Here is a 57,671-nt window from a genome sequence, read left to right on the forward strand (position 1 = left end):
TCGGCCGTCTCCAAGGCATCAAGGTAGCGCTGGATGCTGTGTTCGATCTGTTCCTGGCGTTTGTCGACTTTGCCCACGGTGAAGTTGCGGTCTCGGCTGTTCACGGCCTTGAACTTGCTGCCATCGATGGCAACGATGGCCTGGGTGAACAGCTTCAACTGTCAGCACAGGGCGATGAAGCGTTGGCAGACCTTGCGGATGCCGGGACCATTGTCATGGCGGAAGTCAGCAATGGTCTTGAAGTCGGGCGCCAGCCGGCCTGTGAGCCACATCAGTTCCACATTGCGCTGGGCTTCGCGCTCCAGGCGCCGGCTGGACTGGATGCGGTTCAGGTAGCCGTAGATGTACAGCTTGAGCAGGACTGACGGGTGGTACGAGGGGCGCCCGTGAGAGCAGGTTCGGTGCCCGCAAACCCGAGAGCGGTCAAGTCCAGTGCTTCGACGAAGGCTTCAATGATCCGCACCGGATTGTCTTCAGCAACATAATCGTCGAGGCACTCGGGTAGCAAGGTGACTTGCTGGCGGTCTTGGCCTTCGATGAAGCGCTTCATGGGCTACCTCGCTGGAAACGGGTGACCCTATTTTATTTTTGAAGCTGCCATGCGTGAAGCGTTTTCACACAGCCTCGACCGGGATCAGTCAGAAAGTTGCCGAGACCACTCATCGGCATGGCTTGGCCGCTTCGCGCTATGGCATACCCTTGGGCCAGCGTGAGCACCGCATTGGCCACCAGCCCATGGTGGTTGTCATCTCCAGGAACCTGTGAATCTGTTGCACAGCGGCGTCTTCATGGCCCGTGCGGTCCGGCTGCGGACGCTGGCCAGAGCCAGTCAGAAATTTTGTGTGTGAGGCATAGCATGTCAACAAGGAGCATTAATGCCACGCAAAACGAAGACGACCGCAATAGCGGACAAGGCGGCGCAGCCGTAATTCTCAGCCGAGCTGCTTGAGCAACTCATCCCTGGGTCGGTAACGCCAGCCGAGCTTGAGGACCACTTCCAGCAGTTCAAGAAGTCGGTTCTTGAGCGCGCCCTGGGCGCCGAGATGAGCCACCACCTGGGCTACGCGCCCGGCCAGGCCAAGCCAGAAGGGGCCACAGCCAATCACCGCAACGGCAAAAGCGCCAAGACGGTGCTGACCGATGTTGGCGCCTTGCGCATCGACGTTCCTCGCGATCGTGAGGGCACGTTCGAGCCCCAACTCATCGGCAAGCGCGAGCGTCGCTTCACCGGCTTTGACGACAAGATCATCGCCATGTATGCCCGTGGCATGACCGTGCGCGAGATCCAGGGCTTCCTCGCCGAGATGTACTCGGTGGACGTTTCACCCGACCTGATCAGCAGCGTCACCGACGCGGTGATGGGCGAGGTCACGGCCTGGCAGACACGCCCGCTGGAGGCGATGTATCCGGTCGTGTTCTTTGACGCGCTGCGGGTCAAGATCCGCGAGGATGCGGTGGTGCGCTCCAAGGCAGTTTATCTGGCCCTGGGCGTGCTGCCCGACGGCAGCCGAGACATCTTGGGCATCTGGATGGAGAACACTGAAGGTGCCAAGTTCTGGATGAAAGTCTTCAACGAGCTCAAGACGCGCGGGGTGCACGACATCCTGATTGCCCCGTCACCGATGGCCTCAAGGGCATGCCCGAGGCGCTGGGGGGGCCTGCTATGACACTGCAAACCTGCATCGTGCACCTGATCCGTAACAGCCTGGACTTCGCCAGTTGGAAGGACCGCAAGGCACTTGCTGCGGCCATCAAACCGATCTACACGGCAGTGAGTGCCGAGACGGCCGGGAGCGAACTGCACGCGTTTGAGGCTGGACTCTGGGGTCAGAAGTTCCCGACCGTCGTTGGTGCCTCGCGCAGGGCCTGGGACAAGGTCGTCCCGTTCTTCGCCTTTCCGCCCGAGGTGCGGCGCGTGATCTACACGACCAACGCCATTGAGAGTGTGAATGCGAGGTGGCGCAAGATCATCAAGACGCGTGGACACTTCCCTAGCCACGATACGGCCACCAAGTTGATCTGGCTAGCGCTGCGCAACATCACCGAGGACTGGGGACGGGCGGCCAACAACTGGAAATCAGCGATGAACCAATTCGCGATCCTCAACGAGGACCGGTTCACATAATCGGGTACCTAAAATCCCCAACCAGTTTCACTAATCGGTAAAGGTTCAACGAGCCTTACACACGGAAATTCGGACACGCCCTCAATAACTTGCGTTTAGCAGGTTTTTGCTTTCTCCACGTGGGTTATTGCTTCTGCTTGGCTGTTGTCTAGAAGGTTAGTGCGGTTTGTACGGCGTACCTAAGGCTTGCTCAGGTATCCTGGGCCTAAACCCCCACGGGGGCACTGAATTGCCCTTGGTATCGCGGAGGCTAGTCACGCCGCCATCTGCAGGCCTGACTGGCGAGTTGCCTGTTTCAACGAATTGGCTAAGGAAATTGCCAGAATTTGCTGATGCATCACCACAACGCGGAATCTCGCATGCCTATCAGTCGCTTGCGCTCTTGGCGTTTGCGGTACCGCAGCACGCAGCCTGCGGAGGTCAGTGTCAAACCGCCGTATAGCAATACTTCCCCGACACTTAGATTTCTATTCAACAAGATTGGAGCCGCAGCGTATGCTCCTGCGGCTGCAAGGGCTGCAGTACCGGTTGGAAAGATAAGGTTCAACATAGGGGGCGGAACGACGTATTTGGGTGCCAGCGGTTCTCTGGATCGCAACAGCCAAAATTTTTCAAGGTTTATTAAGAGGGGAGCCTTCAGCCGCTGTATGGACCAGAGGCTATTTACACGATGCGGACATCAAACCAGGCTCCTGGCAAATCTCCCAGTCCTTGTAAACCCGCAGTTCGTGCTGCGTTGCACGCAAGATACCAATGACTGACCAGTCTACGTGTTTCATCGTTGGGTTCTGATACATCACCGTCGTCTGCCAGTCGCTCTACTGCTTTGAGTACATGCGCTACATCTTCCGGTGGGCCTATCCGCCGTTCCAGTGCTTTGCTGTAGCGCATTTCTGCGGCCATCCGCTCCTTCGTTGGCAGATCGGGATAGTCGGTAAGAGTGACGGTGTACAGGGTCTCAATCATGGCTTCCATACGGTTTCTCACATCTGTTGTTTGGCTAAATACTGTTTTAATATACAGCATATAGCCACCTTAATGTTGAGACATGGCTCGGGCGGAGACTCTGCTACTGTTGGTTCAGACTTGACCCGGATTTCTCATTTCATGCTACCTTGATGATGAAAACCTTCTCTGTTTTATTTGTCTGTATGGGCAATATCTGTCGCAGCCCGACCGCCCATGGTGTGTTCCTGCACAAGGTGACTGCACTGGGTTTGGACCACAGAATCCATGTGGATTCCGCCGGCACCCACAACTACCATCCCAATAGTCCCCCTGACACCCGATCGCAGGCGCATGCATCCCGGCGTGGCTACGATCTGTCTCGTTTACGGGCGCGTCAGATCCGGAATGCAGACTTTGACGCATACGACCTGATTCTGGTGATGGACTGGGACAACCTGGCTTTGACGCAGAGTGAAAGCCCGTCCCGTCACCACTCCAAGATCCGGCGCTTGACCGAGTTCTGTGAACACTATGACAACCCGGTGGTCCCGGACCCCTATTACGGTGGGGAGCAAGGGTTTGAGGCCGTACTGGACCTGGTCGAAGATGCCTGTGAAGGCTTACTCAAGCATGTACAACGCCAGTTGGCTTGACGCTCGGGCTACCGGTGCATTGCGGATGTCCTGTATCCGCAATGCTATGGCGCTTGCAAGCGTTGCAACAACTCCAGGTCTGGATAGCCGTCGGCGGGCAGGCCCAGGCTGCGTTGGTACTTTCTCAGGCCGTCGCGTGTGGTGGGGCCCATCAGGCCGTCGGCGCTGCCGCTGGCAAACCCACGCTGGTTCAGTGCTGTTTGTAGCTCCCGTATTTGGCTGCGCGTGAGGGCTTGCAAATCACGCGGCCACGCCGCTTGTACAGCGGGCCCATTGTCCAGGCGCTGGGCTAGCAGACTGACCGCGAGCGCGTAGCTGGTGGAGTTGTTGTAGCGCAGGATGGCGCGAAAGTTGGGGCCCACCAGAAAGGCGGGTCCGCGTGCGCCTGCAGGCAACAGGATTTCTGCCGCGTCCAGCGCGGGCAGGGCTGCGCCGTCCACGCTGCGTACGCCCTCCAGTGCCCATTGCTCGGCGGTTTGCTGTATCTGGGAGTCGGCGCGGCCGAAGTCGAACCCTGCGGGGAGCTGCACCTCAGTGCCCCAGGGCTGGCCAGCTTGCCAGCCTGAGCGGGCCAGGAAGTTAGCTGTCGAGGCCAGTACATCGGCCATGCTGCCCCAGATGTCGCGGCGGCCGTCGCCATCGGCATCTACGGCGTAGGCCAGAAAGTTCGATGGCAGGAACTGGGTCTGGCCCATGGCGCCAGCCCAGGAGCCGACCATGTGGGCACGGTCGATATCACGGTTTTGCAGAATCTTCAACGCTGCCAGCAATTGGCTACGGGCCCAGTCTTCGCGCCGCCCTTCGAAACCCAGCGTTGCCAGCGCGTCGATGGTGGGGATGTCACCGTAGTTGCTGCCGTAGTTGCTTTCCATGCCCCAGATGGCGACCAGGGTGCTGGCCGGTACGCCGTAGCTGGTGGCGGCTGCATCGGCTTCAGCCCGGACTTGCAGGAGTTTGTCCTGGCCACGCACCACGCGTTGCGGGGATACGGCTGAGTCCAGATAGTCCCAGACCGTGCGCGTGAATTCGGGCTGTGCCTGGTCCAGTTGGACCACACGTGGCAGGTAGCGCACATTGTCGAAAGCGATATGCAGGGTGGCATCGCTGATGCCAGCGGCAAGCGCCGGGGCGCGGACGCTATCGACCCAGCGGGCGAAATCTGGTTGCAGGCTCTGTGCTTCGGCAGAAGGTGGCGTTGGTGCGGCTTGGGTAGCGGCTGGCGAGACAGCTTGCAGCGGCTGCTTGGGGGGCGTGGAGGCGCAGCCCGCCAGGAATGCGACTAGTGTTGTGGCGTGCCACCAGAAGCGGGGTATGGAGCGAGGCGAAGGTTCTTGCATCTTTGGATTTTCGTCTGTGTGGTGAACAAGGTTGTGCCGGTTCTATGATGTGGGTTCAATGGGTAGACCACGCCAAGTACCGAAACCGGTAATAGACACCACACGCTGCACTGGCTGCGGCTGGTGCGTGCCCACGTGTGATCTGCATTTGCTGTCCTTGGAAAGGCAGGGCTGGAAGAAGTTCTCTGTTCTCAGCGATATAGATGCCTGTACCGGTTGCAGCAAATGCGCGCTGCGCTGCCCGTTTGATGTGATCACGATGCACAAGGGCGCGCAGGGGCCGGAGCCAGGGATTTAAATACCAGCTTTTATAAGCTGACCATGTTGCAAAGCTCCAGTCCCGGGGAGCCTAGGCTGTAGCCGTCACCTTTGCAGAGCAGATGGATGGTCTGGCCGCGTTTTAGCAAGGTGACGGCTTCTTCCGCTGGAAGTTGCCGGATTTTGACGGTGTTGGTGCCACTTTCCAGGCCTTCGACCAGGGTGACCTTGGTGTCGAAGCGGGCTGCAACCGGCATGAAGGAGCCTGATTTAAGGTAAACCACCAGGGTGCCGACCATGTCGCGTGATACCAGGTCCACCGCGGTTTCCACCAGCAGTGGTTTACCTTTGTATTTTTGGTCGGCGACAGCCTCGTTGGCTTTGTAGGCTTGCATCAGGGTTTTGCTGCTGACGCGCAGGGTCTTGCCTGCATCGGCTTCGGCCAACATGCTCCGTATGAATTTCTCTGCTTCCGGGGTTTCGAATATGGGGGGCGTAGCTGCCAAGCAGCAGCTGAATGCGCAAAGACTGAGGTGGGCAGCAATGACTGCGGGCCGGATGCAGGCGCGGTTGAACATGTCTTCATGCTACCAAATCGCCGTAGTTGGGTCGGTAGCCATCTGCGATGGTCAACGGCTTATTTTTGTCGCAGCGGGCATGCGATTTGCTGCTGGTCTGCGCTGGGCATGGACCGTGGACAATAGCCCGAGTTTTAGCCCCTGTCTCTTTGTACAAGGAACCGTGCCATGCCGCTTGTCGTTTTCAACCAGAAGGGTGGGGTGGGCAAGTCCACCATTACCTGCAACCTGGCCGCCATCAGTGCCAGCCAGGGTTTGCGCACCCTGGTGATCGATCTGGACCCTCAGGGAAATTCCACAAGTTATCTGTTGGGATCGCTGGCACGCGAAGACCAGCCCACTGTGGCCGGGTTCTTTGAACATTGCCTGAGCTACAGCCTGCGCACGGTACCGCCCACGGATTTCATCGTACCCACACCACACGAGAACCTGCATGTGATGCCGTCCAGCCCGGCGCTGGGCGAGCTGGAGGGCAAGCTGGAGTCGCGCCACAAGCTGTACAAGCTGCGTGAAGCCTTGCAGCAATTGGGGGCAGACTACGACCGTATTTACCTGGATACCCCACCCGCGCTGAACTTCTATACCCGTTCCGCCCTGATTGGCGCGCGTGCTTGCCTGATCCCGTTCGACTGCGACGAGTTTGCCCGCAAGGCCCTGTACACCTTGCTGGAGAACGTGCAGGAAATCCGCGTGGACCACAACCCCGGCCTGGTGGTGGACGGCATTGTGGTGAATCAGTTCCAGCCACGCGCCAACCTGCCGCAGCGCATGGTGAACGAATTGGTGGCCGAGGGTCTGCCTGTGCTGCAGCCCTATCTGTCCTCTTCGGTCAAGATCCGTGAATCGCACGAACAATCCTTGCCCATGGTCTATCTGGACCCGCAGCACAAGCTGACCCAGGCTCTGGTGGCCTTGCATGCGGCGCTGGACGCTAACCGGGCCGCAAGCGTTTAACGCAGGACGGGTGATTGCTATTTATTTCGTAGCTGCTGACGCACGTAATACATGCAATAAAGCCATATTTCTTATAAATCCTGCGGCGGCAGATGGTGTGTTGGTTGAAGTGAAAAGCTGCGCCTTGTTCGGCGCGTAAATAGGTCCGGTGCTTGACGTGGATGGGGTGCGCAGGGCATAGTTATATCAAAATGCATTATTTTTTGCATTTAAAGATATATATTTTGCAATGACAAATAACATTAACTCGCAGGCGACATCTTCCGGCGCCGCATTGGATTCCACCTACCCCAGTTTGCGTAACCTGCCGGTCTTTGTGACTGGCGGCGGCGGTGGTATTGGCGCGGCCATCGTCTCGGCATTTGTAGAGCAGGGCGCACGGGTCGCCTTTGTGGATGTGGCCGAAGATGCCAGTCGCGCGCTGGCACAGCAGTTGCAGGACGCCGGCCATGCCGCGCCCTGGTGGCGTACCTGCGATGTGCGGGATGTGGCTGCGCTGCAAACGGCCATACAGGATGCCGCTGCGGTTCTGGGCGACTTTTCGGCACTGGTTAACAACGTGGCCAGTGACGACCGCCACACGCTGGAGTCGGTCACCCCCGAGTACTACGATCAGCGAATGGCTATTAACGAGCGGCCGGCATTTTTTGCAATCCAGTCGGTGGTGCCGGGCATGCGCCGACTGGGTGGTGGTTCCATCATCAACCTGGGGTCCACCGGCTGGCAGACCAAGGGCACGGGCTACCCCTGCTATGCGATCGCCAAGTCGTCGGTGAATGGCCTGACGCGTGGCTTGGCCAAGAGCCTGGGCCAGGACCGCATCCGCATCAACACCGTCTCGCCTGGTTGGGTGATGACCGAACGCCAGGTCCAGCTGTGGCTGGATGCCGAGGGCGAGGCCAATTTGCAGCGCACCCAGTGCCTGCCCGACAAAATTTTGCCCGCAGATATCGCGCGCATGGTTTTGTTCCTGGCCTCCAGTGACGGCGCCATGTGCACCGCCCAAGAGTTCAAGGTGGATGCCGGCTGGGCCTGATGGCCCCTGGGTTTATTCCATATCCAGCTTGCGCCCATACAGCGACAGGCTGGCGGTTTTCAAGGCTTTCATCATCACTTTGGCCGCAGGGGAGGGCAGACGGTCGGTGCGGGTGATGATGCCGAACGCATCCATGTGGCAGGGTATTTCCAGCGGCACGATGGAGACGATGCCATGGGCCGCGTAATACTGGGCCACGTCGGCGGCAATCACGGCCACCATATCGCTTTGCTGCAGCATGCGAGTGATGAAGAGCAGGGCGGCGCTTTCAATCACATTCAGGGGCGTGGCCAGCCCCACTTCCTGGAACATCAGCTCAAAGCGGTGGCGTAGCACGCTGCCAGCGGGCGGCACGATCCAGCCGGCGCCGACCACGTCGCGCAAGGTCAGGCCGGTCATGCCGATCAGCGGGTGGCCGGGCCGGGCGATTGCGCATACCGGCTCTTCCACCAGGGGTTCGTAGCGTAGATTGGCCTTGTCATGCTCGGCGAACAGGCGGGCCACCAGAATATCCAGCTTGCCCTGCTGCAGCCGCTCAATCAGCACCGGGCTGGTGTCAATATCCAAGGCGACGCGCAGCGTGGGCTGCTCCAGCTTCACCAGCGCCACGGCAGAGGGCAGCAAGGTTAGTCCTGGCGAGGTGATCGCGCCTATGCTGACCTGGCCGAAGCGTCCGGCTTTGAGCGCGGTGAGTTCTTCGTGCGCCTGGTTCAGGCTAGCCAGGGCTACGCGAGCATGGCGGATCATGGTTTCGCCGTACCAGGTGGGTTGCATGCCGCGTGGCAGGCGGTCGAACAGGGACACCTCCAGCACGTCTTCCAGGTCTTTGAGCAGCTTGGAGGCTGCGGGTTGGGTCATGTTCAGTACCTGGGCCGCGCGGTGGATATTGCCCTCTTCAGCCAGGGCTACCAGCAGCAGCAGCTGCCGGGTTTTCAGCCTGGCGCGGATGAACCAGTGGGTGTAATTTGTCATGGGGTTTTCCAGAATGCAGACATTGATATGTATTTTGTTGAAAAAGTGATTGGATCGATATGAATTTTGTTTCTAGACTTCCGGCACATTGGCAATCACACCTACATGACATTCGGCGAAAAACTGCAGACTGCCCGGCAATACATCAACGGTCGCTGGGAGACAGGTGTCACCACTGGCACCAGCGAAAACCCGTCTGACACCCGGGAAGTAATTGCAGAGTACGCACGTGCTGATCGTAACCAGACTGAGCTGGCAATACGCGCCGCTGCCGAGGCATTGCCTCACTGGAGTCAAAGTACACCGCAGCGCCGTTTTGACGTGCTGGACCAGATCGGTAGCGAAATCTTGGCGCGCAAAGCCGAGTTGGGTAATTTGTTGGCGCGGGAAGAGGGGAAGACTTTACCTGAAGCCGTGGGCGAGGTGACGCGTGCAGGCCAGATATTCAAGTTTTTTGCTGGCGAAGCTTTGCGTATACCAGGTGAGTCGATGGCCTCGGTGCGGCCTGGCGTACAGGTTGATGTGACGCGTGAACCCGTGGGTGTGGTGGGCATCATCGCACCGTGGAATTTCCCGTTTGCGATTCCGGCCTGGAAGATTGCGCCCGCGCTGGCCTATGGCAATAGCGTAGTGTTCAAGCCAGCCGAACTGGTGCCAGCTTGCGGTTGGGCTCTGGCCGAAATTATTAGCCGCTCGGGTCTGCCGGCCGGAGTTTTCAATCTGGTCATGGGCAGCGGTCGAGAAGTGGGGCAGACGCTGGTGGACAGCCCGCGTGTCAACGCGATCAGCTTTACCGGATCTGCTGCCACAGGTGAGCGTATTTTGCAAACCACGGTGGCACGGCGTGCCAAGGTGCAGCTGGAGATGGGTGGCAAGAACCCCTTGGTGGTGTTGGCTGATGCTGATCTGGACCAGGCTGTGGACTGTGCGGTGCAGGGTGCGTACTTTTCTACCGGCCAACGTTGCACGGCATCCAGCCGCTTGATTGTGGAGGCCAAGGTCCATGATGCTTTTGTGTCCCGCCTGCGCCAACGCATGGTCAACCTGAAGGTTGGACATGCGCTAGACCGCGATACCGCCATCGGCCCGGTGGTGGATCGTATCCAACTGGAGCAGAACCTGGCCTGGATGGAGATTGCCCGTGCCGAAGGCGCAGAGCATGTATGGGGTGGCGCCACGGTGGAGTCCGCGACACCAGGCCACTACATGAGCCCTGCGTTGTTTCTGGCCAGGCCAGAGCACCGAGTGGCCCGGGAGGAGATTTTCGGCCCCGTGGCGTGCGTGATTCGTGCCGACAGCTATGAGCATGCGCTGGTTTTGGCGAACGAGACGCCATTCGGTCTGTGTGCCGGCATTTGCACGGCATCGCTGAAAAACGCCATGCATTTCAAGCGCCATGCCGAAGTGGGCATGACCATGGTCAACCTGCCTACGGCGGGTGTCGATTACCACGTGCCCTTCGGTGGCCGCAAGGGGTCCAGTTATGGCCCACGCGAGCAAGGGCGCTACGCAGCAGAGTTCTACACCACTGTTAAAACCGGCTACATGCTGGCTTGAAGCGGTGGACAGGGCAATCAACGAAACCAACTAGGAGACATCATGAAAATCAACCGTCGTACTCTTGCGGCCGCATTGGCCACCGCGCCCTTTATCGGTCTGTTGCCAGCAACCAGCTTTGCGCAGAAAAAAATTGTGTTGGGTTTCAGCCAGGTTGGCGCCGAGAGCGAATGGCGCACGGCCAATACTGATTCCATCAAGTCCTCTGCGGCAGAGGCCGGTATTGAGCTGAAGTTCTCTGACGCTCAGCAAAAGCAGGAAAACCAGATCAAGGCGATCCGCTCCTTCATCGCCCAGAAGGTTGACGTGATTGCGTTTTCCCCTGTCGTGGAATCGGGCTGGGAAACCGTGCTGCGCGAAGCCAAGGCGGCGAAGATCCCAGTGGTGTTGACGGACCGTTCTGTCAACGTCAAGGATGACTCTTTGTATGTATCCTTTATGGGTTCTGACTTCACCGAAGAAGGCCGCAAAGCCGGTCGCTGGTTGGTGGATGCCATGAAGAATGTCAGCGGCGACGTGAATATCGTTGAGCTGCAGGGTACCGTGGGTTCCGCTCCAGCGATTGACCGTAAAAAGGGTTTTGAAGAGATTATCAAAGCAGATCCCAAATTCAAGATCATCCGTTCGCAGACTGGCGACTTCACCCGTGCCAAGGGCAAGGAGGTCATGGAAGCTTTCTTGAAGGCCGAAGGCAAGAAAATTAACGTACTTTTCGCACACAATGACGACATGGCGATTGGTGCCATCCAGGCAATTGAAGAAGCTGGACTCAAGCCCGCCAAGGACATCACCATCATTTCCATTGACGGGGTCAAGGGCGCTTTTGAGGCCATGATTGCCGGCAAGTTGAATGTGTCCGTCGAGTGCAGCCCATTGCTCGGCCCACAACTGATGTCCGCTGTGAAAGATTTGAAAGCCGGTAAGTCCTTGCAAAAGCGCATCGTGACCGAAGAAGGCATCTTCCCCATGGAAGTTGCCGCCAAAGAGTTCCCCAAGCGTAAATACTGATCTGCGCAAACAACGACGCCCTTGATACTGGGGGCGTTTTTTCAACCACCGGAGACAATCCAATGAAACGTACGTTTATCAAAACCTTGCTGGCCAGCATGGCCCTGGCTGCTATGGGTTTCGCACCCCAGGCCAATGCACAAGACAAGGGAACCATCGGCATTTCCATGCCCACGAAATCTTCGGCCCGCTGGATCGCTGACGGCGACAACATGGTCAAGGTACTCAAGGAGCGCGGCTACAAGACCGATTTGCAGTACGCTGACGACGACATCCCTAACCAGCTCGCTCAAATCGAGAACATGGTTACCAAGGGTGCCAAGGTCCTGGTGATTGCTTCGATTGACGGCACCACGCTGTCCAAGGCGCTGCAAAACGCTGCCGACAAAGGCGTCAAGGTCATTGCCTATGATCGTCTGATCAAGGGCTCCAAGAACGTGGATTATTACGCTACGTTCGATAACTTCCAGGTCGGCGTGTTGCAAGCCGGCACCATTGTGGACAAGCTGGGCCTAAAACAAGGCAAGGGTCCGTTCAATATCGAGTTGTTTGGTGGTTCGCCAGATGACAACAACGCCTTCTTCTTCTACGACGGCGCGATGAGCGTGTTCAAGCCTTACATCGACAGCGGCAAGCTGGTGGTGCGCAGCAAGCAAATGGGCATGGACAAGGTCGGTACCCTGCGTTGGGATGGTGCTGTGGCCCAGGCCCGCATGGACAACCTGCTGTCCGCCTTCTATGCCAAGGACAAGGTCGACGCCGTGTTGTCCCCTTATGACGGCATTTCCATCGGTATTCTGTCCTCCCTCAAGGGTGTGGGCTACTGCACCAAGACCCAGCCTTGCCCCATCGTGAGCGGCCAGGACGCGGAAATACCGTCGGTGAAGTCCATTCTGCGTGGTGAACAGTACTCCACCATCTTCAAGGACACCCGTGAGCTGGCCAAGGTGACTGCCAATATGGTGGATGCCGAGTTGTCCGGCAAGAAGCCTGAAATCAACGACACCAAGACCTATAACAACGGCATCAAGGTCGTGCCTGCTTACCTGCTCAAGCCAGTGGCTGTAGATGCTTCCAACTGGAAGCCAATCCTGATTGACAGCGGTTACTACAAGGAATCGCAAGTCAAGTAAGTCGTGACGGTCGACGATCCTGCGCCTCGCGGGGCAGGATCGTTGTGCCTGAGATGCAATTTGCTTTCAACTGAAGCACGGTTTACGCAGCGCCCGAGGGCAGGTGAGTGCCACCGCGCCCACGGGCGCTGCGTAAGTCTAAAAGAGGAATAGGCGTTGAAAACAATTCTGGAGATGCACGACATCCGCAAAACATTCCCCGGAGTGGTTGCGTTGAACAAGGTCAATCTGCGTGTGCATGCAGGCGAGATACATGCCGTGGTGGGTGAAAACGGCGCAGGAAAGTCGACCTTGATGAAGGTCTTGTCGGGTGTCTATCCCCATGGCACCTACAGCGGAGAAATCCGCTATATGGATGAAGAGCGCCGATTCAGCGGCATCCACGACAGTGAGCAACAGGGCATCATCATCATTCACCAGGAGCTGGCTTTGGTGCCGCTGCTGTCGATTGCCGAAAACATCTTTTTGGGCAACGAGACCGCGCACAACGGAGTGATCGACTGGATGGCGGCGCACAGCCAGACCCAGGCCTTGCTAAAGAAGGTCGGCCTCAAAGAATCCCCCAACACGCTGATCACCAATATCGGCGTGGGCAAGCAGCAATTGGTCGAAATTGCCAAGGCGCTGTCCAAAGAAGTCAAACTGCTGATCCTGGATGAGCCTACGGCCAGCCTGAACGAAACCGACAGCGATGCGCTTCTGATGCTGCTGCTGGAACTCAAAGCCCAGGGCATTGCCTGCATTCTGATTTCGCACAAGCTCAACGAAATCTCCAAGGTAGCCGACTCCATCACCATTTTGCGCGACGGCACTACGGTGGAGACGCTGGACTGCCGCGCCGAATCCATTAGCGAAGACCGCGTGATCCGCGGCATGGTGGGCCGCGAAATGGCCGACCGTTACCCCAAACGTACGCCGAATATTGGTGAGACCGTGTTCGAGCTGCGCGACTGGCGCGCCTACCACCCACAGCATGCCGACCGCGAGATGGTTAAAGGCATCAATCTGACCGTCAAGCGCGGCGAAATCGTCGGCATTGCCGGCCTGATGGGCGCGGGCCGCACCGAGCTGGCGATGAGCGTGTTTGGTAAATCCTGGGGGCAGCGCATCAGCGGCAAGGCGATGCTGCACGGTAAGGAAATTGACGTGTCCACGGTGCAAAAAGCCGTGGCGCACGGCCTGGCCTACGTCACCGAAGACCGCAAGGGCAACGGCCTGGTGTTGAACGAAGACATCCAGTGGAACACCTCGTTGGCGAATCTGCCTGGCGTGTCTAAAAACGGCGTGATCGACGATGGCCGCGAGTTTGCCGTGGCCCAGGGTTACCGCGAAAAAATGCGCACTCGCTGCTCGGGTGTAGACCAGAAAGTGGTCAACCTGTCGGGTGGCAACCAGCAAAAAGTGGTGCTGAGCAAATGGCTGTTCACCAACCCCGAGGTATTGATTCTGGACGAGCCCACACGCGGCATCGACGTGGGGGCCAAGTTCGAAATCTACACCCTGATTGCGCAACTCGCGGCCGAGGGCAAGTGCGTGATCGTGATTTCGTCTGAAATGCCCGAGCTGCTGGGCCTGTCGGACCGCATCTACGTGATGAACGAAGGGCGGTTTGTGGCCGAAATGCCAACCGCCGAGGCGAGCCAGGAAAAAATCATGCGTGCCATCGTCAGCGCCAACTAGAGCATTACTAGAACATTCAGATCATGGAAAAAACAACTACAACCCCTGCGGCCTCTGCTGTCACCGCCGCGCCTTCGGGCCTGAGCTTCTTTAAAAGCAACCTGCGCGAATATGGCATGCTGCTGTCGCTGGTGGCCATCATGGCCTTCTTCCAGTTCATGACCAACGGCACGCTGATGCAGCCGTTGAACCTGACCAACCTGGTGCTGCAAAACAGCTACATCGTCATCATGGCGCTGGGTATGCTGCTGGTGATCGTGGCGGGCCACATCGACTTGTCGGTCGGCTCCATCGTCGGCTTTGTCGGCGCGGTGGCTGCGGTGCTGATGGTCAATTACGAATGGCATTACCTGCCCACGGCCATTCTCTGTCTGGCAGTGGGTGGGCTGATCGGGGCCATGCAGGGTTACTTCGTCGCCTTCTTCCGCATTCCCTCCTTCATCGTCACGCTGGCGGGCATGCTGGTGTTCCGGGGGCTGGCGCTGGCGTTGCTGCAAGGGCAGTCGGTGGGGCCATTCCCAGATACTTTTCAGATGCTCAGTTCGGGTTTCATTGGCGATCTGTTCAGCTCCGAAGGTTTGCGCATGACCTCTTTGCTGCTGGGTGTATTGGTGGCCCTGGCACTGGTGGTGGCGGGTATACGTGCACGTGCCAATCAGCAAAAACACGGTGTGACTGGCGAACCCACGGCCTTCTTTTGGGGCAAGATGGTGATTTTCTCGGCCTTGCTGATCACCTTCAGTTACCTGCTGGCATCCTACAAGGGCCTGCCCAATGTGCTGATCGTCATGGCGCTGCTGATTGCGTTGTTTGACTTCGTGACCAGTCGGACCACCATTGGCCGTCGCGTCTATGCCCTGGGTGGCAACGAAAAGGCTGCAAAGCTATCGGGCATCAAAACCGAACGTCTGGCCTTCTACACCTTCATCAATATGGGCGTGCTGGCCGCGCTGGCCGGACTGGTGTTTGCCGCACGGCTGAATACCGCCACGCCCAAGGGTGGGTTGGGATTTGAACTGGACGTGATCGCCGCCTGCTTCATCGGTGGCGCGTCGGCGTCCGGTGGCGTTGGCAAGGTGATGGGGGCGGTGATTGGTGCCTTCATCATGGGCGTGATGAACAACGGTATGTCCATCATGGGCATCGGCATTGACTACCAGCAGATCATTAAGGGTCTGGTGTTGCTGGCAGCCGTGTTTGTTGACGTCTACAACAAGAACAAATAATGTGCAGCGCCAGCGTTCAGCCCGTATTGCAGCTTGCGGGCATAGACAAGCAGTTTGCTGGCAACCCTGTGTTGCGTGGCGTACAACTGAACCTTTACCCCGGTGAAATACACGCCCTGATGGGGCAGAACGGTGCCGGTAAATCCACTTTGATCAAGGTGCTGACCGGCGTACTGGAATCCAGCGGTGGCGAGATGCGGCTGTCCGGTCAATTGATACGCCCCGATTCCCCTCTGGCAGCCCAGAAGCTGGGCATCAGCACGGTCTACCAAGAGGTGAATCTGTGCCCGAATCTGTCGGTCGCCGAGAACGTTTTTGCCGGGCGTTACCCGCGCTATGGCTTGTCCCAGGGTTACCGCATCGACTGGGGTTCGGTGCATCGCCGTGCGCGTGAATTGCTTGCCCGTATTGGTTTGGACATTGACGTGACGCAACTGCTGTCCTCCTACCCTGTGGCGGTGCAGCAATTGGTCGCGATTGCCCGCGCTCTGGGAGTGGAATCCAAGGTGCTGATACTGGACGAACCGACTTCCAGCCTGGACGAGGATGAAGTCCAGAAGCTGTTTGAAGTGTTGCGCCGTTTGCGCGGCGAGGGCTTGGCGATCGTGTTCGTCACCCATTTTCTGAACCAGGTGTATGCGGTATCCGACCGCATCACGGTGCTGCGCAACGGTGCCTGGGTGGGCGAGTGGATGGCCAAGGATCTGGAGCCGCAGGCTTTGATTTCCGCCATGCTGGGCCGCGAATTCTCGGTGCAGACGGCGGTGGCGGGCGCCCAGCGGGGCAACACGCAGAACGAGCCCGCGCTCTTACAGGCGCAGGGCCTGGGCCAGGCAGGGCGCTTGCTGCCGGTGGACATGAGCGTACATGCCGGCGAAGTGCTGGGCCTGGCGGGTTTGCTGGGGGCAGGGCGTACCGAGTTGGCGCGCTTGCTGTTTGGCCTGGAATCGGCAGACCGTGGCAGCTTACATATGCGCGGTGAGACGGTGCAGTTGTCGAACCCGGCCGATGCGGTAAAGCACGGCATAGCGCTGTGCCCCGAGGAACGCAAGACCGATGGCATCGTGGCCGAGCTGTCGGTGCGTGAAAACATCGCGCTGGCCTTGCAGGCCCGCTTGGGCTTGCGCAAATTTCTGTCGATGGCCGAGCAGACGGCCTTGGCCGAGCATTTCGTCAAGAAGCTGGGCATCAAGACGGCCAGTATCGAGACGCCGATTGGCCTGCTTTCGGGTGGTAACCAGCAAAAGGCCGTGATCGCACGCTGGCTGGCGACCGACCCGAAGCTGCTGATACTGGACGAACCGACCCGTGGCATCGATGTGGCGGCCAAGCAGGAAATCATGGAAGAAATTCTGCGCCTGGCACGCGACGGCATGGCGGTACTGTTCATCTCGTCCGAGATGAGTGAAGTGGTGCGCGTGTCTGACCGTATCGCCGTGCTGCGCGAACGCAGCAAAGTGGGGGAACTGCCAGGTGGCAGTACCGAGGACGAGGTTTACCGAATGATTGCGGCTGGAAATGCTTGATTCTGTATTAGGCCGGTTCAGCCGGTCGATGCGCCATCGTCTGGCGTGGCCCATGGTGACACTGCTGCTCCTGCTGGTGGTGAACGTGGTTTTCAACCCTGGTTTTCTGCACGTTGAATGGCGTGATGGCCATCTGTATGGCAGTCTGATTGACATCTTGAACCGCGCCGCGCCGCTGGTATTGGTGTCGCTGGGTATGACGCTGGTGATTGCTACGCGCGGTATTGATATTTCGGTCGGTGCCGTGGTGGCCATATCGGCAGCCTTGGCGGCCTGGATGATTGGTGGGGCACTGGTGGTGCAGGATGGCGTAGCCGTGCATGCCAGCCGTTTCCCCATGCCTTTGGCCATCTTGGCGGCATTGGCTGTGGCCTTGTTCTGCGGTGTGTGGAATGGCTTGCTGGTGGCACGCATTGGCATGCAGCCCATCATTGCCACGCTGATCTTGATGGTAGCCGGGCGGGGTATTGCGCAGCTCATCACCGGTGGGCAGATCATCACCATTTACTACTCGCCGTTTTTCTTTTTGGGTAGCGGCTACTGGTTGGGTCTGCCGTTCTCGTTGTTCATCGTCGCTTTGGTGTTTGCTGTGCTGCACCTGGCCATGACGCGTACCGCACTGGGCTTATTCATCCAGACTGTGGGCATCAACCCGGTAGCTGCGCGCGGCGTGGGCATACAGGCACGCAGCCTGACGGTATGGGTGTATGCGTTCTGTGGATTCTGCGCGGGTGTGGCGGGCTTGTTGATCAGTTCCAATGTTAAGAGTGCAGACGGCAACAATGCCGGCCAGCTGCTGGAGTTGGACGCCATCCTGGCTGTGACCCTAGGCGGTACAGCATTGACCGGTGGCCGCTTCAGCCTGGTGGGTAGCGTGATTGGTGCCTTGATCATCCAGACGCTGACCTACGCTATTTATTCGCTGGGCGTTCCGCCCGAGATCAACCTGGTCGTGAAAGCCGTGGTGGTGTTTGCCGTCATGTTGCTGCAGTCGCCCGAGTTCCGCGCCACCATGGGTGTGTGGATGGTGCGTCCCGGCTCCTCTGAGGTTCGCGCATGAGCACTGTTCTTCCCCAAACTGCGCAGCCTATGTCGGCGCCCCGTGTTGCCGTGCGCATCAATCCCAAATATGTGCCTCTGGTGGCCACCATCTCCCTGTTCATGGCGATGGCCACGCTGGGCTCGGTGTTCTACGAAGGCTTCTTTTCCCTGCAGGTGTTCTTGAACCTGTTGATCGACAACGCTTTCCTGGTCATCGTGGCAGTAGGCATGACCTTTGTGGTCTTGTCTGGTGGGATTGACTTGTCGGTGGGCTCGGTGATTGCCTTCACCACCATGGTGTCGGCTTCGCTGGTGGAGAACCACGGCTGGAGCCCGGCTCTGGTGATTCCGCTGGTGCTGTTGATGGGCACGGCGTTTGGTGCATTCATGGGCTTCCTGATTGAGCGCTTCCGTCTGCAGCCCTTCATTGTGACCCTGGCCGGCATGTTCCTGGCGCGCGGTTTGTGCTATTTGATCAGCATCGATTCAATCAGCATGACCAATGAGTTTTACTCTGAGGTGTCGCAAATGCGCCTGCCGGTATGGGGTGACGCGTCCATTTCGATCGGTGCTGTGATCGCGTTGGTGGTCTTGCTTGTGGCCGTTTTCCTGGCGCACTGCACGCCATTTGGCCGCAATGTCTACGCCGTAGGCGGCAGCGAGCATTCGGCCATGCTGATGGGCTTGCCGGTGCGTTCCACACTGATTGGTGTTTACACGCTGTCCGGTTTTTGCTCGGCCTTGGCGGGTGTCGTGTTCACGTTCTACATGCTGTCTGGCTATGGCCTGCATGCAGTCGGCATGGAGCTGGACGCGATTGCTGCCGTGGTGATAGGCGGCACGCTGCTTACCGGCGGCTCTGGCTATATGGTGGGCACGCTGTTTGGTGTGTTGATGCTGGGCATTATCCAGACGCTGATTTCTTTTGACGGGTCTTTGAGTTCGTGGTGGACGCGCATCGTGGTGGGCGCGCTGCTTTTCCTGTTCTGCTTGTTGCAGCGCCTTTTTACCGCCCGCAAATCCCCCCACGGCTGATTTTCGTAGCCGCTCTTCTCTGAAAAATTTACTATGACTGATACCCCGAAAAAAATGCGTTCTGCGGAGTGGTTTGGCTCTGCTGACAAGAACGGCTTCATGTACCGCAGCTGGATGAAGAATCAGGGCATTCCCGACCATGAGTTCGACGGTCGTCCCATCATCGGCATCTGCAATACCTGGTCTGAGCTGACTCCCTGCAACGCCCACTTCCGCAAGATCGCCGAGCATGTGAAGCGCGGCATCTTCGAGGCTGGAGGCTTTCCGGTTGAGTTTCCGGTGTTCTCCAACGGCGAATCGAATCTGCGCCCCACCGCCATGCTGACCCGCAATCTGGCCAGCATGGACGTGGAAGAAGCCATCCGTGGCAACCCCATCGACGCGGTGGTACTGCTCACCGGCTGCGATAAGACCACGCCGGCTTTGCTGATGGGCGCGGCCAGCTGCGATATCCCGGCCATCGTCGTCACCGGCGGCCCCATGCTGAACGGCAAGCTGGATGGCAAGAACATCGGCTCCGGTACTGCCGTCTGGCAGCTGCATGAATCGCTGAAAGCCGGCGAGATCAACGAACACCAATTCTTTGCCGCCGAAGCCGGCATGTCGCGTTCCGCCGGCACCTGCAACACCATGGGCACGGCCTCCACCATGGCCTGCATGGCCGAGGCCCTGGGCACCTCGCTGCCGCACAACGCCGCAATTCCCGCAGTGGATTCGCGCCGCTACGTGCTGGCCCATATGTCGGGTTCGCGTGCGGTCGAGATGGCGCGCGAAGGCCTGACCCTGTCCAAGATTCTGACCCGCGAAGCGTTTGAGAACGCCATTCGCACCAACGCCGCCATCGGTGGCTCGACCAATGCCGTCATCCATTTGAAGGCTATTGCCGGCCGTATCGGTGTGCAGCTGGACCTGGAAGACTGGACCCGCATCGGCCGTAACACCCCAACTATCGTGGACCTGCAGCCTTCGGGCCGCTTCCTGATGGAAGAGTTCTACTACGCCGGTGGCCTGCCCGCCGTGCTGCGCCGCCTGGGCGAGAACGGCCTGCTGCCGCACCCCGATGCGTTGACGGTGAACGGCAAGTCCATGTGGGACAACGTGCGTGAAGCACCCCAGTACAACGACGAAGTCATCCGCCCCATCGATAACCCGTTGATCGCCGACGGTGGCATCTGCATCCTGCGCGGCAACCTGTCGCCACGCGGCGCGGTGCTCAAGCCATCGGCGGCTACGCCCGCGCTGCTCAAGCACCGCGGCCGCGCCGTGGTGTTCGAGAACCTGGAGCATTACAAGGAACGCATCGTCGATGAAAACCTGGACATCGACGCCAGCTGCGTGATGGTGATGAAGAACTGCGGCCCCAAGGGTTACCCCGGCATGGCCGAGGTCGGCAATATGGGCCTGCCACCCAAGCTGCTGCGCCAGGGCGTAAAAGACATGGTGCGCATCTCCGACGCTCGCATGAGTGGCACCGCCTACGGCACCGTCGTGCTGCACGTGGCACCTGAGGCCGCTGCCGGTGGCCCGCTGGCCGCCGTGCGCGATGGTGACTTCATCGAGCTGGACTGCGAACAAGGCCGCTTGCATCTGGACATCAGCGATGCCGAACTGGCAGAGCGTTTGGCCGCCCTGGCCGGCAACGTGCCCAAGCCGCTATCGGGTGGCTACGCCCGCCTGTATGTGGACCATGTGCTGCAGGCTGATGATGGTTGCGATTTCGACTTTCTGGTGGGCTGTCGTGGTTCGACCGTGCCACGGCACTCCCATTGAGTTTGATTCCTAATTACTATCTTTTTTATAGCTGCTAGCGTAGATATTACCTGCGCTAGAGCCCTAAAAAGTTTGTAATATCTCTGCGGACTAGCGGAAGGCTTGGCGCAGGGTTTCCAGCAGCTTGCGGCTGACTTGGCGCACAGCGCGTGAGGTCGCGCGTGCGATGCGCCAGGGCCTGCTGCTTCTGACTTGGGCTATCAGTTCGTCTTTCCATGCTTTCCAGCGCTGGTAAAGGCGGTTGAACCAGGGCAGTTGCATCAGTGCGGGCTGCGTCAGGTGGAATAGGCGGGCTACTATCGCTGTGCCTAGCAGCTTGGCTGCCAGCACCACCAGCAGGCCCAACAAGGCATGCCCTTTGCTGATCCAGTAGAAGGCCAGCAGCTTGATGGGCAGCAGCGTCAACATGGGCACAAAAAATACCAGCAGGGCGGCATACGGCGGCAGGCGCCGTATAAGGCGCTCCAAATGCGACCAGACCGGCAAATGCGCCAATCTGTCCATCCACCGGGCCAGCGGTTCCCACCCCCATTCTTCGAATACAAGCAGCAGGGCGATCAGGGGCGTCAGTGTGTATCTGAACAGTGTGCGGACCAGGTGCAAGAGAAATTTCATTGCCACATCCTACCTGCCCCGGCCAGGGGCGACCTGCCAAGGTGAACTGGCGGGTGGCTGTCGTCTTCTACGAAAATAGCCTATAAAGATCAGTTACTGTTATTGAAATCCGACCATGCATTCCCGCGCTCTTGTTTTGTTTTCCGGTGGGCAGGACTCCACCACCTGCCTGGCCCAGGCTTTGTCCAAGTACGACCATGTGGAGACGGTTGCGTTTGACTATGGCCAGCGCCACCACGTAGAGCTGCAGGTCCGTCTGCGTGTGCTGGAGCAGATCAAGCTGCAATTCCCGCAGTGGGCCGGCAAGATGGGCGAAGACCATCTGCTGGATTTGTCCGTTCTGGGCCAGGTGAGCGAGACCTCGCTGACCCGTGACATGGCGTTCAAGATGGAGGAGAGTGGCCTGCCCAACACCTTTGTGCCCGGGCGTAATCTGTTGTTTCTGACCCTGGCTGCAGCCCTGGCCTACCGGCGTAATCTGGAAGTCATCGTCACCGGCGTGTGCGAGACCGATTTTTCAGGATACCCGGACTGCCGCGACGACACCATGAAAGCCATGCAACTGGCTTTGTCCTTGGGCATGGACAAACGCTATCTGATCGAAACCCCGTTGATGTGGATAGACAAGGCGCAAACCTGGGAGTTGGCGCGGCAGCTGGGTGGCCAGGCGTTGGTAGACCTGATCGTGGAGCACACCCACACCTGCTACCTGGGCGACCGCGGCCACCGCCAGGCCTGGGGATATGGCTGTGGCGAATGCCCGGCCTGCGTGCTGCGGGCGCGCGGATTCGAGCGTTTTGCCGCTTCGGCGTGATATCGGTCTGCCGGTCTGCATCACGCAGATTTTGGGTGTTGTAGCGGGATGTGAAGCAAATCACCGATAGCCCATTTCCTCACGGAGTGGGGAGATTCCTCCTGTAAAGGCTTTGTTACATGGGCTAACATTCCTGGATTGGGCTGCACCGTGCGCCCGCTGCCAAGAGTTGCCCTCCATGAAGCTATTTCCCCTTTCTAGCAGCGCGGCTTTTGCCGGGCGCGCCACGCTTTTGGCTTTGCTGTGTGCCACCAGCGTTTCCTCCTATGCGGTGTCAGACAGCAAGGCATCGCGTTATTACGAAGATGCGCTGAGTCGCTATGAGCGCCACGACATGCCCGGCGCCATCATCCAGCTGAAGAATGCGCTTCAAATCGACAAAAACATGCTGCCCGTCCAGGTGCTGCTGGGCAAGGCTTTGCTGGCGAATGGCGAGGCGGTGGCTTCCGAGGTTGCGTTGAATGAAGCGCTGCGCCTGGGGGTGAACCGGGCCGAAGTCGTGGTACCGCTGGCCCAAGCGTTTATCGCCCAGGGCAAGCACAAGTTGATGCTGAGCCAAGCCTTGTTCAATCCCACCGGTTTGCCGCCTGCCACGCAAATCCAGCTTTTGCTGCTGCGTGCATCTGCCAGCGCAGACATTGGTGAGCCACGGGATGCGTTGAAAGCCATCGATGAAGCCCGTATCGTGGACGGCCGCAGTGCGGAAGTCTGGCTGGCCGAGGTGCCGGTGCGCATTCGTTCGCGCCAGTTCAGCGAGGCCAATTCGGCCATAGACCGGGCCTTGGCCCTGGCACCTAATTCAGCGGAGGCGCGTTATCAAAAGGGTTCTTTGGCCCACGTCCAAGGTGACCTGCGTGGTGCCATGGCGGCCTATGACGCTGCCTTGCAGTTGGATGTGAAACATGTGGAAGCACGCGTCGCCCGTGCGGGTATTGCTATCGATTTAGGAAAATATGCAGAGGCCGCCAAGGACGTGGCAGAGGTGCAGCGCCTGTCTCCAAGCGAGCCGCGCGCGGCTTATCTCAAGGCCCTGCTGGCTGAGCGCGACGGCAAACCTGTTGCCGTGCGCTCGGCCCTGGCTGAGGTCACGGCTTTTCTGGACCCTGTGCCGGTACCCTTCATCCAGTACCGTCCACAGCTGCTGATGCTCAACGGGCTGGCGCATTTTGGATTGGGTGAGACCGAAAAGGCCAAGCCTTATCTGGACTCTTTCCAAAAGATCCAGGGCAATAGCCCGGTGTCCAAGCTGCTGGCGCAGATCAATATGGCCGAGGGCAATTTCGGGCGGGCCACCGATCTATTGGAGGAGTATGTCAAGGCGCAGCCTGGGGATGGCCAGGCCATCACCATGTTGGCTGGCGCCCATATGGCCCTGGGGCACAACGCCAAGGCGACAGCTTTGATGCAGCAGGCTTTGGCGACTAAAAATGCACCCGAATTTCACACCGCATTGGGTATGAGTTTGCTGGGCGGTGGCCAGACCGGCGACGCGATTGCTCAGCTGGAAACCGCCTTCAAAGACCCCAAGCAAACGCAGGCGGGTACCGGCCTGGTGATTTTGTACCTCCGGGATGGACTCTCTGACAAAGCTTTGGCCATTGCCGACAAATTGGTGAAGCAGCAGCCCGGCAATGCTGTTTTTTTGAACATGCTGGGCATGGCTCAGGCCCAGGGCGGCAACCGGGTAGCCGCCAAGGCCAGCTTCGAGCGCGCTCTGGCACTGGATGGCAGCCTGCTGCAGCCCAAGCTGAATTTGGCCCGGCTGGATATGTTGAACAAGGCCTATGACTCGGCTGCAACCCGTTTGGCCGCTATCTTGCAGTCCGACGACAAGAATGTGGATGCCATGTACGAGATGGCCAATGTGTCCGATCGTCGTGGCCAAACCGCGGAAACGCAGCGCTGGCTGGAAAAAGCCAACGATATCTCCGGCCCTGGCGAATTGCGCCCTGGTACCTCGCTGGTGGAGTTCCATTTGCGCAACCTCGCGCCGGCATTGGCATTGGAGGCCGCCAAGCGTCTGTCTGCCAAGGCGGGCGACAACTTGCCTGTGATGCTGGTGTATGGCCGTGCTCAATTGGCCAACGGCGATCTCGAAGGTGCGCGTTCCACCTTCTCCGGCGCAACCCGTTTCGCCGACTTCAACGCACCTCAGCAAACCGAAATTGCAACCTTGCAAATGGCGGCGAACAACCCTGCAGGTGCCGCCTACAGTCTGGAAAAAGCCTTGTCCAGCAAGCCTGACTTCCTGCCTGCTTTGGCCTTGATGACCGACGTGGAGTTGCGGCAGGCAAATCCTGCCAAGGCCGAGCAACGTGCACGCCAGGTTCTCGCGTTGGCGCCGAAACGGGCGATTGGCTACAGCCTGTTGGGAGACGTTGCGCAGGCCCGTGGCCAATCTGCAGCTGCAATCGACAACTACCGCCGAGCCCTCCAGATCGAGCCGAGCTCGGACACGCTGCTGCGCTTGTTCCGCGCCTTGTCAGGACAGGACGGCGGTAAACCCGCCGTGCAGTTGGCGGAGCAATGGTTGAAAACGCGGCCACAGGATGCTCCTGTGCGTCGCGCTTTGGCCGATGGCTATGCGCGTGCTGGCAACTACGCCGCAGCCCGCACCAGCTATGAGTCTTTGCTGGCGCTGTCTCCTGACGACGCTGATGCCTTGAATAACCTGGCCAATGTGCTGTTGCGCTTGAAAGATCCCTCGGCGGTCACCGTGGCCGAAAAGGCCATGGCTAAGGCACCCAGCAATGCCAACGCGATCGACACACTGGGCTGGGCCTTGTTTCAGAATGGCCAGGTGGATCGCGCCTTGCAACTATTGCGCGATGCGCGCCTGCGCGAGCCCGGCAACCCGGACATCCGTTACCACCTGGCGGCGGTTCTGGCCCAATCCGGACGCAAAACAGAGGCCCGTGATGAAGTCGAGGCAGCACTGAAATCCGGACGCCGTTTCGAGACCATGGCCGAGGCCGATAGCTTGCTCAAAAGCTTGCGCTAAGTCGCCTCGGATTGATCTTTATATTGTGTCGACATCCTTTACATATGTAACACTTTTGATAGAGGCGAATTCCATAAGTCATTGATAGTAAAGAGTTTATTTGTTTGGCATGAGGATTGCTTCGTTGCTTACATATAGCCGACAGATTTTTACAGTCGTCGCTTCGCTTAATTCGGTTCAAGAGGAAAAATGATGAAAACCCATTCTGCAAACCACGGTTCCGTCAAACAATGGTTGTTGTGCGGTGCATTCGCTCTGTTGTCCGCACCTAGCTTTGCAGCGGGTACTTGGGCGCTGGATTCTGGTTGCAATAACTCCACGAGCATTGGTAATACCCTGACCTGCGGCTCTGCTGGCGGTACTACGCTGAATGCCCAGGCCTACTCCACAGGTACGGGTACTGTCGCGGCTCCGACCACGGGCACCGCATTTGCAGCAGCAAACGTTCGTAACTGGGGTTCTGGCTTGGGTTTGGGCGTAGTGTCCGTCAACGAAGATGCGACCAGCCCCACCCACACGGCTGACAACCAGAATGGTACGGATCTGATCCTGCTGAATTTTGGTTCGGCCGTGAATATCACCAGCCTGACCCTGGGCTACTGGGCTAGCGATGCGGACATCACTGTATTGGCGTACACCGGTGCGGGCACCCCAACCATTACGGGTAAGACCTTGACCGGTACCAGTGCGGGCCAGGCAACCAATTCCACTACCTTGAACGCGGCCAATGGCTGGACTTCGGTCAAGAACTACGGAACGGCAGGCACAACGACGGCTACCAACACCGGCGGCACAGGCACTGATGTCACCTACAACACGACAGACAGCACTACTTATTCCAGCTGGTGGCTGATCAGTGCATACAACTCCGGCTACGGCGGTGGCGCAATGGATGCTATCAATGACTTTGTGAAGCTGTTGTCTGTGGCTGCCAATGTGAAAACCACGACCAGCAAGGTGCCTGAACCAGGTTCCCTGGCTCTGATGGGGGCCGGCCTGCTGGGCATTTTGGGCACCTCGCGCCGCCGCAAGGCTGCAGCTGCTGCCTAAGCACTGTTTGCAAGCCGCTTGCGGCTCAATAAAAAAGCACCGAAGTTCGGTGCTTTTTTTATGCCCGTCGTATTTCTCGGGCTGCTGAGCAACCGTTGATCATGGTTGACTGCATGCAATAAATGATAACGTAGGTTATTATTTATTCTTTGGTATTTCTCTTTCCTGTTCACACTCCATGCACGACAGTTTTTCTCCCTACGAATCCGCCATCCATGCGATTGCGGCCCAGCTACCGGGTTCGCCAACGCGTGAGGCCATTCTGACCCGCTTGCTGTTGCATATCGGCACCCGCTTGGGGGACGCATTTGATTCCAAGCTGAAAGAGCAGGGGCTGAACTACACGACCTGGACGGCGTTGGTGGTGCTGTACAGCCAGCCAGAGCGGCGCATGCTGCCGTCTGCTCTGGCCACTGTGATCCACGCCTCGCGCACCCACTGTTCGCGGATTGCGGATGACCTGGTGAAAAAGGCCTGGGTAGCCCGCGCCGCCAGCGATGTAGACCGGCGTGAGGTGTTCATGCAACTCACGCCGGAAGGCCAAAACTTGGTGGAAACGCTGCAGCCTTTGCGCCGCCAGCAATACAGGGCGCTCTGGGCCGGGTTTTCTGAAAAAGAGATGGGTCAGATGGATGCGCTGCTGCGCAAATTGCTGGGCGTTCTGGATGGCTGAAGCTCTTTTTTTGCCCAATTAGTAACCTGCGTCACTATCACCGGGGTTGCCATTTCGCAATCCGTGGTGTCCATCCTTCCAATTGCCTGCAAGACAGAACTCCCATGCCATCCGCCGATTCTGCGACTGCCGTTCCCGTAGCCCCTGACGTCGCCAGGCATCGCGGGCTGGTCACCGTGGCCATCATGCTGGCCACCATCATGCAGACGCTGGACAGCACCATTGCCAACGTGGCCTTGCCGCACATGGAGGGCAATCTGTCGGCTTCGCAAGACCAGATTTCCTGGGTGCTGACCTCTTATATCGTGGCGGCCGCGATTGCTACCCCGCTGACCGGCTGGTTGACCGGGCGCTTCGGACGCAAGCATATCTTCTTGACCTCAGTGGTGGGCTTCACCTTGGCCTCAGCGCTGTGCGGTCTGTCCAACTCATTGACGGAGATCGTGTTGGCGCGCTTGCTGCAGGGTTTGTTTGGTGCGGCTTTGGTGCCCTTGTCGCAGTCCATCATGCTGGACACCAACCCCAAGGAAAAGCATGCCCAGGCCATGGCGATCTGGGGTATGGGCGTGATGATCGGCCCCATCCTCGGTCCAACGCTCGGCGGTTGGTTGACCGACAACTTCAGCTGGCGCTGGGTGTTCTTCGTGAATATTCCAGTGGGTATCTTGTCCTTCCTGGGTATCAAGGCCTACATCCGCGAAACCGCTATCCAGAGCAAACTGCGCTTCGACGTCTATGGCTGCATTGCACTGAGCCTGGCGATTGGTTTGCTGCAGATGTTCCTGGACCGCGGCGAGCTGCTCGACTGGTTCAGCTCCACAGAAATCGTGTTGGAGGCGGCTGGTGCGATGGTCAGCTTTGCCTTCTTTATTGCGTTGACGGCCACGGCCCGGGGCGCCTCGTTCTTCAATGTGCAGCTGTTGAAAGACCGCAATTTCGTCACCGGCCTGACGCTCTACTTCATGGTCGGTCTGCTGCTGTACGCAACCCGCGCTTTGCTGCCACCGCTGCTGCAGTCGCTGATGGGCTACCCGGTGGTGACGGCCGGCCTGGTGATAGGCCCCAGCGGCATAGGCACCATGCTGTCGATGATGGTGGCGGGGCGTATTGCGACACGGACCGACCCACGGGCCCTGATTGGGCTGGGTTTTGGCCTGACCGCGTTTTCGTTATGGCAGATGTCGGGCTTCAGTTTCGATACCGGCGAATCCGCTGTGGTCTGGTCGGGTTTCATCCAGGGCCTGGGTTTGGGCTTTGTGTCGGTGCCGCTGACAACCATCTCGTTTTCCACCCTGAATCCGATCTACCGGCCGGATGGCACCTCCATCTACAGCCTGTCGCGCAATATCGGCAGCAGCATTGGTATCTCGGTGATGCAGACGGTATTGACCCGCAATACCGCGTTGTTCCATTCGCAGATGGTGGAGCACATCAACCTGGCGAGCCCGGCCGTCCAGGCCGGCCTGCCCACCGTCTACAACCTGGCCACGCAGCAGGGTTTGGCCGCCTTGAATAGCGAAGTCACCCGCCAAGCTACTTTTCTGGCCTATATCAACGACTTCAAGATCATGATGGTCGTCACCTTGCTGTCCATGCCCTTGCTGCTGTTGATGCGCAAGCAGGGCCGTGTGGCACCACCCGTGGACGCGCACGTAGTGGAGTAATGTGTGAGCCAAATATGCCTCCAGCGTAGGTTTTATCTGCGCTGGCAGCTATGGATTTAATAGTGAGTTCAGGTGGCAGTTCAAGGCCCGTCCACGTGTCAAGCCGGTTTGCGTCAGTTCTGCCAATAGCAGTTCGGCGCCACGCTCCGCCTGCACCAGGCCTGCGCCATCGGGGGCCGCCACGCAGCTGAGCCCGCCGTAGGCCAGATCACCCTCATGCCCGCAGAAGTTCGCATAGGCCACAAACAGCTGGTTCTCGTAGGCCCGCGTCGGCACCAGGTGCTGGGCGACGAAGTCGAAGTCGGCCATGTTGGCGGTAGGCACGACGACCAGGTCGGCGCCTTGCAGGGCCAGGCGGCGGGTGTTTTCGGGGAATTCCACGTCGTAGCAAATCAGCAGGCCGAGCTTCCAGCCATGGAGTTCGAATAGCGGTTCGTCACCCGTGCCGGGGGCGAACATGCTGCGGTCCAGCGCGCCGAACAAATGGGTCTTGCGGTATGTGCCCAGCGTGCGGCCTTGGGCATCCACGCATTGGGCAGTGTTGAAGATGTGGCCGGCGGCATCGTGCTCGGGATGGCCGAAGACGATGGCGATCTGGTGTTGGCGGGCGATGGCGGCGACGGCCTGGGCGCGTGGGCCGTCTGCCGCTTCGGCCAGTACTCTGGCTTGGGTGGCGCCAATGTTGTAGCCGGTCAAAAACATCTCGGGCGTGACCAGCAAGTGGGCGCCGGCCGCGGCAGCATCGGCGGCGGCCTGGTCCAGGCGTTGCAGATTGCCCAGCACGTCGCCGGGCTGGGATGCGCATTGCAGCAGGGCCAGTTTCAGATCGGTCATTCGGGGAGTTCCATGGGGCCTATGTCCTTGAACACATCGCCGGGGCCGGGGTTCTCGGCATGCGTGCGGCCGCCGAAGTGGTGCAGGATGCCCCACACCGCGTTCAGCGATGTCTGCACCGCACCTTCGACCCACGCCGGCGTCCACGATACATCGTCGCCGGCAATGAAGATGCCGCGTTGGGCGGCGGGCATGCCGTCCTGCATGAAGTGGGCAAACATGCGCTGGTTGTAGCGGTAGTGGCCGGGCAGGGCGCCTTTGAATGCGCCCAGGAAGTGCGGGTCGGCCTCCCAGGAAATGGTGATCGGGTCGCCGATGATGTGGCTGGCAATGTCAACGTTCGGGTAGATCTTCTTCAGCGCATCCAGGGCCAGCTTGACGCGCTTTTCGGGTGGCTGGGGCAGCATCTTCAGCGCGTCGCCCATCCAGGCATAGGACAGGCAAATCACGCCGGGCTTGCCCGGCCCGTTGTCGAACAGATAAGTGCCGCGGGTCAGCCGGTCGGTCAGCGTCATGCTCATGGTGTCGCGGCCGGTAACGGGGTCTTTGTCCTTCCAGAACGGGCGGTCCACCATGACGAAGGTTTTGCTGGATTGCATGTAGCGCGTGCGGTCCAGCGCCATCCACATCTTGTGCGAAAACAGCGATTCCTCGCAGGCGATCTGGGTGGTGAGCAGCCAGCTTTGGCAGGTGGTCAGCACGGCGGCATAACTGCGCGTGTCGCCCCAGCGGTCGGTCACGGCAAATTGTTTATCGAATGGGCCATCAGCCTGGCGGTGGATGGCGGCGACGCCGGCGCGCGGGGCGCCGCCGTGCAGGCTGGCCAGGCTGGTGCCGGCGGGCCAATGCGCCATCTTGTCTGGCGCGTGCTGCCACAGGCCCAGCGGTACCTGGTCGACACCGCCTTGGATCAGGCGCTGCTCGTCGTCGCAGTTGGTCATGACTACGCGCAAGATTTCGAGCATGGAGTTGGGGAAGTCCGAATCCCAGCCGCCGGTGCCAAAGCCGACCTGGCCGAACACCTCGCGGTGCTGGAACGACAGGCCGGCGAAGGCCTTGGAAGTCGCCACGAAGTCGTAGAAAGTGCGGTCGTCCCACAGCGGCACCAGCTTGTTCCACAGGGCCTTGAGCGCGGGCACGTCGCGGCTGCGGATGGCGTCCTGCACGGCCTGGAAACTGGCGCCGTCTTCCAGCGCCTGGCTCCAGGCGTCGGCCACTTCCTTGAACATGGGCGGCAGGTCGGCCAGTTTTTCGGCGTAGTAGGTCTGGCCTTCCAGGTCCACCACGGTGCTGCCGGAGGCCGGGGTCAGCGGATTCGGGAAGGGTTGCGACGCCAGCCCTAGCTGGTTCACATAATGGAAGAACGCGGTGCTGGACACCGGGAAGCGCATGCCGCCCAGCTCGGCGATTACGCCTTGGCCGCCCTCGAAGGGCTGCGAGCGCAGGCGGCCGCCCATCTTTGAGGCTTCGTAGATCACGGGCTTCAGCCCCAGCTTCATCAGCTCGTAGGCCGCCACCATGCCGGCCATGCCGGCGCCGACGATGGCCACCTCGGCACCCAGGTGCTCGGCGGGCAGGCTGCCCAGGCCGGCAGGGTGGCGAATCCAGTCGTCGAAAGCGAAGGGAAAATCGGGGCCGAAGATGGTGACCGGCGGCTTGTCGGACGGGGCGGTGGTGTGGTCTAGTGGCATGGCAACGCTCAAGTGATCGGTATAAGCGTATATTTTGCTCATAATATTGAGCAAGCGGGTAACAATTTAGGAAATATTCATGGCAGATGCCCAGTTTGATGTGGGAAGCCGCTTGCGGCAAGTGCGCAGCCAGGCGGGCTGGTCGCAGCGCCAGCTGGCGGAGCGGGCCGGCGTGCCGTCCAGCCAGATATCCACGATTGAGCAGAACAAAAGCAGCCCCTCGGTGGCCTCGCTGCGCAAGATATTGAACGGCATTCCGCTGACCATGGCGGAATTCTTCGAGCCTGACCAGAGCCCGACCGACAGCGTGTTCCATAGCCCGGCCGACCTGGTGGACCTGACATCCCGCCTGACCCAGCACGCCCCCGGCGCCAGCGGCGACCGCACCTTGACATTGCGCCAGGTCGGCAATGCGCGCGCGCACAACCTGCAGATACTGCAGGAGCGTTACGAGCCAGGGGCCGACACCGGGGTGGACATGCTGGAGCACGCCTCGCACGAGGGTGGCATCGTGTTGTCGGGCGAGATCGAGTTGACCGTGGGCGAGCAGGTGCGGGTGCTCAAACCGGGCGACGCATATTTGTTCGACAGCAGCCTGCCGCACCGCTTTCGCAACGTGGGCGACCGGCCAGCAGAAATCGTTTCTGCCTGCACTCCGCCGTATTTATAGGATTTGCTATTGAATAAATAGCGTCTTGCGCATATTTCATCTGCGTAAGCGGCCTATTTGGCTTAAGAATTTTTGTCCTAAAAAGATAGCGCAATGTGTACCGCGACACGGTGCGGCCGGTATCCCCCATTTGTGGGACTGATGTTCTTCGATGCTCTGGACGTATCGCGCGCGATAGTGTTACAACGAGTCAAAAGGGCTGGCGTATTGCACACCTTTGTGGCGCCAGCAGACTTGCTTGCTGGGGCGTATGCATGGGGACCGAGAGCACACTGAGTCTGAAAGGAATTGCGATGGGCCAACAGCTGTTGTTCTGCGTAGACGTGCAGTCAGGCGTTCTGGTGGCGAGCACTGCATGAGGCCAGATGCCAGCGATCCTCTGTGGGTCTTGAACCCGGACGCACTGTTGACCATCACGCCGGATGGCCGTGTGCTGCAGTGGAATCCGGCCGCAGAATTGCTCTATGGCTACCGCCCCGACGAGGCCGTGGGCCAGTCCTTGGTGGCGCTGGTGGTGCCCCATGATCACGTACAGGAAGAACAGGGCCGGCTGGACGATGTGCTGCGTATGGGGCTGGTGGTCTACGAATCATTGCGTCGTCGCAAGGACGGCACCCTGGTGCATGTCAGCGTGTCTACCCGCTCGGTCTACGGTGAAGATGGCAGGTTGGCGTACTTTCTGTCCAACCAGAAGGACGTCACGCACCTGAAGGTATTGCGTGATGCCAAGCTGGTACAGGCGCGCTTCCTGGACTTGCTGGAGTCCACGCCGGACGCGATTGTGATGGTGAATGTGACGGGGCGTATTGTGTTGGTCAATTCTCAAGCCGAGAACGTGTTTGGGCATACGCGTGCCGAGTTACTCGGCCAGCCGGTGGAGATTCTTCTGCCCAGCCGTTTCCGCAGCGCCCACCTGGGTCACCGTGGAAATTTTTTCAAGCAGCCTCGTACCCGTACCATGGGAGCGGGTCTGGAGTTGTATGGCTTGCGCAAGGGCGGCGAGGAGTTCCCGGTCGAGATCAGCCTGAGCCCTCTGGATACCGAAGAAGGCACGATGGTGATGAGCGCCATCCGCGATATTTCGGACCGCAAGAAGGCCGACCAGAAGTTCAAGGACCTGCTAGAGTCTGCCCCGGATGCGATGGTCATCGTCAACCGGGACGGCATCATGGTGCTGGTCAACTCCCAGGCGGTGCAGCTGTTTGGCTGGACCCGCGACGAGTTGTTGGGTGAGCGCATCGAACTTTTGGTGCCCGAGCGCTTCCGCCTTAAGCACCCGGGCAACCGGTCCGGGTTTTTTGTGCAGCCGCGGCCCCGCTCCATGGGCGCCGGGCTGGAGCTGTTTGGCCTGCGTAAAGACGGCTCGGAGTTTCCTGTCGAAATCAGTCTGAGTCCGCTGGAGACGGAAGACGGGCTGTTTGTCTCCAGCGCCATCCGCGACGTGACCGACCGCAAGCTTATTGAGCAGACCCTGCGCGACAAGAATCGTCAGCTGGAAGAGACCGCCTTGGCGAAAGACCTGTTTTTCGCCAGCATGTCGCACGAGTTGCGCACGCCTTTGAACGCCATCATTGGCTTTACCGGCACCTTGCGCATGAAGCTGCCCGGCCCGCTGAATGCCGAACAGGACAAACAGTTGCAAATCGTGCAAACCAGTGCACGCCACCTGCTGTCGTTGATCAACGACCTGTTGGACCTGGCCAAGCTGGGCGCCAACAAGATGGATCTGACTTTGGAAACAGTGGACTGCAGCGCGCTGCTGGACGAGGTGGGCGCCGCCCTGCGCCCCGAGGCCGACAAAAAGGACCTCGACTTCAGTCTGCATCTTCCGCCCGCTGCGCTGCTATGGCACACCGACAGTCGGTCGTTGAAGCAGATCGTTATGAACCTGCTGGGCAATGCCATCAAGTTCACCGAACGTGGAAGCGTGCACATGCGTCTGGAGTCGCGGGTGGGGCCGAATGGGCCTACTCTGTTCATCAGCGTGGAAGACACGGGCCCCGGCATTCCGGTGGAGGACCAGGGGCTGCTGTTCGATGCCTTTTCCCGCCCCAGGGCGGCCAATAAGCGCAAACTTGAAGGCAGCGGCCTGGGCTTGCATCTGAGCCGCAAGCTGGCCGAGGAGCTTGGAGGCCAGCTCAGCTTCCATAGCGTCCATGGCCAAGGTAGCACTTTCACTCTTGCATTACCGGAGGGATAAGCCGTGCCAGCTCGTATTTTGATCATTGAGGACGATGATTTCAGCCGGGATCTGGTGCAGTACCTGTTGCATGCTGCGGGCTATGTCACGCTGGATGCGGTGGATGGTGGCGTGGGCTTGCAATATGCATTGGAAAAGAACCCTGATCTCATTCTTTGCGATTTGCAAATGCCGGTGCTCAACGGCTACGATGTGATCAGTCGCTTGAAAAACGACCCGCACTGGCGCCCGGTTCCCATCATCGCCCTCACTGCCTTCTCCATGGCGAGCGACCGGGACAAGGCTCTGGCGGCCGGCTTCGACGACCATGTCACCAAACCCATAGCCCCGGAGCACTTTATCCAGCAGATCGAGTTATTGCTGCCCCCCACTTTGCGTGCTTTGCGGCGCATAGATACATAGAACGCTGGAACTGACGCATGGCAAAAATATTGGTGGTGGACGACCAAGCTCCGAACCGTGAACTGCTAGTGACCCTGATTGGCTACACCGGGCACCAAGCCCTGGAAGCATCGGATGGCGCCGAGGCTCTGGCCATCGTGCGAGAGCAGAGGCCTGACCTGGTGATTTCGGACATTCTCATGCCCACCATGGACGGCTACGAGTTCGTGCGCCAGCTACGCGCCGACCCGCTGGTGGCGGCCACCGAGGTGATCTTCTATAGCGCGCACTACCGCGAGCGCGAGGCACGTAACCTGGCCAAGAGCTGTGGCGTGACGCGCGTCCTGGTCAAGCCCAGCGAGCCCGAAGAAATCTTGCGTGTCATAGAGCAATCTCTGCAGCGGGTGCCTGAGCCTGTCGCGCCACCGGATGTGGAAGCCTTTGACCGCGCGCATCTGCAGGTGATGACCGACAAGCTGTCTGAAAAGTTGGATGACCTGCGCGCCACCAACCGCCGCCTGGAAGCCCTGAGCACGCTCAATCTGCACCTGGCATCGGAGCAAGACCCCTACACGCTGCTGGACAAGGTGTGCCGTGGCGCCCGTGATTTGATGGGGGCCAAGTATGCCGTGTTGTGCGTGAACGGCAAAAACGGTGGCCCGGCCGTGTTCTTCACCAGTGGCATAGACCCCAGCTTGCTGCAGACGCTGGAGCACCCGCATGTGGAAACCGGCGCTTTGGGACTGGTGTATTCCCGGCGCCAGTCCGTGCGGATGGACTGCCCGGGCGGTGAGCCCACGGCCATAGGACTGCCGGCCAACTACCCGCCGCTGCACAGCTGTTTGCTGGCCCCGGTGGCATCGATTTCACATTGCTACGGCTGGATTTGCCTGGCAGACAAACTGGGTGCCGGCGGCTTTAGCGAAGAAGACGAAAGCATGGTGGCCACCATGATGGCCCAGGTCGGTCGTATTTACGAAAACGGCAGCCTCTACACCACGGTACGCCAGCACGCAGAGCAGTTGCAGATCGAGATTACACAGCGCCAGCTGGCCTCAGAAGCACTGCAGGCCAGTGAAGAGCGGCTGTACCGGGCGCAGATACTGGCCAAGCTGTCCCACGTCATCACCGGACCACAGGGTGTGGTGGAAAGCTGGCCTGACACCTTGCCGCCTTTGTTGGGTCTCAAGCCCGAAGAAATGGTGGACTCTGCCCGCGCCTGGTTGACGCTGGTGCACCCGGATGACCGCGCGCTGGTCAGGGCCAAGATGCAGGAGGCCGATGCGACTGGCACGCGGGTGGACTTCACCTACCGCATGCGGCACAGCAATGGCTCGGTGATCCATATCCGCCAGGTCACAGAGCAATTGATGGACTCCGAGGGGCGGCCAGTGCCGGTGCGCTGGTTCAACACCATCCAGGACGTAAGCTACCAGAAGGAGGCCGAGCGTCGTATTCAGCGGTTGAACCGTGTGTACGCGGTGCTCAGCGGTATCAACACGCTGATTGTGCGTGTGCGCAAGCGCGATGAGCTGTTTAACGGAGCCTGCCAGATTGCGGTCGAGCATGGCCGCTTCCAGATGGCGTGGCTGGGCGTGGCGGACTGGCATGCCATGCAACTGATTCCGGTGGCCTGTGCCGGGGCACCCCCGGATTTTTTGGCCTCCCTGCAAAACCGCTTCAGCCTGGAGGAGTGTGCTCCCATGGGTACCCCTATCTCCGTGCGCGCAGTGCAGAGCAAGCGCCCCATTGTGATCAACGATATGCAGGAGTACGCAGGCAGCTTGTACTTCCTGCAGACCATGGACCCGAGCGTCCGCTCCTTGGCCTATCTGCCACTGATGGTGTCCGACAAGGCCTTGGGGGTGCTGGTTCTTTCGGCAGACGAGACCGGCTTTTTTGACGACGAGGAAAAGCTGCTGCTGACCGATCTGGCCGGTGACATCGGCTTTGCCATGGACCACCTCGACAAGGAGGAGCGGCTTAACTACCTAGCCTACTACGACGTCATTACCGGCCTGCCAAACCGCAGCCTTTTCCTGGAGCATGTCAGCCAGCATTTCCGCCCGCATGACAGCGGCAAGAGCGTGCTGGCCATTGGTCTGGTGGATATTGAGCGCTTCCGTGTCATCAACGACACCATTGGGCGGCAAGCTGGCGACGCCTTGCTGCGCCAGGTGGCCGAGCGCATCCGTGCCAGCCGCGTGGGGTTGGACGCCGTGGCGCGGGTGGGGGTGAACTGCTTTGGCGTGGTGGTGCATGACCAGCGTGACGAGGGCGCGGTCGCGTTGATCCTGGAGCAGTTGTTGCGCGACTGCTTTGCCAAGCCCTACCTGGTGGACGGCACCGAGCTACGCATCGCCGGCAAAGCGGGCATTGCGCTCTACCCTGTGGACGGCAACGATGCGGAGATGCTGCTGCACAATGCCGAAGCAGCGCTCAAACGGGCCAAGAGCTCGGCCGAGTCTGTGCTGTTTTATGCACCCGAGATGGACACCCGTGTGGCCAAGGCGCTGGACCTGGAAAGTAGGCTGCGCACGGCACTGGAACTGGGACAGTTCGTGCTGTATTACCAACCCAAGATCAGTCTGGTGAATGGCCTGCTGACCGGTGCCGAGGCGCTGATACGCTGGAACGATCCGCAAACCGGCCTGGTGCCACCCGCGAACTTCATTCCCCTGCTGGAAGAAACCGGCCTGATTTACGAGGTGGGTCTGTGGGCCATGCGCCAGGCCATCCAGGACAATATGCGCTGGCGTGCCGAGGGCCTGACGCCCGTGCGCATTGCCGTCAACGTATCGCCTCTGCAATTACGGCACCGCAATTTTGTGGCCGCGGTCCAGCAGTCCATCAGCGTGGACGACAAGGCGGCGGCCGGGCTGGAGCTGGAGATTACCGAGAGCCTGATCATGGACGACGTGCAGACCAATAGCGAGAGCTTGCGGGCGATACGCGCCATGGGGGTGAGCATTGCCATCGATGACTTCGGTACCGGCTATTCCTCGCTCAGCCATTTGTCCCGGCTGCCGGTGGACACCCTGAAAATCGACCGCTCCTTTGTGCTGGAGATGGTGGCCGGTCCGCAAGGCCTGGCCCTGGTCTCCACCATCGTCACCTTGGCGCATTCCTTCCGCCTCAAGGTGGTAGCCGAAGGGGTGGAAACCAGCGAGCAGGAGCGTCTGCTGCGCCTGCTGGGCTGCGATGAAATGCAGGGCTATTTGATCAGCAAGCCGGTGCCGGCCGATGTCTTCGAGTCCCGCTACCTGGCCCAGCTGGCCAGCGGTTGAACGGCGGCTAAGTTCGCGGGCGGGCCACCCTACATGGCTTTGAACAGGTGCGCGTACAGGCGGCTCACGGCCAGTTTTTCGGGCCTGGCACGCAGCGTGAGCTGCAGCTTGCCGCTGGCATCGCGCAGCACGCTGTCTATGCCCTGGGCCTGTACCACGGTGCCACGGTGTACCTGCCAGAAGCTGCGTGCATCCAGCTGCGGCAGCAGCTCCTTCAGTGGCGTGCGCAGCAGGTATTCATGCTGGGCGGTCAGCACGCGCACGTATTTGTCGGCGGCTTCCAGGTAGACCACTTCGTCCACTGGCACCAGGCGGATGGTGTTGCCATTGCTGGCCTGCAGCATCTTCAGCGGGGCCGGTGTAGCGACCGCCGGGCTACCCAGCAGGGCGCGCAGTTGCCCCAGCGTGGTTTCCAATTGGTTTGCTTCCAAATGTGTAGCGGCTGGCGCAGATGCCGCCAGCGCCAGCTGCAGTTTTGCCACTGTTTTTTGCAGGCGGGCGGTCTGTACTGGTTTCAGTAGATAGTCCACCGCCTGGGCCTCGAAGGCCTGCACGGCGTAATCGTCGAACGCAGTCACAAACACCAGGGCGGGGAAGGGCGTGCCTCCGGGCCACTGGTCGGCCAACTCGGCGGCGGCCTCCAGTCCGTCCAGGCCGGGCATGCGGATGTCGAAAAACAGCAGCTGGGGCTGCAGTTGCAGGGCCTGGGCCACGGCGGACGCCCCGTCGGCCACGCTGGCGACGATGCGCAGTTCCGGCCAGGCCTGGGCCAGGGCGGTTTGCAGTGCCTGCGCCAGCAGGGGTTCGTCTTCGGCGATCAGGGCGGTGGCGTGCATGCTTCAGTGATTTATGAAAAATGAGGCTCTGGCGCAGGTACCACCTGCGCTGGCAGCTATTAACTCGATAGCAGATTGGGGGCCGTAGGCGGTCGTCAGCTGTTCGCGCGCCAGGCCCAGGCCGAAGCCGCCACCGGCCGCTGCGGAGGGCATGTCTGCCGGCGGTAGGCCTACGCCGCTGTCCACCACCTCCAGCAGCACATGGTCGCCGCTGCGCCGGGCGCTGACCAGGATGCTGCCGCCCGCCACCTGCGGCTCCAGGCCGTGGCGTATGGCGTTTTCTACCAGCGGTTGCAACAGCAGGCTGGGCACGGGTAGGTCGACCAGCGCGGCGGGTAGGTCCAGCGTGTACTGCAGGCGCGGACCCATGCGCACGGCCATCAGCTCCAGATAGTCCTGCAGGCGGGCGAATTCGGCGCTGAGCGGGTGCATGGTCTGGCGCGACGCGCTCAGCGTGGCGCGCAGAAAATTTACCAGGCGGTCCAGCATGGCGGTGGCGCGTGCCGGGTCCAGCGTGATCAGCACGCGCAGATTGGCCAGGGTGTTGAACAGCATGTGCGGCTCCAGCTGGGCCTGCAGTAGTTGCAGCCGGGCCTCGGCCATGTGTAGCTGCTGGGCGGCGTTACGCTCCCGCGCCTGGCGCAGCAGCAGCTGGCTGATGAAGTAGTAGGTGCCGCCGGCGCCGGCAACCAGGCTGAGCACCAGGTAGGGCAGGCGGGCCAGGCTGTGCCAGTCCAGTGGCAAATCCAGCAGCAGCCGGGCCAGCACACTGCCGCCCAGGTAGCCCAGTAGCACACCGGCCGGCACGATCAGCAGCAGGCGCCGCCACTGGCGTTCAATGTCGCAGACCCAGAGGCGCGACACGGGTTCTATAGCCGCCCAGATGCCCAGGCCTATGCAGTGCGAAAACACCAGGTTGCTGGCCAGGTCGTAGGGGCCGGCCAGCGTCAGGCCCAGGGCGATCAGGGTGTTCAGTGCCAGCGCGGGGACCAGTACGGCCAGCACACGCGGCAGGGGCAGGCTGCTCAGGCGCATGCGGCTAGTTTTGCCGCTCACGCTCACGCTCACGTAGCAGGCGTGCGCGCTCCTGCTGCACCAGGCGTTCACGCCAGCCGCTGCCCGGTGGCAGTACGAACACCACCAGGCCATGGATCAGCAGACCCAGGCCCCAGCCAAAGGCCGAGGTCAGCACAAAGTGGCGGCCGTTGTAGAGCGACAAAAAGGCCAGCCCGGTGTTCACCACCAGAAACACCAGGGCGTGGATGTACCAGCCAATCTTGCGGCCCGCGCGCCGGCGGGCCAAGGTTTCCAGATCATCGTAGTGGTCAGCAGACATGGGGGCTCCGGGGTAGGTGGGGATTGTGCATGCTCATAGCAAGCCAAGCCACTGGTTCCACACCAGTTGGCCTAGGGTACGCCGCGGCAGCAGGGTTAGTAGTCCGGTCACCACGCAGGCCACGAAGTACAGCCTCTGCATGACACGGCGGTGGGTCGCAATATCGCCGCCTGCCAAAGCGTGGAATGCGCGGAACAGGAAGACAGCGATGACCACGACCAGCAGGTGAATGGGTGTGTACCCCGCCAGGTTGGGCAGCTGGAAATCGCGGATGAACAGCGCGGACGTGGCGGTGATCAGCATCAGCGTCACCCAGGCATAGCCAAAAGCCCGGTGCAGGCGTGGGCGCTGGCTGCGGCCCTTGCGCGCCCACAGGGCGACAGGGCCGGTGGCCACGGCCAGCAGGGCGGCGGTCATGTGGACGGCGATCAGGGGTGTCAGTGTCATGGCGTGCAGCAGTGAAATGGCAATGCCCGCACTGTGCCGGCGGCCGCGCGCTACGGCCAGTGGGCTGCGACGAACTGCAGATTCAGTGGTGCAAGCTGCTGTTGTGCGGTGTAGGTGGCATAGGTAAAGGCTCAGGCAGGCGCCCCAGTTGCAGATTTGCCAGCGACGCATACAGCGGTGCGCTGACCAGGCGTGATACCCCGCTGGCCACCAGCGCGCTGGTCATCAGGCTCAACACCAGGCCGTGGCCGTCCACCATCTCCATGACGATGATGAAAGAGGTCATGGGTGCCTGGGTCACCGCCGCCAAAAAGCCCACCATGCCCAGGGCGATCAGGGTGGGGGCGTTGGCATAGTGGGTCAGCTGTGCAATGTCGTTGCCCAGCGCACCGCCAATCGCCAGCGAGGGTGCAAAGATGCCGCCGGGCACGCCGGCCCAACTGGTGATCCAGGTGGCGCAGAACTTCAGCAGCACATACAGCGGCGCCAGGGCCGATGCATCGCCTGCACCTTCCAGCATGGCCCGCGTGTGGCCGTAGCCGCTGCCGTAGGCCGTGCCCTGGCTGGCGCAACCCAGCAGCGCCACCAGCAGGCCGCAGCCTGCGGCGAAACCTACCGGCGACCGCTTGCGCCAGCGGCTGAACCGGTCTTTGGAGCTGCCCGCCAGCGACACCGCCAGCAGCCGCGCAAACAGCCCACCCGCGGCACCACTCAGCACCGCCACCAGCAAGCCGGGTAGCAGCAGGGCCCAGCCCAGGTTCTCCACCCGTATCACGCCGAAGTAGGTGGCGTTGCCGTAGACCGACACGGCCATCAGCCCGCTCAGCACGATGGCCGCCAGCACCAGGCCATTGCTGCGCTGCTCGGGCTTGCGCGCCAGCTCTTCGATGGCAAACATCACGCCGCCCAGCGGGGTGTTGAAGGCCGCGGCGATGCCGGCAGCGCCGCCGGCCAGCAGCAGGCCGTAGTCGGACACGCGGGCACCGCGCGGCAGCCAGCGCCGAGCATGGTGCATCACGCCAGCCGCAATTTGTACCGACGGGCCCTCGCGCCCCAGCGACAAGCCGGCCAGCAAACCCCAGGCCGTCAGCAGCATCTTGGCTACCGATAGGCGCAGGGACACAAACAGCGCCCGTGCACCCGTGGGCACACCGGGCGTCATGGCCGCCATCACCTGCGGAATTCCCGAGCCTGCCGCACCAGGCGCAAAGCGCCGCGTCAGCCACACAATGGCCGCCGTGCAGGCTGGTGTCCACAGCAGTGGCAGCCACCAGGCATATTGGTTTAGTTGTGAGAAGTACGCTAGCGCATGCTCCGTCAGCCAGGTGAAACCCACCACGATGAGCCCGGCGAGTGCGGCAAAGCCCAGCACCACCGCGCGGCCGGCCCATAAGCGCCAGTCGGCGACCTCGCGCTGCAGCGCGGAAAAAACTCGGGGATGTGGGTCCATGGGGGAGGGTGTGAATAGGCTGCGTTTGATTTTATATTTCCCCAAATATAATTAGGCATGACCCGTAAAAAGCAGACCGTTGTGGACCCCGCCAGCACCGCCCAGGTGCTACGCCGCTTTCGCGTGGTGTTCAATGCCGTGCGCAGCCATTTCCAGCAGGTGGAGAACCAGGTGGGCCTGGGGGGCGCCCAGGTGTGGGCGCTGGGGGTGGTGCGCGACAGCCCGGGCATAGGTATGGGGGCTTTGGCCCAGCGCATGGACATCCACCAGTCCACCGCCAGCAATCTGGTCAAAACCCTGCAGCGCAAAGAACTCGTTCAGCTGGAGAAGGCGCCCGAGGATCGGCGCAATGTGCGTTTGACGGCGACACCCGCCGGCCTGGCCGTGCTGCAGCAGGTGCCTGGCCCGTTTGAGGGCGTGCTGCCGCAGGCTCTGGGTAAACTGCCTGCAGCCAGCCTGCAAAGGCTGGACCAGGATTTGGCCGAACTGATAGGGCTGCTGAAGGCCGATGAAGAGGCAGGCAGCATTCCGCTGGCCGAGCTGTGATGTATCCAACCTACTTTCTACCCATGCCATGCAAGCCTCACTGATACAGACCGTCGCCGCCGCCTTGTTCGCGCTGGCGCTGCTGCACACCTTTGCCGCCAAATGGTTTGAGGGCCTGGCCCACCGCCACCCGCGCCATGCTGGCTTGTTCCACATCCTGGGCGAGGTGGAGGTGGTGTTTGGCCTGTGGGCTTTTGTGCTGGTGGTGGCGATGGCGTTGCTGACTACAGGCGCCGAGGCGCTGGCCTATGCCGAGTCGCGCCACTACACCGAGCCCTTGTTTGTTTTCGTCGTGATGGTGGTGGCCGCATCGCGTCCGGTGCTGGCGCTGGTGCAAAGCAGTTTGATGGCCGTGGCGCGCCTGGTGCCTTTGCCCACGCCGGTGGTGTTGGCCTGGCTGGGCCTGGCCCTGGTGCCGCTGCTGGGTTCGCTGATCACCGAGCCGGCGGCCATGACGCTGGCCGCGTTGATTCTGGCGCCGCTGGTGTTCCGCCAGGGCCCGCCCGAATGGCTGAAGTACGGCGCGCTGGGCGTGCTGTTTGTCAACGTGTCCATTGGCGGCACGCTGACCTCGTACGCCGCGCCGCCGGTGCTGATGGTGGCGGCCGCCTGGCAGTGGGACAGCGCCTTCATGGCCAGTACCTTCGGCTGGCGCGCCTGCGTGGCGGTGCTGGTGAATGCGACCGTGCTGGTGTTTCTGCTGCGCCGCCATTTGCACACACCTGCCGCGGGCAGCGTGGGCCCCGGTGCGCCGGTGCCCTTGCTGGTGAGCCTGATCCACCTGGGCTTTCTGGCTGCGGTGGTGGTGTTTGCACACCACCCGGTGGTGTTCATCGGCCTGTTTCTGTTCTTCATCGGCTACACCCAGGCCTATGTACAGCACCAAAGCCCGCTGATCCTGAAAGAGGGGTTGCTGGTCGGCTTCTTTCTGGCCGGGCTGGTGGTGCTGGGCGGCATGCAGCAGTGGTGGCTGCAGCCTATCGTGTCCAGCCTGGCCCCCACGGCGCTGTTCTTCGGCGCGCTGGGCCTGACCGCGCTGACGGACAACGCGGCGCTGACTTATCTGGGATCACTGATCGAGGGTATCTCCATCCAGTCGCAGTACATGCTGGTAGCCGGTGCCGTGGCCGGCGGGGGCTTGACGGTGATTGCCAATGCGCCCAACCCGGCGGGTGTGGCGCTGCTGCGGCGTGGTTTTAATGAAGAGTCCATCGGCGCGCTGGGCTTGCTGGCTGGGGCGCTGGTGCCTACCGCCGTGGCGGCAGCCATGTTTTTGCTGTAGATTTGATAGCTGCTAGCGCAGGCAATACCTGCGCTAGCGGCCATTTTTATTAACAATAGCGTCAGTCCTCCGTGCTGGAGCTCCAGAAGGCCTGGACCACACCTGCCTGTGCTTCGAGCAAGGCCATTACCTGGTCCAGTTCGTCGGCCTCTACCGCCGTGGCGTACAGCACGGCGGCAATCTCGGCGTCTGCCTGGCCAAAAGGGTGCTGGTCTACATCGCGCACCGGGTAGCTGGCCTGCTCCAGCAGTTCCACCAGTTTTTCACGCACGTCGGCCTGGGCCTCGCGCTTGCATATGGCGTAGACGGTGTAGGTGGCTTCGCTGGTTTCCTCGTTCACCGGGCGGCGGTTGATGCGGTTGACCACCGGGCGCAGTAGCGTGTTGCTGGCCAGCACAAACAGCGCCGCCAGCGCGGCCTCGGCCACCAGGCCGGCGCCGGCGCAGGCCCCCACGGCACCCGAACCCCACAGAGTGGCGGCGGTGTTCAGGCCGGTCACATTGGCGCCTTCTTTCATGATGGCACCCGCACCCAGAAAGCCTATGCCCGACACCACATAGGCCACGATGGTGACGGCACCTTGCCCGCCGCCATGCAGTTCAAACAGCCGGTCGCCCAGCGAGACAAAAATGGCGGCGCCTACCGCAACCAGGGTGTTGGTGCGCAGGCCTGCGGTGCGCTGGCGCACCTGGCGTTCCAGGCCAATCATGCCGCCGAGCACAAAGGCCGTGGCCAGACGGATGAGGGTGTCCAGCAGCGCCAGAGCATCGAAATATTGCAGAGCTTCCAGTGTTTTCATGCGGTGTTATCGTTTCTATAAATGGTCTTATTGCCAGCCAAATTTGCGGATGTAAAACTGCTTCAGCCATGTCGTCAGGACCATATAGGCCAGCAGAATCGCCCCTAGCCACGGGAAGTAGGACAGCGGCAGCGCCTGCAGTTTGAAGTAAGCGGCCAGCGGCCCCATGGGCAGGAAAATGCCGGCCGCCATGGTCAGCACCGTCATCAGCATCAGCGGCCAGGCCGCGCGGCTTTCAATGAACGGAATCTTCGGCGTGCGGATCATGTGTACGATCATGGTTTGGGTGAGCAGGCCCACCACGAACCAGCCCGACTGGAACAGCGTTTGCTGGGCCGCGTTATCGGCTTTGAAGACAAACCACATCAGCACAAAAGTGGTGATGTCGAAGACCGAGCTGATGGGCCCGAAGAACACCATGAAGCGGCCGATGTCGGCCGGGTTCCATTTCAGCGGCGCCTGCAGCAGCTCGTCGTCCACGTTGTCAAACGGGATGGCGATCTGCGATACGTCGTACATCAGGTTTTGCACCAGCAAGTGCAGTGACAGCATGGGCAAAAACGGAATGAACGCGCTGGCCACTAGCACCGAAAACACGTTGCCAAAGTTGGAGCTGGCCGTCATGCGGATGTACTTCAGCATATTGCTGAAGGTCTTGCGGCCTTCGATCACGCCTTGTTCCAGCACCATCAGGCTTTTTTCCAGCAGGATCAGGTCGGCGGCTTCCTTGGCGATGTCCACCGCGCTGTCTACCGAGATGCCGATGTCGGCGGCACGCAGGGCGGGTGCGTCGTTGATGCCATCGCCCAGAAAGCCCACCACATGGCCGTTGGCCCGCAGAGCGCGTACCAATCGTTCCTTGTTCAGCGGCGATAGTTTGGCAAATACATTGCGATGCTCCACAGCATGGGCCAGCGCGGCGTCGTCCATCTTGTCGATCTGGTGGCCGAGCAGTACGCCCTGCACCTGCAGACCCACCTGTCGGCAGACCATGGCGGTGACGAGTTCGTTGTCGCCGGTCAGCACCTTCACCGCCACGCCGTAGTCCGCCAGGGCCTTCAAAGCCGGGGCGGTGGACTCCTTCGGTGGGTCCAGGAAGGCGACGTAACCCAGCAGCGTCAGCCCGGTTTCATCGGCCACCGCATACACGGTGTGGCTGCTTGGCGTCGTCTTCATGGCAACGGCCACGACGCGCAGGCCTTCGGCATTCAGCTGGCGGGTGACGTCCTGGATACGCAGCAGCATGTGCGCGTCCAGCGGCACATCTTGTCCATCTACCCGCACCTGGGTGCAAACCGACAGCATTTCCTCCACCGCGCCTTTGCAGATGAGTTCGTGCTGGTCTTGCTGCCCGTCTACCACCACCGACATGCGCCGGCGCTGGAAGTCAAACGGCACCTCATCGATCTTGCGATAGCCCTGCGCCAGCGGCGCCTTGGCTTGCAGATCCACATGGTTCAGCACCGCGCGGTCCAGCAGATTCTTCAGGCCGGTCTGGTAGTAGCTGTTCAGGTAGGCGTACTGCAGCACCTGTGCGGAAGTGTTGCCGAACACATCGGTGTGGCGCTCCAGAACGATTTTGTCCTGGGTCAGCGTGCCGGTCTTGTCGGTGCACAGCACGTCCATGGCGCCGAAGTTCTGGATGGCGTCCAGGCGCTTGACTACCACCTTGCGGCGCGACAGGATGACAGCGCCCTTGGCCAGCGTGGAGGTGACGATCATCGGCAGCATTTCAGGCGTCAGGCCCACGGCGATGGACAGGGCAAACAACAGGGCCTCGGCCCAGTCGCCCTTGGTGAAGCCGTTGATCAGCAGCACCAGCGGCGCCATCACCAGGGCAAAGCGGATCAGCAGCCAGCTGACGCTGTTCACCCCTGCCTGGAACGCGGTGGGTGCGCGGTCGCTGCGGGTGACGCGCAGGGCCAGGGTGCCAAAGTAGGTGTTGTTGCCGGTGGTGACCACCAGGGCCAGGGCGGAGCCGGACACCACGTTGCTGCCCATGAAGAGCAGGTTGGCCTGTTCCAGCAAGTTGTCGCTACCCGAGCGGCGCTCTGCAAACTTTTCCACCGGCAAGGATTCGCCCGTCATGGCCGACTGGCTGATGAACAGGTCCTTGGCGCTCAGTACCCGGCAGTCCGCCGGGACCATGTCGCCGGCCGATAGCTGTAGCAGGTCGCCGGGTACCAGCTGCTGGATGGGCAGCTCGGTGTGCGTCGGCGGCATGTCGGCATGCGCCGCGTCCCGCCGCAGCACCGTAGTCGTGTTGCTCACCATGGCCTTCAACTGGGCAGACGCGCGGTTGGAGCGGCCTTCTTGCACAAAGCGGATCAGGGTGGACAAGACCACCATGCTGGCGATTACCACCGTACCCTTGTCGTCGTCGGTCAGATAGGACACGCTGGCCAGTGCCGTCAGCAGCAGGTTGAACGGGTTGCTATAGCAGCGCCACAGATGCAGCCACCAGGGTGCGGGCTTTTCATGTGCCACCTCGTTGGGGCCCACCTGCTCCAGCCGGTGTGCAGCCTGCGCATGCTCCAGTCCGTTGGCCTGCGTATCCAGCCGGGTCAGCAGCGCCTGCACGTCGTCCATGGCGGCGCGCAGCATCAGGCGGGAGAGGTGGGTGGCCGAAGCCGGTTCGGTTTGGGTTGGTGTGCCTGCTCGGCGGCGCAGCAGCGCAGCGCGGGGATCGAGGGTGCGGAACAGCATGGGATCTCCTGGTGGCCGTGGCCCAGGAGCAAACGCCTCACGTGTTCAGGTGAGCCGGTGCCTCCAGGTCAGGGCCGGATGCGAGGGTTGGAAATAAATGGCAGTGGTGGCGGGAAGGCGGCGCATGCAGCGCCTACTGGGTGACGGGTCCATAGGACATCTCCTTTGCTAAAAATGGCTTGCGAGCAGGGGCTCAGCGTGAACCTGCAAAAGCTTTGCTGTGCTGCAGTTGTAAAAAGCAGCGCAAGCGGTGGGTGGGCCAGACGCAGCCGTGGTCCAGCGCGTTGACGGCGTCCAGGGTCTGGGTATCCGTCTTGGCGGCGGGTGCATGCAGTGGCGTGGCCGCAGCCAGTGCGGCGTGGGCGGGCACATGGGCAGCCTGGTTCCGGCGGGGGGCAAAGGGTAACGGCATCGCGCGCTCCTGTACAAAGCAGGGCGCCCGAACGTTGACGGAGCAGCAGCAATAGATTGCCGGCAAAGACCAGGCTTTGCCTCAGCAATTACAAGCAATGGGAAGGGGAGTGCGCTTACTTTCGCGCGGTGGGCTACACCGTCTGAAAGAGGTTCTGGTGGCTGTCTTAGCAGCCCCACAACCACAGATAACGTGGCGTCAGATGGCTGATAAGACAGCGGCTATCGCGGATACCGCGGCACACTTCACATCACAACAACAACTGGCACTGTCCACGTTGGGCACTCCAAAATTAAGATGGGCGGATTATTGCGGTGCAACATGGCTGCGTCAACCATGCGGATCAGAAATTTACCTAAGTTTTCAGAGTCGGTTCGCGATCTAGTGGGCGCCCGGCGTGCTGGGCGGCAGCAGGGGCAGGCTGGTGTCTGGCGGCAGTTGGTGGATGTCCATTGGCATCTCCTTCTGCTTGGCGCGGATGTAGTCGTAGCGGTCCATCGATAGCGCGTCGCTGGCGTTTTCATCGGCCATTACGACCGGGCGCAGAAACACCAGCAGATTGGTCTTTTTGCGTGTGCGGCTCATGCTGCGGAACAGCGCGCCGAGAAAGGGCACATCCGCAATGCCCGGTACCTGCGCCGCGTCGTCGGTGTGGCTGTCTTCGATCAGGCCTCCCAGCACAATGGTCTTGCCGTTGTTGACCATGACGGTGGATTCGATGGAGCGCTTGTTGGTGGTAGGCCCGGTAGTGGAGCTGGTGGATGCCACCGACGAAGACTCCTGGTAGATGGTCATGCGGATGCTGCCGTTCTGGCCGATCTGTGGGCGTATGCGCAAGGTGATGCCCACGTCTTTGCGCTCTATGGTCTGGAACGGGTTGGAGCTGGTGCTGGTGGTGTACGAGCCGGTGATGAAGGGCACGTTCTGCCCCACCACGATCTTGGCCTCTTCGTTGTCCAGCGTCACGATGTTGGCGGTGGACAGGATGTTGGTGCCGGTCATCTCCTCTAGCGCCTTGGCCACTGTGCCCAGGGTCAGGGTGGTGGTGGTGCTGACATCGAACAACGAGGCCCACTGCACGCCCAGGTCCACAGTCTTGGTGGCGTCCACTTCTACCACTAGCGACTCCACATACAGCTGTGCGCGCCGCGAGTCCAGCTGCTCGATGATGGGGTACATCTCGCGGAAGCGGGGCTCGGGCGCGGTGATGATCAGGGCGTTGCTGGCCGGGTCGGCCTGGATGCCGCCGCCGGTGGAGGGCTGGGCCGTGGCGGTGACGGGTGCGCTGGCCTGTGAGCTATCACTGCTGCTACCGCTGCTCGAACTGGAGCTATTGCTGGCGACCTGGGCCACGCTGGGTGTGCTGGCGCTGCCGGAGCTGCTGCTACCACCACCGCTGGTCGAGTCCGTTGGGAAGGCGGCACGCAGCACCTTGGCCAGGCGGGTGGCGTCGGCATTCTTCAGGTAGATCACCCGCACATTGCTGTTCGCCCGGGGCCGGTCCAGCCGGGCCACCAGGGAGCGTATGAAGGCCAGTTGCGCCAGGTTGGGCGCACGCACCAGCAGGCTGTTGCTTTGCGTGTCCGCAAGTACCGAGGCGCCGCCGTTGGAAGCCGTGGCCGTGCTGGCAGCTGCAGGGGCGGTGGCTGCGCCCGGGCTGGGCGTGGCGGCGGCGCTGCTACTGGTGCTGCCAGTTTTGCCGCCGGAGCTGTCGGTCAGGCGCTGCACGGTTGCGGCCAGGTCGGCTGCCAGCGCGTGCTGCAGGGGCATGACCTCCACATCGGTGGCGCTGGGAGTGTCCATCGCGGCAATGATGGTACGCAGCCGGCCCAGGTTGTTGGCGTAGTCGGTGATGACAAGGGAGTTGTTGCCGCTGTTCACGTTGATCACGTTGTTGGCGCTGATCAGCGGGCGCAGCACCGACACCAGGTTGTTGGCGTTCTCATAGTTCAGCTTGAAGATCTCGGTGACGATCTGGTCGCCGCGCTGGGGGCCGGAGTCCAGCCGCACCGACTCGGACTGCAGCTTGCCCTCGGTCTCGGGCACTATTTTGTACAGCCCCGCCGTCTCCACCATGGTGTAACCCTGCATGCGCAGGGCCGCCAGAAATTGGTCCCAGGCCTTGGCCGGCGTGATGGGCGTGTCACTGCTCAGCGACAGCGTGCCTTTGACGCGCGGGTCCACCACCAGGTTACGGCCGGTGATCACGGCCAGGGTGCGGGCAACGGCCTCTATCTCGGCGTTGGAGAAATTCAGTGTGATGGCTTTCGATGCTGGTGCTGCCGCCAAAGCGGGGAACGCCAGGCTCTGCAGTAACAGGACCAGCCCCAGAAGGGAAACGCGGGAGAAGTAGGGCATCGGAATCGGGTGGCGCGTGGAAGCAAGAAAGGGCGGCAGAGCGGCGTGTGCCTGCTCTGCGGCGGTGAATCGCCCACGGGGTGTTTGCAACCGGGGGCCGGCGCATTCTGCGTCCACCATGTGGAGGAAATATATGCCTTGTGTATGGCTTTATGAAGCAACCGGGTAATCGCTGCCTGAATGGTTGGTTGCGCTTCAAATTTAATAGCTTTCTTCGTTGTATTTATATGCGGCAGAGTGACTTTTTTCTGAATATTTAAGATTGTGTAAAGAGTGGGTGTCTGTGGCTGGGCTAGGCCGTGAACACGTGTCTGCAGTACGTATGATTGGCGCAATTGCTTTACGGAGATGGTGAATGGCAGATGTTTTGAAACTGGGAGCCTGGGCGGCAGTGCTTGTGCTGGCGGGCTGCGGCGGCGGTAGTGGTGGAGGTTCTTCCTCCACGACCACCACGACGACAACGACTACGACGACCTGTTCCTCGTCCGCGCTGAATGGCGTGAGTAGCGTAGCCAAGTCGGCGTCGTTGGATACCGCGGTGCAGGTCGAGCCCATGCTGAGCCAGGGCTCCGATGTTTCGCCCATCCAGGCGCGCAGCGGCACGGCCATCAACGCCTGGTCGATCAGCCTGGGCACGCTGAGCCAGGCCCGCCTGGCCGAGGTGTCACAGAGCAGCAGCGTCGGCGTGCCGCGCCGTATCGGCCTGGCACGCGACGTGGTGTTGACCGCCAGCGTGGACAGCACGGCCGCGGTGCTGGGCTGGCAGAGCACGGTCAGCGGCGGCCAGCGCGCAGCCATCAGTTTCAGCTCCGAAGACGCCAAGGGTCTGCGCCTGGGTATGCTGGTGAAAAGCCTGCCTGCCGACGCTACGGTGCGCGTCTATGCGCAGGATGCAAGCACGGCCTATGTGGTCTCTGGCCAGACCGTGCTGGATGCCGTGCAGCGCAATCTGGACAGTGGCGACAGCAGCGACAACGCGCGTACCTACTGGACTCCGCTGGTGCAAGGCCAGGAGGCCACGCTGGAGATAGAGCTACCCGCCCAGGTCGCCACCAGTACGGTGCAGATTGCCGTGCCTCGCCTGTCGCATCTGGTGGTGTCGCCGCTGGATTCCAGCACGGTCACCGCCCGTGCCATTGGTAGTTCAGGCAGTTGCGAGGTGGATGTGAACTGCAACAGCAGCTATAGCAGCAAGGAGAGCAATGCCGTGGCCCGCATGGTGTTTGCTTCCGGCGGCACGCTGTACCAGTGCTCGGGTACGCTGCTGAACGATACAAGCTCCAGTGGCACGCCGTACTTTCTGTCGGCCAACCACTGCATCTCCACCCAGACCGAGGCCAGCAGCCTGCAGACCTACTGGTTCTATCGCTCTGCCAGCTGCAACAGTACTGCGCTGAGCTCGTCTTCCACGACCCGCATCGGCGGCGCCACCTTGCTGTATGCCAACAGCGGAACCGATACCTCGTTCATGCGTCTGCTCGACACGCCGCCTACGGGGGCCATGTATGCGGGCTGGTTGGTGGACCCGGCCACCATAGGTGCCACCGTGGCTGGCCTGCATTTCCCCGAGGGTGATCTGGAGAAGGTCAGCACCGGTACCGTGGCTTCGTTCCAGTTGTGCAGCCAAATAAGCTCCACGTCGCAGAGCCGGACTTGTTCCTTGTCCAGCGTGACCAGCGGCAATTTCCTGAATGCGGTGTTCACCAGCGGCGCTACGGAAGAGGGCAGCAGCGGCTCGCCGCTGTTCCAGACCTCGTCCAGTGGTGGCCACTATCTGGTGGGGCAACTTTTTGGTGGTGATTCCAGCTGTACCAACCAAAGTGGCAGCAATATCTACGGCCGCTTCGACCAGGCCTACAGTGCGGCGCTGAGCCAGTGGTTGGGTAGCACCGGCACCAGCGCGAGCAGCACCTGCGGCAGTTGATCGCTGCGGGGCAGGTTCGGGCCTGCCCTGCGCACAGGGTGTAAAGAAAAGCAACGCGCCCGAGTCCCGTTTGTAGTGTCTTGTCGCGCTGTGATAATCGCTGCACAACAGTTTTTAGGGAGCGTGCGTGGACATTATTTTGCTGATCAAAGCGACCATCATGGGCATTGTGGAGGGGCTGACCGAGTTCCTGCCCATCTCCAGTACCGGCCACCTGATCCTGACCGGCACCTTGCTGGGCATGACGGATGACAAGTCCAAGGTGTTCGATATCGCTATCCAGACCGGCGCCATTCTGGCCGTCATCATCGTCTACTGGAAGCGTATCTCAGGTTCGGTGAGCGAGTTTTCCACCAGTCCCAAGGCACGCAGTTTCGTGTTCAACGTGGCGCTGGGCTTTTTGCCTGCCGGCTTGATTGGCTTCTTCGTCTACAAGAAGATCAAGGACTATCTGTTCAATGCCCCGGTGGTGGCGGCGGCCTTCATCGTCGGCGGTCTGATCATTCTGTGGGTGGAGCGCTACGCCAAGCCCAAGGCCCGTGTGCAAGACATCGACGACATGACCGCCTGGGATGCCGTCAAGGTGGGCTTTGTGCAATGCCTGGGCATGATCCCCGGCACCAGCCGCTCGGGCTCCACCATCATCGGCGGCATGCTCTTGGGCCTGTCGCGCAAGACGGCTACCGACTTCAGCTTCTTCCTGGCCATTCCGACCCTGATCTCTGCCGGGGGCTACAGCCTGTGGAAGGAGCGGGCCTCCTTGTCCATGGCTGACTTCCCGCTGTTCGCGGTGGGTTTCATCGTCAGCTTTCTGGCGGCCTGGCTGTGCATACGTTGGCTGCTGCGCTACATCGCCAACCACAGCTTTGAAGTGTTTGCCTGGTACCGCATCGCCTTCGGTCTGGTGGTGTTGGCCACTTGGTGGACCGGCACAGTGAACTGGGCGGCGTAAACCGGATGGTGGCCATGCGTATAGATGCCGTCATTTTTGATGCCGACGGTACCCTCGTGGACAGTGAGGAGCCGGGCATGGAGGTGATGTTCGAGATGGCCCGCGCCCACGGCGTGGACCTGACGCGTGCGCAGGCCTTCCAGCAGTTCCGTGGGGCGCGCATGGCGGATTGCGTGGCCTGGATTGCGTCGCAGTTGCCGTCCACCTCACCGGCTTTCGAAGCCGATTTCACGCTGCAGGTGCGCCGTCAGATGGAGCTTCGCTTCCGCCAGGGCCTGGAGGCCTTGCCAGGGGCACTGGCGCTGCTGCAAAGTCTGCAATTGCCATTCTGTGTGGCCACCAACGGCCCGCGCGCCAAGGTGGAGCTGACGCTGGGCCTGACGGGGCTGTTGCCCTTGTTGGGCGAGCGTATTTTTTGTGCTTACGAAGTGGGCTCTTTCAAGCCCGACCCCGGGCTCTTCCTGCATGCGGCCCAGGCCCTGGGCGCACAACCCCGCCATTGCGCGGTGGTGGAAGATAGCCTGCCCGGTGTACAGGCCGGGCTGGCCGCCGACATGCAGGTATTTTGCTTACACCCGCGTGAAGGCATGCCTGCGGAGATGGCCGAGCGGGTTGTCTTTATCGATGGACTGGCTGCGCTGCAGCCCTTCTTTACGCCGCGCTGAGTTAGGCCAAGCTGAGGTTCAGCCACCGCCCATGTTGCGCAGCGCTGCTTCAATAGCGGCTGCGGTGGCCAGCGGTTTTTCCATGGGAAAGAGGTGGCTGCCGTCCAGCATCATGGTGCGGCCATGGGTGACCTTGTTGGTCAGCGTCATGCCGACCTGGCGTATCTCAGCCGACTGCGTACCGCCTATGAAGGCCGCAGGGCATTTCAGCGGGTGGTGGCGCAGCAGACTTTCCAGGTTGTCGGGCAGGGTGTTGTAGATGGCGGTTTCTACCGCGCGGTCAAAGCCCAGCACGCGCTTGCCGTCCAGGTCTTGCATGCCATGCACCACATAGTCTTGCAGCACCTGCGGGTCCCAGCGGGCGAAGGCTTTCTTGCTTTGAAAATGCTCCAGCGCTGCCTGCTGGCTGGGCCAGTGCTGGCGGCGCCCTTTGCTGACTTTGCCGGGTGATACGGTTTCGACCATCTTGGTTCGCTTGAAGGCGCCCAGCGTGGTGGCGCGCCAGCCACCCACCAGGGGCGAGTCCAGCAGCAGTACGCCGCGGGCCAGCTCCGGGTGCCGCGCGGCGGTCATCAGGCTCAAAAATCCGCCCAGCGAATGCCCCACCAGAAACGCCGGCTCGCCCTGCTGGGCCACCACCTTGGCCGCAAAGTCGGCCAACTGGTGCACCAGCTGCGGCCAGTTGTTGCTGACCGGGTAGCGCGGGTCATGGCCGACTTTTTCCAGCGCTTGCACCGCGTAGCCGCGGGCGCGCAGGTTGTCGAACAGGACACGGTAGGTGGATGCCGGGAAGCTATTGGCGTGCGCGAAGATGATGGATTGCATGACTGCCATTGTGTGCAATTGGACGGCAGAGGGCAGTCACGTAAGTTCAGCATACGCCATCGCATGGGGCGTTGCCTGCGGCTCTAGATCAGCCGTTCGTTGGGCGTGGTGATTTTGCGCAGCGGCTTGCCGCGGCCGGATTCCACCATCAGCGGCACGTTGGTGGCCTCGCCATTCCACATCGGGTCTTCGATGCTGTCGAACACTTCGCGCAGCTTCTTGCCCCAGCTGCTGTGCAGCATGCGGAAGTAGGGGTTGTTTTCGTCCATGCATACCACTTTGTCGGTCTGGAATTTGTTGGCTTCGTAGACCACCAGGTCCAGTGGCAGGCCGACGGAGAGGTTGGACTTGAGCGTGGAGTCCATGGACACCAGCGCGCATTTGGCGGCCTCGTCCAGCGGGGTGTCGGGGGAAATGACCCGGTCCAGCACCGGTTTGCCGTACTTGGATTCGCCGATCTGGAAGTATTGTGTTTCGTGCGTGGCTTCGATGAAGTTACCGGCCGAATAGACCTGGAACAGGCGCATGCCTTCGCCTTTGATCTGGCCGCCGAAGATCATGGAGGCATTGAATTCCACCCCGGCCTGCCGCAGCGATGCGGCGTCGCGCTCGTACACATGGCGCACGGCGGCGCCCAACACGCGGGCCGCGTCGAACATGCTCTTGGCGTTCCAGATGGTGATGGGTTCGCTGTCTTCGTGTTCCTTCAGCTGCTCGACCTGCAGGATCTCGCGGATGGACTGCGAGATGCTCAGGTTGCCGGCCGACAGCAGCACCATGAAGCGGTCGTCCGGCTTTTCATAGACGATCATCTTGCGGAAGGTGCTGATCTGGTCCAGGCCGGCATTGGTGCGGGAGTCGGACAGGAAAACCAGTCCGGCATTGAGTTTGATGGCGACGCAGTAGGTCATGGCGCAATAGATTCGTGGTGGAGCAGCAGGTCAGCCCTGCTCGCGTTGGGCTAGTTTCTTGAGGCTGTACAGGGCCTCCAGGGCGTCGCGGGGGGACAGCGTGTCGGGCTGGATGGCCGCCAGCGCTGATTCTACGGGGCCAGGCCCCAATTGCACCGGCTCGGGCGGGGCGGCGAACAGGTCTACCTGTGCCTGGCTGCCTTGGGCGTGGTCCTCCAGCGCGGCCAGGGTGTGGCGGGCGTGGTTTAGCACGGCGGCCGGCATGCCGGCCAGGCGCGCCACCTGGATACCGTAGCTGCGGCTGGCCGGGCCGGGCTGCAGCTCGTGCAGGAAGACAATGTCGCGGCCCGATTCGGCTGCGCTCACATGCATGTTCACCGCGCCATGGTGTGAGGCCGGGAACTCGGTCAGCTCGAAGTAGTGCGTGGCAAACAGGCAGAAGGCCTGGGTTTTGTCGTGCAGGTGCGCTGCAATGCCGCTGGCCAGGGCCAGGCCGTCAAAGGTGGAAGTACCGCGGCCGATCTCGTCCATCAGCACCAGGCTGTGGGCGGTGGCGCTGTGCAGGATTTGCGCGGCCTCGGTCATTTCCACCATGAAGGTCGATTGGGCATTCGCCAGGTCATCCGCAGCACCGATACGGGTGTGGATGGCGTCTATCGGCCCAAGGCGGCAGCTGTCGGCCGGCACATAGCTGCCCATGCTGGCCAGCAGCACGATGATGGCCACCTGGCGCATATAGGTCGATTTACCGCCCATGTTCGGCCCGGTGATGATCTGCATGCGCTGGCGGTGGCCCATGGCCGTGTCGTTGGCGATGAAGCTGGCGCTGGAGTTTTCGGCCAGGCGCGCCTCCACCACGGGGTGGCGGCCACCTTCGATGGCAATGCAGGGTTCCTTGACGAATACCGGCGCGCACCAGTTCAAGGTCAGGGATCGCTCGGCCAGGGTGCACAGCACGTCTAGCGCGGCCAGGGCATAGGCCAGCTGGCCTAGGCGCGGCACAAAGGCCTGTAGCTGGTCCAGCAGCTGTTCAAACAGCCATTTCTCGCGCGACAGCGCGCGTTCCTGGGCGCTCAGGGCTTTGTCTTCAAAGGCCTTGAGCTCGGGGGTGATGAAGCGTTCGGCGTTCTTCAGTGTTTGGCGGCGCCGGTAGTCGTCGGGCACCTTGTCCACCTGGCCCTGGGTGACCTCGATGTAGAAGCCGTGCACCTTGTTGAACTGCACGCGCAGATTGGCAATGCCGGTGCGGGCTTTTTCACGGGTTTCCAGGTCCAGCAGAAAGGCATCGCAATTGGTCTGGATAGCGCGCAGCTCGTCCAGCTCGGCGTCAAAGCCGTGGTTGATCACGCCGCCATCGCGCACCAGGGCGGCGGGTTCGTCCAGGATGGCGCGCTGTAGCAGGGCGGCACAGCCTTCGGGTGGTTGCAGCGCGCCAGCGATTTGAGCCAAATACGGCGTTTGCGCAGGTATTGCCTGCAGTAGTAGCTCTGTTTTTTGTAGCGTGTACTGCAAGGCCACCAGTTCGCGTGGGCGCACCTGGCGCAGCGCGATGCGGGCGCTGATGCGCTCCACATCGCCGCTGCCCTTGAGCTGTTCGCGCAGGCGCTGGCCCATGCCGGCTTCGCGCAGCACGCCGATGGCTTGCAGGCGCAGCGCGGCTTCGCTGCGGTCGCGCTGGGGCTCCAGCAGCCAGCGCTTCAGGGCCCGGCTGCCCATGCTGGTGCTGCAGGTGTCGAGCAGGGAGAACAGCGTAGGCTTGTCTTCGCCGCGCAGGGTTTGGGTCAGCTCCAGGTTGCGCCGGGTGCTCAGCGGCAGGCTGATGCTGGCATCGCTTTTCTGCACGCGGATGGTCTGTACGTGGGACAGCGCGCGGCCCTGGGTGTGCTCGGCAAAGGTCAGCAGCGCAGCAGCGGCGGCATGGGCCTGGGGCAGGTCTTCTGCCTGCCAGGCTTCCAGGCTGGCAGCGTGCAACTGCTCCAGCAGCTTGCGCTGGCCCAGGGCAGCGTCGAACTGCCAGGCCGGGCGCGCGGTGCTGGACAGGGCAGTGGCCGACGCGCGCTTCAGCGCCTGGATGCGTTGGCTGAAGCTGGCGCTGGCATCGGCGCTGTGCAGCAGCTCGCTGGGGGCGATGCGCGTCACCCAAGCCTCCAGCTCGTCGCTGGGGCATTCGGCCAGGTGGATTTCGGCCCGCGTCACGCTCAGCCATGCCAGGCCGCAGCTGTTGCGCGGGCCTTGGTGCACGGCCAGTAGCACGGATTCGGTCTTGTCGGCCAGCAGCTCGGGGTCAAGCAGTGTGCCGGGGGTGACCACGCGCACCACCTTGCGTTCCACCGGGCCCTTGCCCGTGACCTCGCCCACCTGCTCGCAAATCGCCACCGATTCGCCCAGCTTGATGAGCTTGGCCAGGTAGCCTTCCATGGAGTGGAAGGGCACGCCGCACATGGGGATGGGCTGGCCAGCGGTCTGGCCGCGCTTGGTCAGCGTGATGTCCAGCAGGGCCGTGGC

At 61.1% G+C, this 57,671-nt stretch carries 46 protein-coding genes and 2 pseudogenes (1 of these 48 running past the window's edge); 28 read left to right on the plus strand and 20 right to left on the minus strand.

Annotation, left to right across the window (positions count from 1 at the left end):
• Positions 1–550: pseudogene (locus tag AC07O2_RS17690) on the minus strand (transposase); the annotation flags it as partial.
• 391 nt (positions 551–941) lie between these two features.
• Between AC07O2_RS17690 and AC07O2_RS17695 the strand changes: the two are divergent.
• Positions 942–2,125: pseudogene (locus AC07O2_RS17695) on the plus strand (IS256 family transposase).
• Between the two features lie 663 nt (positions 2,126–2,788).
• Here the strand turns inward: AC07O2_RS17695 and AC07O2_RS17700 are convergent.
• Positions 2,789–3,151, minus strand: coding sequence for a hypothetical protein (locus AC07O2_RS17700; RefSeq protein ID WP_495077061.1), 363 nt, complete (start codon positions 3,149–3,151; stop codon positions 2,789–2,791).
• Between the two features lie 95 nt (positions 3,152–3,246).
• Here AC07O2_RS17700 and AC07O2_RS17705 point away from each other — a divergent pair, with 95 nt between their 5' ends.
• Positions 3,247–3,726, plus strand: a complete 480-nt coding sequence (locus AC07O2_RS17705; protein ID WP_495077062.1) for a low molecular weight protein-tyrosine-phosphatase — start codon at positions 3,247–3,249, stop codon at positions 3,724–3,726.
• 44 nt (positions 3,727–3,770) lie between these two features.
• Here the strand turns inward: AC07O2_RS17705 and AC07O2_RS17710 are convergent, their stop codons facing one another.
• Positions 3,771–5,063 (minus strand): lytic murein transglycosylase, encoded by a 1,293-nt coding sequence (locus AC07O2_RS17710; protein ID WP_495077063.1) that lies wholly within the window; start codon positions 5,061–5,063, stop codon positions 3,771–3,773.
• Between the two features lie 58 nt (positions 5,064–5,121).
• On the opposite strand from AC07O2_RS17710, the gene AC07O2_RS17715 reads away from it, so the two are divergent.
• A complete protein-coding gene (locus AC07O2_RS17715; protein WP_495077064.1) occupies positions 5,122–5,361 on the plus strand; it encodes a 4Fe-4S dicluster domain-containing protein in 240 nt (79 codons plus the stop codon).
• Positions 5,362–5,371: 10 nt separating this feature from the next.
• Here the strand turns inward: AC07O2_RS17715 and AC07O2_RS17720 are convergent, their stop codons facing one another.
• A complete protein-coding gene (locus AC07O2_RS17720) occupies positions 5,372–5,770 on the minus strand; it encodes an OB-fold protein (protein ID WP_495077065.1) in 399 nt (132 codons plus the stop codon).
• A gap of 297 nt (positions 5,771–6,067) precedes the next feature.
• Here AC07O2_RS17720 and AC07O2_RS17725 point away from each other — a divergent pair, with 297 nt between their 5' ends.
• A complete protein-coding gene (locus tag AC07O2_RS17725) occupies positions 6,068–6,853 on the plus strand; it encodes a ParA family protein (protein WP_495077066.1) in 786 nt (261 codons plus the stop codon).
• 229 nt (positions 6,854–7,082) lie between these two features.
• A complete protein-coding gene (locus AC07O2_RS17730) occupies positions 7,083–7,889 on the plus strand; it encodes an SDR family NAD(P)-dependent oxidoreductase (protein WP_495077067.1) in 807 nt (268 codons plus the stop codon).
• Positions 7,890–7,901: 12 nt separating this feature from the next.
• Here the strand turns inward: AC07O2_RS17730 and AC07O2_RS17735 are convergent, their stop codons facing one another.
• Positions 7,902–8,861, minus strand: a complete 960-nt coding sequence (locus tag AC07O2_RS17735; protein WP_495077068.1) for a LysR family transcriptional regulator — start codon at positions 8,859–8,861, stop codon at positions 7,902–7,904.
• 105 nt (positions 8,862–8,966) lie between these two features.
• On the opposite strand from AC07O2_RS17735, the gene AC07O2_RS17740 reads away from it, so the two are divergent.
• The 9 genes from AC07O2_RS17740 to AC07O2_RS17780 all read left to right on the plus strand — a co-directional run bounded on the left by AC07O2_RS17740 (position 8,967) and on the right by AC07O2_RS17780 (position 20,837).
• On the plus strand, positions 8,967–10,418 hold the full coding sequence (locus AC07O2_RS17740; RefSeq protein ID WP_495077069.1) for an aldehyde dehydrogenase family protein: 1,452 nt from the start codon (positions 8,967–8,969) through the stop codon (positions 10,416–10,418).
• A gap of 42 nt (positions 10,419–10,460) precedes the next feature.
• Positions 10,461–11,426, plus strand: a complete 966-nt coding sequence (locus AC07O2_RS17745) for an ABC transporter substrate-binding protein (RefSeq protein WP_495077070.1) — start codon at positions 10,461–10,463, stop codon at positions 11,424–11,426.
• A 62-nt stretch (positions 11,427–11,488) separates the two neighbouring features.
• Complete coding sequence (chvE, locus tag AC07O2_RS17750; protein WP_495077071.1) at positions 11,489–12,559, plus strand: multiple monosaccharide ABC transporter substrate-binding protein; 1,071 nt, start codon at positions 11,489–11,491, stop codon at positions 12,557–12,559.
• Between the two features lie 174 nt (positions 12,560–12,733).
• On the plus strand, positions 12,734–14,239 hold the full coding sequence (gene mmsA, locus AC07O2_RS17755) for a multiple monosaccharide ABC transporter ATP-binding protein (RefSeq protein WP_495077196.1): 1,506 nt from the start codon (positions 12,734–12,736) through the stop codon (positions 14,237–14,239).
• 23 nt (positions 14,240–14,262) lie between these two features.
• Positions 14,263–15,465, plus strand: a complete 1,203-nt coding sequence (gene mmsB, locus AC07O2_RS17760; protein ID WP_495077072.1) for a multiple monosaccharide ABC transporter permease — start codon at positions 14,263–14,265, stop codon at positions 15,463–15,465.
• Complete coding sequence (locus AC07O2_RS17765; protein ID WP_495077073.1) at positions 15,465–16,991, plus strand: sugar ABC transporter ATP-binding protein; 1,527 nt, start codon at positions 15,465–15,467, stop codon at positions 16,989–16,991. The genes mmsB and AC07O2_RS17765 overlap by 1 nt, the downstream gene beginning before the upstream one ends.
• Before the next feature lie 52 nt (positions 16,992–17,043).
• Positions 17,044–18,051 (plus strand): ABC transporter permease, encoded by a 1,008-nt coding sequence (locus AC07O2_RS17770; RefSeq protein ID WP_495077074.1) that lies wholly within the window; start codon positions 17,044–17,046, stop codon positions 18,049–18,051.
• Positions 18,048–19,067 carry a galactofuranose ABC transporter, permease protein YjfF gene (gene yjfF, locus AC07O2_RS17775; RefSeq protein ID WP_495077075.1) on the plus strand — a complete coding sequence of 340 codons (1,020 nt, stop codon included), beginning with the start codon at positions 18,048–18,050 and terminating at the stop codon, positions 19,065–19,067. Before AC07O2_RS17770 ends, yjfF begins: the two co-directional genes overlap by 4 nt.
• A gap of 33 nt (positions 19,068–19,100) precedes the next feature.
• Positions 19,101–20,837, plus strand: a complete 1,737-nt coding sequence (locus AC07O2_RS17780; protein ID WP_495077076.1) for an IlvD/Edd family dehydratase — start codon at positions 19,101–19,103, stop codon at positions 20,835–20,837.
• Positions 20,838–20,927: 90 nt separating this feature from the next.
• Here AC07O2_RS17780 and AC07O2_RS17785 read toward each other — a convergent pair whose 3' ends face one another.
• Positions 20,928–21,452: a hypothetical protein gene (locus AC07O2_RS17785; protein ID WP_495077077.1), complete on the minus strand. Its 525-nt coding sequence runs from the start codon at positions 21,450–21,452 to the stop codon at positions 20,928–20,930.
• Positions 21,453–21,567: 115 nt separating this feature from the next.
• On the opposite strand from AC07O2_RS17785, the gene queC reads away from it, so the two are divergent.
• The 5 genes from queC (at position 21,568) to AC07O2_RS17810 (ending at position 28,654) form a co-directional block, all read left to right on the plus strand.
• Positions 21,568–22,266, plus strand: coding sequence for a 7-cyano-7-deazaguanine synthase QueC (gene queC, locus AC07O2_RS17790; RefSeq protein ID WP_495077078.1), 699 nt, complete (start codon positions 21,568–21,570; stop codon positions 22,264–22,266).
• 178 nt (positions 22,267–22,444) lie between these two features.
• Positions 22,445–25,267, plus strand: a complete 2,823-nt coding sequence (gene prsT, locus AC07O2_RS17795) for an XrtA/PEP-CTERM system TPR-repeat protein PrsT (protein WP_495077079.1) — start codon at positions 22,445–22,447, stop codon at positions 25,265–25,267.
• 192 nt (positions 25,268–25,459) lie between these two features.
• The gene (gene xdp1 / locus AC07O2_RS17800; RefSeq protein WP_495077080.1) at positions 25,460–26,317 is read left to right on the plus strand and encodes an exosortase-dependent surface protein XDP1; all 858 of its coding nucleotides are present in this window, start codon (positions 25,460–25,462) and stop codon (positions 26,315–26,317) included.
• Between the two features lie 178 nt (positions 26,318–26,495).
• A complete protein-coding gene (locus AC07O2_RS17805) occupies positions 26,496–26,990 on the plus strand; it encodes a MarR family transcriptional regulator (protein WP_495077081.1) in 495 nt (164 codons plus the stop codon).
• Positions 26,991–27,094: 104 nt separating this feature from the next.
• The gene (locus tag AC07O2_RS17810) at positions 27,095–28,654 is read left to right on the plus strand and encodes a DHA2 family efflux MFS transporter permease subunit (RefSeq protein ID WP_495077082.1); all 1,560 of its coding nucleotides are present in this window, start codon (positions 27,095–27,097) and stop codon (positions 28,652–28,654) included.
• A gap of 48 nt (positions 28,655–28,702) precedes the next feature.
• On the opposite strand, the gene AC07O2_RS17815 is transcribed toward AC07O2_RS17810, so the two are convergent.
• Together AC07O2_RS17815 and AC07O2_RS17820 are read right to left on the minus strand one after the other, a co-directional pair.
• Positions 28,703–29,488: a carbon-nitrogen hydrolase family protein gene (locus AC07O2_RS17815; RefSeq protein WP_495077083.1), complete on the minus strand. Its 786-nt coding sequence runs from the start codon at positions 29,486–29,488 to the stop codon at positions 28,703–28,705.
• Positions 29,485–31,179, minus strand: a complete 1,695-nt coding sequence (locus AC07O2_RS17820; protein ID WP_495077084.1) for a flavin monoamine oxidase family protein — start codon at positions 31,177–31,179, stop codon at positions 29,485–29,487. Before AC07O2_RS17820 ends, AC07O2_RS17815 begins: the two co-directional genes overlap by 4 nt.
• A 79-nt stretch (positions 31,180–31,258) precedes the next feature.
• Here AC07O2_RS17820 and AC07O2_RS17825 point away from each other — a divergent pair, with 79 nt between their 5' ends.
• The 4 genes from AC07O2_RS17825 to AC07O2_RS17840 all read left to right on the plus strand — a co-directional run bounded on the left by AC07O2_RS17825 (position 31,259) and on the right by AC07O2_RS17840 (position 37,717).
• Positions 31,259–31,849 (plus strand): cupin domain-containing protein, encoded by a 591-nt coding sequence (locus tag AC07O2_RS17825; protein WP_495077085.1) that lies wholly within the window; start codon positions 31,259–31,261, stop codon positions 31,847–31,849.
• 355 nt (positions 31,850–32,204) lie between these two features.
• The gene (locus tag AC07O2_RS17830; RefSeq protein WP_495077086.1) at positions 32,205–34,049 is read left to right on the plus strand and encodes a PAS domain-containing sensor histidine kinase; all 1,845 of its coding nucleotides are present in this window, start codon (positions 32,205–32,207) and stop codon (positions 34,047–34,049) included.
• A 3-nt stretch (positions 34,050–34,052) separates the two neighbouring features.
• The gene (locus AC07O2_RS17835; RefSeq protein WP_495077087.1) at positions 34,053–34,451 is read left to right on the plus strand and encodes a response regulator; all 399 of its coding nucleotides are present in this window, start codon (positions 34,053–34,055) and stop codon (positions 34,449–34,451) included.
• Positions 34,452–34,468: 17 nt separating this feature from the next.
• Positions 34,469–37,717, plus strand: a complete 3,249-nt coding sequence (locus tag AC07O2_RS17840) for an EAL domain-containing protein (RefSeq protein WP_495077088.1) — start codon at positions 34,469–34,471, stop codon at positions 37,715–37,717.
• A gap of 29 nt (positions 37,718–37,746) precedes the next feature.
• Here AC07O2_RS17840 and AC07O2_RS17845 read toward each other — a convergent pair whose 3' ends face one another.
• The 5 genes from AC07O2_RS17845 to AC07O2_RS17865 all read right to left on the minus strand — a co-directional run bounded on the left by AC07O2_RS17845 (position 37,747) and on the right by AC07O2_RS17865 (position 41,786).
• Positions 37,747–38,553: a LytR/AlgR family response regulator transcription factor gene (locus tag AC07O2_RS17845; protein WP_495077089.1), complete on the minus strand. Its 807-nt coding sequence runs from the start codon at positions 38,551–38,553 to the stop codon at positions 37,747–37,749.
• Positions 38,554–38,556: 3 nt separating this feature from the next.
• Positions 38,557–39,609: a sensor histidine kinase gene (locus AC07O2_RS17850; protein WP_495077090.1), complete on the minus strand. Its 1,053-nt coding sequence runs from the start codon at positions 39,607–39,609 to the stop codon at positions 38,557–38,559.
• Positions 39,593–39,889, minus strand: a complete 297-nt coding sequence (locus AC07O2_RS17855; protein WP_495077091.1) for a 2TM domain-containing protein — start codon at positions 39,887–39,889, stop codon at positions 39,593–39,595. The genes AC07O2_RS17850 and AC07O2_RS17855 overlap by 17 nt, the downstream gene beginning before the upstream one ends.
• A gap of 33 nt (positions 39,890–39,922) precedes the next feature.
• A complete protein-coding gene (locus AC07O2_RS17860) occupies positions 39,923–40,336 on the minus strand; it encodes a DUF2306 domain-containing protein (protein ID WP_495077092.1) in 414 nt (137 codons plus the stop codon).
• A gap of 82 nt (positions 40,337–40,418) precedes the next feature.
• Positions 40,419–41,786 (minus strand): chloride channel protein, encoded by a 1,368-nt coding sequence (locus AC07O2_RS17865; protein WP_495077093.1) that lies wholly within the window; start codon positions 41,784–41,786, stop codon positions 40,419–40,421.
• A gap of 57 nt (positions 41,787–41,843) precedes the next feature.
• Between AC07O2_RS17865 and AC07O2_RS17870 the strand changes: the two genes are divergently transcribed.
• A complete protein-coding gene (locus AC07O2_RS17870; protein ID WP_495077094.1) occupies positions 41,844–42,332 on the plus strand; it encodes a MarR family winged helix-turn-helix transcriptional regulator in 489 nt (162 codons plus the stop codon).
• A 28-nt stretch (positions 42,333–42,360) separates the two neighbouring features.
• Positions 42,361–43,614, plus strand: a complete 1,254-nt coding sequence (locus AC07O2_RS17875) for a putative Na+/H+ antiporter (RefSeq protein ID WP_495077095.1) — start codon at positions 42,361–42,363, stop codon at positions 43,612–43,614.
• A 61-nt stretch (positions 43,615–43,675) separates the two neighbouring features.
• On the opposite strand, the gene AC07O2_RS17880 is transcribed toward AC07O2_RS17875, so the two are convergent.
• The 4 genes from AC07O2_RS17880 to AC07O2_RS17895 all read right to left on the minus strand — a co-directional run bounded on the left by AC07O2_RS17880 (position 43,676) and on the right by AC07O2_RS17895 (position 49,889).
• Positions 43,676–44,404 (minus strand): MgtC/SapB family protein, encoded by a 729-nt coding sequence (locus AC07O2_RS17880; RefSeq protein WP_495077197.1) that lies wholly within the window; start codon positions 44,402–44,404, stop codon positions 43,676–43,678.
• A gap of 36 nt (positions 44,405–44,440) precedes the next feature.
• Positions 44,441–47,119: a magnesium-translocating P-type ATPase gene (gene mgtA, locus AC07O2_RS17885; protein WP_495077096.1), complete on the minus strand. Its 2,679-nt coding sequence runs from the start codon at positions 47,117–47,119 to the stop codon at positions 44,441–44,443.
• Positions 47,120–47,312: 193 nt separating this feature from the next.
• Positions 47,313–47,531, minus strand: a complete 219-nt coding sequence (locus AC07O2_RS17890; RefSeq protein WP_495077097.1) for a hypothetical protein — start codon at positions 47,529–47,531, stop codon at positions 47,313–47,315.
• Positions 47,532–47,912: 381 nt separating this feature from the next.
• Positions 47,913–49,889 (minus strand): secretin GspD/PilQ domain-containing protein, encoded by a 1,977-nt coding sequence (locus AC07O2_RS17895; protein WP_495077098.1) that lies wholly within the window; start codon positions 49,887–49,889, stop codon positions 47,913–47,915.
• A 355-nt stretch (positions 49,890–50,244) separates the two neighbouring features.
• Here AC07O2_RS17895 and AC07O2_RS17900 point away from each other — a divergent pair, with 355 nt between their 5' ends.
• The 3 genes from AC07O2_RS17900 to AC07O2_RS17910 all read left to right on the plus strand — a co-directional run bounded on the left by AC07O2_RS17900 (position 50,245) and on the right by AC07O2_RS17910 (position 53,430).
• Positions 50,245–51,813, plus strand: a complete 1,569-nt coding sequence (locus AC07O2_RS17900; protein ID WP_495077099.1) for a trypsin-like serine peptidase — start codon at positions 50,245–50,247, stop codon at positions 51,811–51,813.
• A gap of 127 nt (positions 51,814–51,940) precedes the next feature.
• On the plus strand, positions 51,941–52,765 hold the full coding sequence (locus AC07O2_RS17905; RefSeq protein WP_495077100.1) for an undecaprenyl-diphosphate phosphatase: 825 nt from the start codon (positions 51,941–51,943) through the stop codon (positions 52,763–52,765).
• 14 nt (positions 52,766–52,779) lie between these two features.
• The gene (locus AC07O2_RS17910; RefSeq protein ID WP_495077101.1) at positions 52,780–53,430 is read left to right on the plus strand and encodes an HAD family hydrolase; all 651 of its coding nucleotides are present in this window, start codon (positions 52,780–52,782) and stop codon (positions 53,428–53,430) included.
• A gap of 18 nt (positions 53,431–53,448) precedes the next feature.
• Here AC07O2_RS17910 and AC07O2_RS17915 read toward each other — a convergent pair whose 3' ends face one another.
• From AC07O2_RS17915 to mutS, 3 genes are all read right to left on the minus strand, one after another.
• Entirely contained in the window at positions 53,449–54,255 is an 807-nt protein-coding gene (locus AC07O2_RS17915) for an alpha/beta hydrolase (protein WP_495077198.1), read from the minus strand.
• Positions 54,256–54,338: 83 nt separating this feature from the next.
• Positions 54,339–55,166, minus strand: coding sequence for a proteasome-type protease (locus AC07O2_RS17920; RefSeq protein ID WP_495077102.1), 828 nt, complete (start codon positions 55,164–55,166; stop codon positions 54,339–54,341).
• A gap of 30 nt (positions 55,167–55,196) precedes the next feature.
• A protein-coding gene (gene mutS, locus AC07O2_RS17925) for a DNA mismatch repair protein MutS (RefSeq protein ID WP_495077103.1) crosses the window boundary here: on the minus strand, positions 55,197–57,671 show its 3' portion. The gene runs 165 nt beyond the window's last position; the window shows 2,475 of its 2,640 coding nt (coding positions 166–2,640); the start codon falls outside the window, past its right edge; its stop codon occupies positions 55,197–55,199.

Source organism: Rhodoferax sp. GW821-FHT10B06 (assembly GCF_059415605.1).

What these genes read in the sequence shown, in the direction of transcription:
- AC07O2_RS17700 (WP_495077061.1), bottom strand. Translation starts at nt 3,151, where the DNA reads ATGCTGTATATTAAAACAGTATTTAGCCAAACAACAGATGTGAGAAAC.
- AC07O2_RS17705 (WP_495077062.1), top strand. Translation starts at nt 3,247, where the DNA reads ATGAAAACCTTCTCTGTTTTATTTGTCTGTATGGGCAATATCTGTCGC.
- AC07O2_RS17710 (WP_495077063.1), bottom strand. Translation starts at nt 5,063, where the DNA reads ATGCAAGAACCTTCGCCTCGCTCCATACCCCGCTTCTGGTGGCACGCC.
- AC07O2_RS17715 (WP_495077064.1), top strand. Translation starts at nt 5,122, where the DNA reads ATGGGTAGACCACGCCAAGTACCGAAACCGGTAATAGACACCACACGC.
- AC07O2_RS17720 (WP_495077065.1), bottom strand. Translation starts at nt 5,770, where the DNA reads ATGTTGGCCGAAGCCGATGCAGGCAAGACCCTGCGCGTCAGCAGCAAA.
- AC07O2_RS17725 (WP_495077066.1), top strand. Translation starts at nt 6,068, where the DNA reads ATGCCGCTTGTCGTTTTCAACCAGAAGGGTGGGGTGGGCAAGTCCACC.
- AC07O2_RS17730 (WP_495077067.1), top strand. Translation starts at nt 7,083, where the DNA reads ATGACAAATAACATTAACTCGCAGGCGACATCTTCCGGCGCCGCATTG.
- AC07O2_RS17735 (WP_495077068.1), bottom strand. Translation starts at nt 8,861, where the DNA reads ATGACAAATTACACCCACTGGTTCATCCGCGCCAGGCTGAAAACCCGG.
- AC07O2_RS17740 (WP_495077069.1), top strand. Translation starts at nt 8,967, where the DNA reads ATGACATTCGGCGAAAAACTGCAGACTGCCCGGCAATACATCAACGGT.
- AC07O2_RS17745 (WP_495077070.1), top strand. Translation starts at nt 10,461, where the DNA reads ATGAAAATCAACCGTCGTACTCTTGCGGCCGCATTGGCCACCGCGCCC.
- chvE (WP_495077071.1), top strand. Translation starts at nt 11,489, where the DNA reads ATGAAACGTACGTTTATCAAAACCTTGCTGGCCAGCATGGCCCTGGCT.
- mmsA (WP_495077196.1), top strand. Translation starts at nt 12,734, where the DNA reads ATGCACGACATCCGCAAAACATTCCCCGGAGTGGTTGCGTTGAACAAG.
- mmsB (WP_495077072.1), top strand. Translation starts at nt 14,263, where the DNA reads ATGGAAAAAACAACTACAACCCCTGCGGCCTCTGCTGTCACCGCCGCG.
- AC07O2_RS17765 (WP_495077073.1), top strand. Translation starts at nt 15,465, where the DNA reads ATGTGCAGCGCCAGCGTTCAGCCCGTATTGCAGCTTGCGGGCATAGAC.
- AC07O2_RS17770 (WP_495077074.1), top strand. Translation starts at nt 17,044, where the DNA reads ATGGTGACACTGCTGCTCCTGCTGGTGGTGAACGTGGTTTTCAACCCT.
- yjfF (WP_495077075.1), top strand. Translation starts at nt 18,048, where the DNA reads ATGAGCACTGTTCTTCCCCAAACTGCGCAGCCTATGTCGGCGCCCCGT.
- AC07O2_RS17780 (WP_495077076.1), top strand. Translation starts at nt 19,101, where the DNA reads ATGACTGATACCCCGAAAAAAATGCGTTCTGCGGAGTGGTTTGGCTCT.
- AC07O2_RS17785 (WP_495077077.1), bottom strand. Translation starts at nt 21,452, where the DNA reads ATGAAATTTCTCTTGCACCTGGTCCGCACACTGTTCAGATACACACTG.
- queC (WP_495077078.1), top strand. Translation starts at nt 21,568, where the DNA reads ATGCATTCCCGCGCTCTTGTTTTGTTTTCCGGTGGGCAGGACTCCACC.
- prsT (WP_495077079.1), top strand. Translation starts at nt 22,445, where the DNA reads ATGAAGCTATTTCCCCTTTCTAGCAGCGCGGCTTTTGCCGGGCGCGCC.
- xdp1 (WP_495077080.1), top strand. Translation starts at nt 25,460, where the DNA reads ATGAAAACCCATTCTGCAAACCACGGTTCCGTCAAACAATGGTTGTTG.
- AC07O2_RS17805 (WP_495077081.1), top strand. Translation starts at nt 26,496, where the DNA reads ATGCACGACAGTTTTTCTCCCTACGAATCCGCCATCCATGCGATTGCG.
- AC07O2_RS17810 (WP_495077082.1), top strand. Translation starts at nt 27,095, where the DNA reads ATGCCATCCGCCGATTCTGCGACTGCCGTTCCCGTAGCCCCTGACGTC.
- AC07O2_RS17815 (WP_495077083.1), bottom strand. Translation starts at nt 29,488, where the DNA reads ATGACCGATCTGAAACTGGCCCTGCTGCAATGCGCATCCCAGCCCGGC.
- AC07O2_RS17820 (WP_495077084.1), bottom strand. Translation starts at nt 31,179, where the DNA reads ATGCCACTAGACCACACCACCGCCCCGTCCGACAAGCCGCCGGTCACC.
- AC07O2_RS17825 (WP_495077085.1), top strand. Translation starts at nt 31,259, where the DNA reads ATGGCAGATGCCCAGTTTGATGTGGGAAGCCGCTTGCGGCAAGTGCGC.
- AC07O2_RS17830 (WP_495077086.1), top strand. Translation starts at nt 32,205, where the DNA reads ATGAGGCCAGATGCCAGCGATCCTCTGTGGGTCTTGAACCCGGACGCA.
- AC07O2_RS17840 (WP_495077088.1), top strand. Translation starts at nt 34,469, where the DNA reads ATGGCAAAAATATTGGTGGTGGACGACCAAGCTCCGAACCGTGAACTG.
- AC07O2_RS17845 (WP_495077089.1), bottom strand. Translation starts at nt 38,553, where the DNA reads ATGCACGCCACCGCCCTGATCGCCGAAGACGAACCCCTGCTGGCGCAG.
- AC07O2_RS17855 (WP_495077091.1), bottom strand. Translation starts at nt 39,889, where the DNA reads ATGTCTGCTGACCACTACGATGATCTGGAAACCTTGGCCCGCCGGCGC.
- AC07O2_RS17860 (WP_495077092.1), bottom strand. Translation starts at nt 40,336, where the DNA reads ATGACACTGACACCCCTGATCGCCGTCCACATGACCGCCGCCCTGCTG.
- AC07O2_RS17865 (WP_495077093.1), bottom strand. Translation starts at nt 41,786, where the DNA reads ATGGACCCACATCCCCGAGTTTTTTCCGCGCTGCAGCGCGAGGTCGCC.
- AC07O2_RS17870 (WP_495077094.1), top strand. Translation starts at nt 41,844, where the DNA reads ATGACCCGTAAAAAGCAGACCGTTGTGGACCCCGCCAGCACCGCCCAG.
- AC07O2_RS17875 (WP_495077095.1), top strand. Translation starts at nt 42,361, where the DNA reads ATGCAAGCCTCACTGATACAGACCGTCGCCGCCGCCTTGTTCGCGCTG.
- mgtA (WP_495077096.1), bottom strand. Translation starts at nt 47,119, where the DNA reads ATGCTGTTCCGCACCCTCGATCCCCGCGCTGCGCTGCTGCGCCGCCGA.
- AC07O2_RS17890 (WP_495077097.1), bottom strand. Translation starts at nt 47,531, where the DNA reads ATGCCGTTACCCTTTGCCCCCCGCCGGAACCAGGCTGCCCATGTGCCC.
- AC07O2_RS17895 (WP_495077098.1), bottom strand. Translation starts at nt 49,889, where the DNA reads ATGCCCTACTTCTCCCGCGTTTCCCTTCTGGGGCTGGTCCTGTTACTG.
- AC07O2_RS17900 (WP_495077099.1), top strand. Translation starts at nt 50,245, where the DNA reads ATGGCAGATGTTTTGAAACTGGGAGCCTGGGCGGCAGTGCTTGTGCTG.
- AC07O2_RS17910 (WP_495077101.1), top strand. Translation starts at nt 52,780, where the DNA reads ATGCGTATAGATGCCGTCATTTTTGATGCCGACGGTACCCTCGTGGAC.
- AC07O2_RS17915 (WP_495077198.1), bottom strand. Translation starts at nt 54,255, where the DNA reads ATGCAATCCATCATCTTCGCGCACGCCAATAGCTTCCCGGCATCCACC.
- AC07O2_RS17920 (WP_495077102.1), bottom strand. Translation starts at nt 55,166, where the DNA reads ATGACCTACTGCGTCGCCATCAAACTCAATGCCGGACTGGTTTTCCTG.